Genomic DNA, 57,671 nt, shown 5'->3' with positions numbered 1-57,671 from the left:
TTACTTTTCCCAACCAGGATGTTGATAAAAGTATTTCTTATTTTGACAAAGATGGCTTTCTTACAAAAATTGAATCCTACAATGTCATCAACAGCGAATTTCCGGATAGAAGGCTTCTCAGTGACATTCTTATCTATGATGTAAAGAATAAAGCCAAACGCCATTTCAAATCCATGAATGCTGAAAGCAAAAAGGTAGATGTTACAGGCTATTTTGAGAAAGTTTCCGATTCGCTGTATAGAAGAATTTCAACTTCTGACGCACCCCCTATGTCGCTCAACAAGTTATTGTATCTGGACAAAAATAACCGCCTTATAAAAACAGAAGAAACCGGAAACTTTAATGGAACCCCCATTAATAATACCATGGTTTATACCTACACCAACGGGGTAAAAAGTGGAATACTTATTGAAGATATGGCCAAACATAAAAAAAACAAGCTCACCTATAAAAATGTAAAGTCTGACCCACAGGGCAATTTTCTTTATGAAGAACTAGTGGATGATCACGGAACTTTAGAACTAAAGACAGAAAGAACATTTGAATACTATTAATAGATTTTCTGTTGACCACAGTTTAACAAAATAGCAGATTCTGTACATACATAAGCAATATAAAATTCATTAAAAACGTCACTATAAAAGCTGTAGGCCGTTCTACAAAAGCTATCACCCCTTATCATAGTCCCTGGAGAGGGTTATGAAATAGGGTACAGGGATGGCCTTATCTATACAATAGGTACACATTGTACACAATTGTATGCATATTGCATATTATGTGCAATTATGGGTTTCCATAGTGTAGTACTCTATAAATGATTTACTTTTACTCTGTGATAAAAATCACACAAAAAAGAATTAATTATTATATTTACAAAACACAAATGCTTATGAAGACAAATCTAGTCTACAGACTTTTGCTGTTAAGCACGCTTACTGTTTCCCTCAATTCCTGTAGAACAGATGAGATGCTGACAACCACAGAACAAACGCAAAAGGAGAAAATTGCCTTTTTTTGAACGCTTTGAAAAGGAAAAGGGTCTTTCCAAAAATACGGAATCCAACAACTATGCATTACCCTTTGGGAATTCTATATTGGCCTACTTCGATAATTATCCCGAAAAGAAAACCGAACTTGAAAACAAGTATGGAACCGTGGATTTAAGGGTTTCCTCTCAGGATATAGGAGGAGATGAGGGAGACAACAGAAAGCTTCTATTTTTTCCGATGCTCAAGGATGGAAAGGTAACGGCCGTAATAGCGGGAGTGATTAATGCAGAAAGAGACTATCTCTATTTTGATGTTCACCAAAGCACACATTCCGATGTTATTTATCTTATTAATACATTTCAAGACTACTATGATACCAAGACAGTTTCCAGAAATAGCAACAACCCTATTGATGTGGGAGAAGTGATCATCAGAGTAACAAGACCGGTAAAGCTGACGCTATATGACGGATGGGCAGGAAATGGAGGCCCTGGCAATGGCGGACATGACATGGGTGGCGGCCCTGGTGATTATGGGGGTGGCGGAATTGGAGCTCCAACTGCACCCGTTTTTCCACCACTACCACCAGATACTCCTATTAAGAATATTAAAAAATTCTTAAGTTGTCTTGATACTGGTAAACCCGCGAATTTAACTGTATACGCAGCTAAAATGCTTTCTTCAAGTAAACCTGGCCATGCTTTTATATCTATTACTCAAGGAAATAATACAATGACATTTGGATTCTATCCCAAAAATGGTTTTCCTTTAACTGTGACAGGTCCTGGACAAATGGGTGATGATAGTGGACATGCTTATAACAATGCATGGAATGTAGGAAACATTACTCCGGCACAACTTCAAAATATTATAAATGCAGCTGTAACTTACTCAAATAGTATATATGATGTTGGATTTAACAATTGTGTTGATTTTACCGTAGCAATATTAAATTATGCAGGGATAAATTTTACGGCGATAGGAGTAGATACACCTACTACTTTTGCAAATAGCATACAATCTTCAACTACAACTACAAATGGTAATGCGCCTCAAACAAAAAGAAATTGTAATTAAAATAAATATCTGATGAAACTGAAAATTATTAAAACTATTTCTGCTTTCTCATTTTTAATGATTTGCAGTTTAGGTAAAGATGATCTCCCAATATTTGTGTATATACTTTTTTCGTTATACCAATTTATTAGTGATATCATTTCTTTATCTTTTTCTCAACACGATATTTTTTGGGAGGGAATTACTGCAATACCTATTATTGGAACATTATACATTTTCTTATCATCTAGAGATTATAAAGATCGCTATTTAATGTTGTTCTGTTTTATAGCATTATTATCAATAGTCATTTCTTTGATAGTTCCCAATATATACTATAGAGGTATTATATCTAAACTAAGACTTAGTTTTACAATTCCTTTTTTAGCATTTATGATTAGTTCAATATCATTAATAGTTTTAACTTTTAGTAATAAAAATGACTAATTAAATTATAATCCCGGATCGTTAATCCGGGATATTTTTTCTCTAGCTCTTCAATCCTGTCCATACTATCATGGGATTTTATAATCTAGGAAAAAGAGTGGTAGATGAACTTCTCCAAGCTACCACACGAATCCTTTTGTGGTGATTACTCACTGTTAAAAAAATAATTTCCAATTTCTATGAAAACTCTTCTGAATTTAAATTTTAGGCTTTCTAAAAGAATTTCTTTGTATTCATTTCTCATAAAAACATCTATCCAGCAAAACGTATGAAATATAATCTTTCAGGATTAAAGAATATGTAATGGCCAATCATCAATTATGTTTAAAAAAAATAAAACTTTATGAAAAAGTGATTGAAATAAAGCTACACTAAATGATTCCTGTGGCGGCAATGGGGTTAATAAAACTATTTTTTATGAAATTCATAATCTCCAGTTAAATTACCTTTTGTCCATTTGCCATTCATAGTTGTACCATATAAATATCCTATAAAATTTAACCCGCTTTTTGCTGTAGCATTAAATTTTCCGTCAATCATTACATAGCCAGATATACTTTGAGAACTATTAGGTACATTGTTGTAGTATACACCCCCTTCAAGACTACCTGTATTAGATACATTGAAACTTATTTCACCAGATAATTCTCCATTAAAATTTCCAACGTAAGTCCCCTGATACTTAGAGTTTGTTTGTAAATTTAGATTTTCTTCAGAAGTACAAGAGGTGAAAATAAGAAAAAAAACAACAAAGAAATATTTCATAATTTTTTAATTAGCGTTAAGTTTTACTCTTTGCCAAGCTCCATTTTTCTTAGCTATTTCATACATTCTAACTGCTGCTATAATGGGAAAAGCCCTAATGAGAAGATAGCCCAAACATTTTTAAAAGTAAAGAGTTTATTTTTAAATCAGGACGAAAAACCTGTATTACTTTGATGAAATGTTTTTGCAGCTCTCTTTCATTTTTTATGTATTTCCAGAACATAGCCCCAGATTTTTGTTTTGCATGATTTAATACCTGAAGATTAAAAAATACCGCTACCGGATGAAAATAAATTTCTCTTTTTTCCTGATATTTCTCTTCAGACTTAATCCAAACCGTAATATTGTTTGTTATTCTTCCTTTATATCTATAACTATAAAATACTGATTCAATGTCATATTTTGGTTTAGGTGACATAATAGGAGATAACAAATCCGTATACAATACTTTGTCTAAAAGCTCATTTTCTTCATTATAATATTCAGCCCCCTCTTTATTAACAATCATTTTGTAGTTAGGGATTGGATTCTTATACTTACGGATCCGCACTCCTATTATTACAAAAAGAATTGTCATCAGCAACCCTAAATCATAACGCTTTAAGACAAACAAAAAAGGGCAAAACAAACAAAAAAGAAGTAAAAATGTAGTATATATCATCATTTTCTCTGCAATATTAGAAAATATGGAATCTCTGGACTCAATACTGGGAAATTCATCTTCTATCATTTTAGTGTCAGAATAACTGACCAGAGGTAAGGTTTTTACATTGTTTTTCATCGAAGATTGTGTCATTTAATTTGATAATTTACAACTAATACACACACAAAGCAATACCTCTCAACGATTTAAATAAAAAAAACTAAACACAATATGTTTTAATTTATAATAACAATCATTATACAAAATGTGAATAGTAAATTAAAGACTCTCACGTTTTCCAGTTCTCAGAAATATAACCTGAAAGGGCCTCTAAAAAGGCTCAGATTATAAAATCCAAGCCTTATCTCTTAACTTATACATTCAACGGAGAGTTTCTTCTCTGCAGTATAGATCATTACTCTAACTTAAAAAAGAAATACACTACTGCTGCCCATTCTTTTTTTATTCCTCTGGCATAGCCAATCGTACTGCGACTGCTGCTTTCTACCGTTCCATCATCTTTGATATACCCAATGGTTGAACGGCTGCTATTTTCTACCGTTCCGTCTTTTTTAACGTACCCTACGGTAGAACGGTTCTTATTTTCTATGGTCCCATCGCTTTTGATGTAACCAATTGTTGAGCGGTTTTTATTCTCAATCGTTCCGTCTGACTTGATGTAACCGACTGTGGAACGGCTGCTGTTTTCAATCGTACCATCCGATTTGATATAGCCCGTGGTGCTGCGGCTTCCCGATTCTATAGTCTGGGCATTCACAACAGAAAGGCTGAACAGAAAGAAACAAATGGCTGCTATTTTTTCCATGGATTTAAATTTTAATGAGGTTATTCTTTTTTTGTTCACCTAATGTATTCAAAAATTTTGATTAGTTTTTAAAGGAATAGCACCACTTAAAGAATAAGTGGCGCTATGTTGAAAGATTTCAAATTTCAAGAGATCTTAGCTATTGTATTAAAACATTAATGCTTATCGCTTTATCACTTTTACCGTTTTCACGAAGTCATTGGCTGCATTTACTTTAACCTGATAAACTCCTGAAGTGAAAGCAGAACAATCAATTGTTCCTTTCGTATCGTTGATCACTTTCGTAAGTACCAGCTGGCCTGCGGCATTGTAAACCGTTACTGAAAGAATCTTCTGATCAAAAGAAACCCTTACGTAATCCTGTACAGGATTTGGATATACTTTCAGCTGATCTGCCTTTGTTAAAACTTCATCCACTGCTAAACTCTCTGTGGTGCAGGCAATAGGAACGAGTTCTGTTCTCTCAGCAAGGGTACCGTCCCCTAAGCTCCCTCCCTCATTCTTTCCACATGCTTTCAAAAAGCCATCATTATTTATAGCGAAAGTATGAGAACCTCCCGCAGAAACAATATTATAATCGTTAGTATTTCCTACAGAAACCCAGTTTGGAATAGCTAAGGACGTACTGTTACCTAGCTGTCCAAAATAATTTTGGCCACAAGCAAATATACTTCCGGATGTTTTTATCCCTACAGTATGATACCATCCTCCATCAACACTTTGAACCTGATCAGCTACAGCAGTAGGTATTAATTTTTTTGTAAAAGTTCCATTACCAAGCTGGCCCTCTTCATTTCCTCCCCAAGTGTAAAGTATTCCATCAGTATTTATTGCAGCACAATGGTAGTAACCCGTAGCAATACTTTTCCAATTAGTTTCTGTTCCTATTTGTGTAGGTACATGCTTACTGTCGGATGTTCCATTACCCAGCTGTCCATAATAATTCCAACCCCAAGACCAAAGGGTACCATCAGTTTTTATGGCCACAGAAAAATCATTACCCGCAGCAATACTTTTCCAATTGGTTTCTGTTCCTATTTGTGTAGGTACAGTTTTATTGACTATTGTCCCATCTCCCAGTTGTCCTAGAAAATTACGCCCCCATGCCCAAAGGGTACCATCAGTTTTTATGGCTAATGTATGCGCCTCCCCCACGGCAATATCTGCCCAATCTGTAGCAATTCCTATTTGTGTGGGTATATTTTTGGCAACCGTAGTTCCGTCACCTAATTGACTAAAGAAATTCGCTCCCCATCCCCAGAGTGTTCCATCAGTTTTTATGGCAAAAGAAATATACTTTGCTGCTGCTATTTTCTGCCAATTCGAACTCGATCCTATTTGTTTTGGAGTACTTCTGCTTACAGTGGTCCCATCCCCCAATTCTCCTAAAGGATTAAAACCCCAGGTCCAAAGTGTCCCATCTGTTTTTATTCCTAAGGAATGAAGAAAACCAGCGTTTATTTTTTGCCAGCAACCCGCAGGAGGAAGAGTAATAAAAGATCCTCCTGGAATCCAGCTGCTTGGGTCGGATCCACAATTAGATGATACCCACCAGTAGTAGGTGGTGTTAGGTAATAAATTGGTTGCATTAGCTGTTGTAGAAACAGTATTCCCATTTGCGCTTCCCATCGTTGGGCTAGTCCCGTAGCTATATACATATCCTCCATTAGGTGCCGTTGATGATGGCAACCAGTTAAGGGTAGCCGTGGTAGAAGTGACACTGGAAGTATACAACTGGCTTGGTGGATTGCAATTTGTAAGATGAGTATCAGGAGTAAGTATTTTACTTTGAATAGAAGCATCATCGTTTTTAATGTAACCGAATGTGGAACGGCTGTTGTCTTCAATCATAACGGCTGATTTGATATATTCCTCTGTATTACGACTTCCCGATTCTATAGTTTTAGCACTTACAACAGAAAGATTGAAAAGCAGGAAACAAATGGCTGCAATTTTTTTCATGGATTTAAATTTTGATAGGTTATTGTTTTTACCTCATTTGAGGTATTCAAAAATATTAATTAGTTTTTAAATAATAGCGCCACTTATTCTTTAAGTGGCGCTATGTTGAAAGATTTCAAATTTCAAGAGATCTTAGCTATTGTATTAAAACATTAATTCTTATCGCTTTATCACTTTTACCGTTTTCACGAACTCATTGGCTGCATTTATTTTTACCAGATAAACTCCTGAAGTGAAAGCAGAACAATCAATTGTTCCTTTCGTATCGTTGATCGCTTTTGTAACGATGAGTTGACCCGCAGCATTGTAAACCGTAACTGAAAGAATCTTCTGATCAAAAGAAACCGTTAAATAATCCTGTACCGGATTTGGATATACTTTCAGCTGATCTGTCTTTGTTAAAACATTATCAACTGCTAGATTAGCATTTGTTGGACAAGCTAGAGGTACAAAAATTTTCTTTTGAAGAGCGCTGCCATCTCCTATCTGGCCATACTCATTACGGCCACAGCCTGATAAAAATCCATTGCTATTGATAACGAATGTTTGAAAACTTCCTAATGCAATACTTTGATTATCATTAGAGGTTCCTATTTGCGTTGGATTAAATCTTCTGTTTTTGGTTCCGTCTCCCAGTTGTCCATAATCATTATAACCCCATGCCCATAGTGTTCCATCTGCTTTGATCCCCATAGAAGAATGGTAACGGTTAGCATCAACATCTTTCCAATTGGTTTCGGTTCCTATTTGTGTAGGAGTCGTTTTATAGGCTGTAGCTCCATCCCCTAATTGACCATCAGAATTATGTCCCCAACCCCATAGCGTTCCATCTGTTTTCACACCTACTGAATGAAGATATCCTGCACCAACACTTTTCCAATCTGTAGCTGTTTCTATTTGAATAGGGCTGGTTATTTCTATCGTCGTTGAAATCCCATTACCTAATCTTCCATAAGTGGTACTTCCCCAGGCCCATAATGTTCCATTGGTTTTCAGGGCAAGAGTATGCTCCACCCCTGGTGCCACCATTTTCCAATCTGTAGCGGTTCCTATTTGTGTAGGTACCGTTTTATTGAGGGTAGTACCATCTCCTAATTGCCCATAATCATTACGTCCCCAGCCCCAAAGGGTGCCATTAGATTTTATAGCCAGTATATAATCATCCCCACTGGCAATACTTACCCAGTCTGTTGCTGTTCCAATTTGAGCCGGGGTCATTCTATTGATTGTAGTTCCATCACCTAATTGTCCATCCAGATTACTACCCCATGCCCATAGTGTTCCATCTGTTCTGAGCCCTGCCGAAAAATAACTTCCGGCAATTATTTTCGACCAATTATTAGAAGTCCCAATTTGAATAGGAGTATCTTTTGAACTTGTAGTTCCATCTCCAAGTTGTCCATTATTATTACGTCCCCATGTCCATAATGTACCATCTGTTTTGAGTCCTACAGAATGAAAACCACCAGTACTCACACTTTTCCAACAGCCTATTGTAGCGGAAGGAAGTGTTTTAAATGAGCCTCCCTGCATCCAATTACTCTGGCTGGATCCGCAATGAGATGCCACCCACCAATAGTAAGTGGTGTTAGGTAATAAATTGCTCAAATTTGCTGTTGTAGTAGAAGTAGTTCCGTCTATACCTCCTACAATTGGATTGGTACTGTAGAGATACAAATACCCTCCATTAGGAGCTGAACTTGATGCTGTCCAGTTAAGGGTAGCCGTTGCAGCCGTAATATTGGATGTTGAAAATTGCATTGGTGAAGCGCAATTAGAAGGACAGGCAGTATAAGCAAACGTATTTTTTTGAATATGGGTATCATCACCCAGCTGTCCAAAATCATTTCGTCCGCAAACTTTTAAAAATCCATCAACATTTTTTACAAGAACATGATTACCTCCAGCATAAATCAGCATATTGTCTGAAGAGGAACCAACCTGTGCAGGTGATAAAACATTCACGGCTCCATTTGTACCGTCACCCAATTGTCCATTAGAGCTATTACCCCATGACCAAAGCGTTCCATCAGTTTTATTCGCATAAGTAAAAGTACTTCCGGCATCTATGTTAGCCCAATTGGTGTCAGTTCCTATCTGTGTTGGACTAATTTTTTCGCCTGTAGTTCCATTACCCAGCTGTCCATTAGAGTTATTCCCCCATGCCCATAGTGTTCCATCTGTTTTAAGTCCTACAGAGTGACTGCTACCTGCATCTATACTTTTCCAATTCGTAGCTGTTCCAATTTGCTTTGGAGTATTCTTTGAAGTAGCGGTTCCATCACCTAACTGGCCATCAGCATTATATCCCCATGCCCATAATGTTCCGTCTGTTTTAATGGCAAGAGTATGTACTATACCTTGGGTTACACTTTTCCAATTTGTTGCTGTTCCTATTTGTGCAGGAACAATTGTATTGGTGTTTGCACCATTTCCTAATTGTCCAAATACGTTATGCCCCCAACCCCATAATGTCCCATCGGTTTTGATAGCTAACATATGATTAACTCCGGCACTGATGCTTTTCCAATTCGTTGCTGTTCCTATTTGAACAGGACTCAATCTGTTGACTTTAGTTCCATCTCCCAGTTGTCCATCATAATTATATCCCCATGCCCAAAGTGTTCCATCGGATTTAATAGCAAATGTTTGACGACCTCCGGCACTCACACTTTGCCAGTTTGTTGCTGTTCCTATTTGTATAGGGACCTTTCTATCAACAGTGGTTCTATCTCCTAACTGTCCTTCAGAATTACTACCCCATGTCCATAGTGTTCCATCTGCTTTTATTCCCACTGAATGCAGGCTTCCTGCGCTAAAGCTTTCCCAACAGCCTGAGGTAATTGGAGTTCCTACATTAATCACATTTCTAAAAACAGGGCTCCAAACACCGTCATTATCTTTGATACGGATATTAAATACATGCAAGCCGTTAGAAGGTAAAGCAATGCCTGTTTTGATCAGTTGTTCATAAGTACTGTTGAAGCTACCGTCAGCAGCCAATACCGGAGTACCGCTTCCTGCTCCCGGATCGGTATCCCAAAAATACTCGGCCTGTGAAAGAGATATTAGCGTAGAGGTCGGATTTTGCTGAATATTAATGATGTTCGTAAAAACAGGTCCCCAAACTCCGCTGTTGTCCTTGATACGGACAGAGAATTTATGCAAACCATTACCTGGTGTCGCAATGTCTGTTTTGGTAAGTTGTTCGAAAACGCTATTGAAATTTCCATCAGTGGCCAATACAGGAGTTCCGTTTCCGGCTCCAGGATCGGTATCCCAGAAATACTCTGCCTGTGAAAGAGCAATTAGCGTAGAGGTCTGGTTTTGCTGAACATCAATAACATTGGTAAAAACAGGTCCCCAAACTCCCGTATTGTCCTTAATACGGATGGAGAATTTGTGCAAGCCGGTACCCGGTGTAGCGATCCCTGTTTTGGTAAGTTGTTCGAAAACGCTATTGAAATTTCCATCAGTGGCCAATACAGGAGTTCCGTTTCCGGCTCCGGGATCGGCATCCCAGAAATATTCGGCCTGACTTACGAACACTTGTGCAGGGCACAATATGACCATAAGCAAAGCGATGATACTATAGATATAATTTTTCATATTGTTATATCCTTAGCTGTTATTTAGAAAAACCTGATCCGTTGATATTCAAAGTACCTCCAGAAATGGATCTAGGAGTTGACAAATAGTTGATCTGAGGTTTATTACCTACATTTGACGGCCAGTAATTAGCCCAACTGTTAGATCCCCCATAATGTCCTGCATCATTCCTTGTTAAGTCCAAATCTGTATATTTTATATCAGGATTTCCGGCATTCTCATTCATTCCGGTTACAGTATAGGCAACATTATCAAAGTTCATATTCACGGATCCTGAATTGTTACTTTGGATCATGTTACCTTGCGTTACAAACGGATTGGTAGATAAGTTGTAGCTGGCTGTCACGTTAACATTATTATGATTGTTTTGAATACAGATATTGCTTTGACCCGGCACAAAAGAAACAGCATTATTCATAATGGCAAGGTCTCCCGTGTTTGTAAGACTATTATCATATAAACCAATGTAAATAACAGCTGGATAAAAGTTAGCGGCAGCAGGTCTATAAACTGTATTGTTAATGATTTCATTAGAGCTTCCGTCTTTTATACCACGTATCCAAAAAGCGTCACAAAAATTATTGTGGAACTTAAAAGCATAATAGGGTTGAGAGTTAGCTATTGCTCCTGTAGATATATTACCATAAACCTCAGCATCAGATGTAGCCATGGAAGTTTCCTGCTGGAAAGAATAGACGGTAATAAACGATGCTTTGTTAGCCGTACATATTCCATGGGAAATCTGCAAAGGTCCATTAATATTACAACCGGAAATATTTGTAGTAGTATTGGCGGTAGTGGTAGACACACTAATCAAGTCACAGTTCAAAATATTGATTGTCGTTCTTCCTCCAACTGCTGCTCCTGTTGTCAATATACCATTAATAGAGTTTACTGTCTTCAGATTGTTAATGGTAATCACTCTTCCCGCTGCAAGGTCAATGTTAACGCCTCCCTGAAGAATGTATTTGCTATAATTAGTTTCAGAAACAAAAGTCAGGGATTTATTTATAGTCAAATTTTCTATATAAGCTTCTCCATTCGCTTTAGGTTGAACAATGATACGATCTCCGTTTGAAGCAGCTGTGATCGCTGCACTTATAGTAGAATAAGCTCCGCCAGCTCCGGCATTTCTAACATACAGATCGGCTGCAAAAGCCATGGTACTCGATAAGCCTGCAAAGGCAATGATTAGTAGTTTTTTTGTCATAATCGTATAAAAATTGATTGGTTTAATAATGATATTTTTTGATTTTCAAATTGAATTCATTGAAAAACAAGAGCTTTAATCAATGAATAAACGTTGATTTTGAAAATGGTTTTTGTGGATAAAATAGAATAGCATCGTAACTTATAAGGCAGCAATCTCCCTCATCTTTCTTTTTCCCATATCAGTAGACGAATACTGTTTTATTTTATGACTCAGTATCATTTCTTTCTGATTTGAGAAAAATAATCGGATAAGTCATATTTTAGTTAAATACAACTTGTTGTTTTAAAGGAATTTTGAGGACTTACTGTTGTTTCAAACTGTTGGAAACAATTAATGGTTACGAATTAGTAGATACCGTATAGTTGGGTTCATTTTCATGGTTTAATTAGTTTTCAGGTTTTGTTTTTAGTTTTAGTTTTTCATAACAACAACATCATCAGTTACGACTCTATGTTATTGATTGCAAAAGTATTGTTTTATTATGAATTTTAAAATAATAAATCTAGAATAATACTCATAAATACCGGATAATGGTATTTTAAAATGTAAAAAATAGAATATTAAAGAATAGCGCCACTTAAAGAATAAGTGGCGCTATTTTGAAAGATTTCAAATTTCAAGAGATCTTAGCTATTGTATTAAAAATTTAATGCTTATCGCTTAATCACTTTTACCGTTTTCACGAAGTCATTGGCAGCATTTACTTTTACCAAATAAACTCCTGATGGTAAAGGAGAAACATCAATCGTTCCTTTAATATTATTGATCGCTTTTGTAAGTACTAACTGCCCTGCGGCATTGTAAACTGTTACCGAAAGAATCTTTTGATCAAAAGAAACCGTTAAGTCATTCTGTACCGGATTTGGATACACTTTCAGCTGATCCGACTGTGTTGAAACATCATCGACTCTTAAAACATCACTCGTAGGGCAACCAACAGGTACAAAAATTGTTCTATTAACAGTTATTCCATCTCCTATCTGACCGTAATCATTAAAACCACAGCCCGATAAAAATCCATTGGTACTTATTACAAGTGTGTTAAACGCATTTGCTGCAACAATTTTTCTATCAGTAGATGTTCCTATTTTTGTAGGACTATTTTTTGGAACTTTTGTACCATCACCTAGGTGGCCATAGGTATTATATCCCCAACTCCAAAGAGTCCCATCTGTTTTGATTCCTGTGGAAGAGCCATAATAGTCCCCTTTCACACTCTGCCAATCTGTAGCGGTTCCGATTTGTGTTGGATTCAATTTATCCGTTGTAGTTCCATCGCCTAATTGTCCAGAGGAATTATCCCCCCAAGTCCAAAGTGTACCATCGGTTTTGATGGCAATAGTATGAGAAACTCCACCGGAAGCATTTTTCCAATTTGTAGCTGTTCCGACTTTTGTTGGAATAAGTTTTTCCGTTTTAGTTCCATTTCCAAGTTGTCCATTCGTATTACTTCCCCACGTCCACAGTGTTCCATCGGTTTTAGTGGCTATGGTATGATTTACAACAGCAGCTATGGTTTTCCAATCATTTGCTGTTCCAATTTGTATGGGGATAGTTTTGTTTATTTTTGTTCCATCTCCTAGCTGACCATCTATATTAAGTCCCCAAGCCCAAAGTGTTCCATTTGACTTTAGAGCTACTGTATAATGATCCCCAGCAGCAATATTTGCCCAATCAGTTGCTGTTCCTATTTGTGTTGGAATATTTTTTGAAATTGTGGTTCCATCGCCCACCTGCGCACTTGCATTATATCCCCAACTCCATAGTGTTCCGTCAGCTTTAATGGCTACAGTGTGTGCGTATCCGGCTGCTATTTTTACCCAATTTTTCCCGGTTCCTAGTTGTGTTGGAGTAGTTCTCGTAATTGTAGTTCCATCTCCTAACTGTCCAGCACCATTTTTACCCCAAGTCCATAGCGTCCCGTCTGTTTTGATTCCTATCGAATGATAGTTACCAACACTCACAGTTTCCCAACAACCAGTTTCAGTTGTAGGAAGTGTAGTAAAGGAACCTGCTGGTATCCAATTAACCTGACCAGATCCACAATTAGATGCTACCCACCAATAGTATGTAGTGTTCGGTAATAAATTTGTCAAATTGGTTGTAGCAGCAGAAGTAACTCCTTCTATACCTCCAAGAACTGAGTTTGTGCTATAAAGATACGAATAGCCTCCACTAGGAGCTCCAGTTGATCCTGTCCAGCTAAGAGTAGCCGTTTTTGAAGTAACATTTGTTGTTGAAAATTGTGTTGGAAGAGCGCAAATTGTAGGACAAGCAATAGAAATAAAAGAATTTATATTATTATTAGCACCATTACCTAGCTGTCCAAAATAATTTTCTCCACAAACTTTTAAATATCCATCAATAGTCTTTACAAGAACATGATTCTCCCCCACAAAACTCTGCATATTGTCTGATGATGATCCTACTTGTGTAGGTAGCGTAGTATTAATACTTCCAGTTGTACCATTACCTAATAACCCTTTGGAATTGTTACCCCATGACCATAATGTTCCATTTGTTTTTGTGGCGAATGTAACACCGTTTCCAGCAGATATATTGTTCCAGTTTGTTTCCGTTCCTATTTGTATAGGTAAACTTTTATTAATGATAGTTCCGTCACCTAAATTACCAAAAGCATTACTTCCCCAAGCCCATAATGCCCCATTTGCTTTTAGTGCGATTGAGTGATAACCACCAGCAGCAGCACTTTTCCAATCCGTTGCTGTTCCGATTTGAACTGGAGACAATCTACTGACTTGAGTTCCATCTCCTAATTGGCCATAATAATTATATCCCCATCCCCAAAGTGTTCCATCTGTTTTGAGAGCAAAAGTATGCAGCGAACCTGGTTCTATACTTTTCCAATTAGTAGCTGTTCCTATTTGAGCTGGCACAAGCTTATTAGTAGTAGTCCCATCACCTAGTTGCCCGTAATAATTATATCCCCAACTCCAGAGTGTTCCATCTGCTTTTATAGCAAACGTCTGATTGAATGAAACATGGGTACTTTTCCAATCTGATGCAGTTCCTATTTGGGTAGGTACTTTTCTGTCTATTGTAGTTCCATCTCCCAGTTGCCCATAATCATTTCTACCCCAGCCCCATAATGTACCATCTGTTTTTAGTGCTATAGTGTGGCTAAAGCCAATACTAACGCTTTTCCAATCTGTTGCCGTTCCTATTAGGATCGGTGTATTTCTATCAATTGTAGTTCCGTTTCCTATTTGTCCAGAATCATTGCTACCCCAAATCCATAAGGTTCCATCTGCTTTTATTCCTGCGGAAAACCCATTTCCTACACTAAGACTCTGCCAACATCCTGCAGGAGTTGGAGTTTCTACATTAATCACATTTCTAAAAACAGGTCCCCATACCCCTGCATTGTCTTTGATACGGATATTAAAGACGTGTAAGCCACTAGATGGCGAAGCAATTCCTGTTTTGGTCAGTTGCTCGAAAGAACTGTCAAAGTTCCCATCAGCAGCCAATACCGGAGTACCATTTCCTGCTCCAGGATCGGTATCCCAAAAATATTCGGCCTGTGAAAGTGCCAGTAGCGTAGAGGTCTGGTTTTGCTGAACATTAATAACATTGGTAAAAACTGGTCCCCAAACACCCGTATTGTCTTTGATACGGACAGAGAATTTGTGCAAACCATTACCTGGTGTAACAATGTCTGTTTTGGTGAGTTGTTCGAAAACACTATTGAAGTTCCCATCAGTGGCCAATACAGAAGTTCCGTTTCCAGCTCCAGGATCGGCATCCCAGAAATATTCGGCTTGTGCAAGAGCAATTAGCGTAGAGCTCTGGTTTTGCTGAACATCAATAACATTGGTAAAAACAGGTCCCCAAACTCCCGTATTGTCCTTAATACGGATGGAGAATTTATGCAAGCCGTTACCCGGTGTGGCGATCCCTGTTTTGGTGAGTTGTTCAAATGCACTGTTGAAATTTCCATCAGTGGCCAATACAGGAATACCGTTTCCGGCTCCAGGATCGGCATCCCAGAAATATTCAGCCTGGCTTACGAGCACTTGTGCAGGGCACAATATGACCATAAGCAAAGCAATGATACTATAGATATAATTCTTCATATTGTTATATCATTTAGTATTACTTAGAAAAACCGGATCCGTTAATATTCAAAGTACCACCGTTAATAGATCTTGGAGTTACTAAGTAGTTTATCTGTGGTTTATTACCAACATTTGCAGGCCAATAATTAGCCCAGCTGTTAGAGCCTCCATAATGTCCTGCATCGTTTCTTGTTAAATCTAAGTCTGTGTATTTTATGTCAGGATTTCCGGCATTTGCATTCATTCCGGTTACTGTATATGCTACATTATCGAAGTTCATATTTACTGATCCTGAATTGTTGCTTTGGGTCATATTACCTTGTGTTACAAACGAATTGGTAAATACATTGTAGCTGGCTGTCACAGTCGCATTCGTACTGTTGTTTTGAATACAAGCATTGGTTTGACCTACCGCAAAAGAAACAGCATTATTCATAATGGCAATATTTCCGGTAATTGTATTACTATTTAAACTAATGTACAAAGGAGCCACATCACCAATATTAGGGTCATAAATGGTATTGTTAATAATTTCGTTAAAACTGCCTGCTTTAATCCCATGAACGGAGATACGAGAGCAAAAATTATTATAAATTTTGAAACCATAACTTGTTTGGGTGTATGATAACACATTATCAACAGCGTTACCATAAATCTCAACGTCAGATGTGGCTGGGCTGGTATCTACAGCAAGAGCATAAACGGCAATAAACTGTGCTTTGTTAGCAGTAACTCTTCCATGGGTAAAATTAATACTTCCTCTAACTGTACAACCTGAAATATTGGTGGTAGTATTGATTTGGTTAGTATAAACATTATTCAAATCACAGTTCAAAAGATTGATGGTTGTTCTTCCTCCAGACGTAGGTCCGCTAGCCGTGATATCGTTGATAGTATAATTCCCAGAGGTCAGATTACTGATGGTTACCACTCTCCCCACAGCCGGATTGATGGTAATGGTTCCTTTAATGAAATATCTATTATAATTAGTTTCTGAAACAAAAGTCAGCGACTTATTGATCGTCAGGTTTTCTATATAAGGGTCCCCATTTGTTTTGGGTTGAATGATAATACGATCTCCTTCTGAAGCCGCTGTGATGGCTGCACTTACCGTAGAATAAGCTCCGCCCGTTCCACCATTTCTAACATATAAATCGGCTGCAAAAGCCATAGTACTCGATAAGCCTGCAAAGGCAATGATTAGTAGTTTTTTTGTCATAATCTTATAAAAATTGATTGGTTTAATAATATTTTTGGAATTTTTTTTAAATGAACTCATACAAAAACAAAAGCCTTAATCAATGAATGAACGTTGATCTTGACATTATTTTTGTTGATAAAATAGGATCGCATCATAACTGATAAAACAGTACTCTTTCTCGCATTTTTTTTCCAAATCGATCGGGAGAATACCTGCCAAGTTTTCATGACTAGATATTGTTTCCATCTGATTTGAGGGAATAATCAAATTAGCCCTATTAGCTAAATACGACTCTTTGCTCTAAAAAAATTTGGAGAACTTACTGTTGTTTCAAATTGTTGGAAACAATTAATGGTTACGAATTAGTAGATACCGTATAGTTGGGCTCATTTTCATGGTTTAATTAGTTTTCAGGTTTTGTTTTTAGTTTTAGTTTTTTGTAATAACAATATCATCAGTTGCGATTTTATGTTATTAGCTACAAAAGTATATTTTTCTCATTAAACATCAAATACTTAATAAAAAATAATAGTAATTTTATTAATATTCGAAATAAATAATAAATTTAAAACAACTGAGTTAAAAAAAACTATAAACTAATCTCTGAATTCCAAATATTTCCAAAACATTCAATTAATTAAATGATGCCCTGAATTCCAGAGGAGAAATTGATGTACGGTTTTTAAATAAACGGTGAAAGGATTGTGGATGCTCGAATCCTAACTGGTAGGCAATTTCAGACACTGACATTTCAGTAGTGGACAACAATTCTTTTGCCTTTTCGATCAATTTGTTTTGGATATGCTGCTGTGTAGTATGCCCTGTTTGTAACCGAAGCATATCACTCAGATAATTTGCGCTCAGACTCAACTGTTCAGCAATAAAATGAACGGTAGGGATACCGTTGAGAATCAGCTCATCATTCCTGAAGTAATTATTGAGTAAGGTTTCCAGTTTTGACAGCAAGTCGTTGTTAACTTTTTTTCTGGTCAAAAACTGACGGTGATAAAAACGGTCACAGTATTTCAGTAACAGATCAAGGTTAGATACCAGCAGATCCTGTGTAAAGGAATCCATATTGGCTTCTATTTCCTGCTCTACATTGTCAATAATATCCATGATAGATTTTTCTTCCTTTTCTGAAAGGTATAATGCTTCATTTGCTGTATAGGAAAAAAAGCCATAGTCTTTAACCTTTGAAGCCAAAGGATAACCATGAAAAAAGTCGGGATGTACTACTAAAACAAAACCTTTAACCTCGTCCAGGAGTATATCTTCAAACTGCAAAACCTGATGAGGAGCAATGAAATACATAATACCTTCATCAAAATCATAATATTGCTGCCCATACCTGCATTTTCCTCCGGCACAGTCTTTCTTTAAGGTTACTACATAAAAGTCTGTAGTGACTGCTCTGAGAATAGTTTCCGGCTTCAGCTTTACCTCATCAAAATTGAACACACTGATTAATGGATTTAATGGTTTTTTCAATCCTAAAAACTGATGCATTGCACTAATTGACGAGATTTTCTCCGGAGTTTTCATATATTCATTTGCGAATTTATGCATCTCTAAGTTACTGATTTTATTTTTTCCTTAAAAGCTGTTCATTTTTAATCTCACTGATTCCCTGTTTATAGGTGGTCACCTGAAACTCCGGAAACCTGTTTCTGAATTTTGAGTCATCAAATATACTGTCGTGCTCATATCTTGGAAGCAGCTCCAGTAATTCTTTTACTTTTGGATTAAATAATGAACCTATTTTAAATAAGAATTTTGAAATTGCAGAGTACTGCAGGTCTTTACCATAAATTCCGGAAGCTATTCTGATGAACTCCTGATAAGTAGAATGACTTTTGTCTACAGGAAGATGCCAGGTTTGTCCAAATGCATCAGGTGTATTTCCTATCAATGCTGTTGCGCGGCTTGCATCAGGGGTCCAAATTAAACTTCTCTTTTTATAGGCACTTAAAGGGACTTTTAGTTTTTTACTTTCTTTGATATTGTCAAAAACCAATGTATTGGTGATACTCTGGGTTTTTCCGGGACCATAGAATTCAGGGGCACGGCAAATAACCGCTTCTAATTCCCCAGACTTTATTTCTTTCAAAACCATCTCTGCCATCTTTCGTCTTACTCTACCTTTTCTGCCTACAGGAGCAAATGGTGTTTTTTCTGTCAAAACGCTGTCATCCTGTGGATACATATAGGTATTATCAAAGAAAACAAGCTTTGTTCCGTTGATTTTACAGGCATCAATTACATTACGAAGAATAAGCGGAAACTGTTTCTCCCAAAGGTCCGAACTAATTGGAAGCCCTAATGTAAAGTAGGCAATATTACTACCTTTTACCGCTTCAATAGCTTTTTCACGGATAGACAAATCTGCAGAGAATGCCTCATCGGTATCATTTACTTTTTTTGCACTTCTACTGACAATCCGAATATCTGAAGTAAAATTTCTTTTTAGTTCTCTTGCCAGCTCTTCGCCAATCTGTCCATTAGCTCCTAATATTGTTTGCATATTAATTATTTTTTTTTGCCAATATCTATATTCTGTTATTTGGTATGACAAAGTTCAGAAGAATAGAAACAATCAGAGTATCTTAATTAAGGTAAGTTGTAACTGAATCTCTGTTTTCGGAAATAAACTTTTTAAAAGCTCATCAACAGAGAAAGTAAGTACCAAAAAGCAACAATATTTTTTAATATATCTTTTATCCAGTTTAAAACTGATATAATTTTTTACTAATAAATAACATCAATTCTATATTGAGGTCCATAAGAATAATCCTTTTACCTCTTGCTTTCACTTGATTCTTATGCATAATTTAAAGTTGGTTTAGTATTTTGAAGTTAGATTATTAATCGATAGCTTTGATTTTGCTAATATCCACCTGTCTCAAATCGTGAGGTTTAGTGGCAAATAAAAACCATGAAAAATATTCCATTATGACAAAAATAAAATTGTCTCTATTCATTATTACCATTACCACATTATTTGCAAGCAGTAATTTATCCGGTCAAATAACCTCTAAAGAAGTCGATGTCCTTGTGGGCAATGCAATAGAAAAATTCCATGTTGCAGGGGCAGCCGTAGCCATTGTAAAGGATGGGAAAGTTATTCATAAAAAAGGCTATGGTGTAAAATCAATAGACACAAAATCACTCATTGATGAGCATACAAACTTTGAAATTGCCTCCAACAGCAAGGCTTTTACAACGGCTGCTTTATCCATTTTAGTAGATGAAGGAAAACTTTCCTGGGATGATCATGTCAAAAAATACATCCCTGAATTTAAAATGTACAATGACTATGTTACAGAAAACTTTACGATAGAAGATTTATTGTGTCACCGTAGTGGGCTTGGTTTAGGAGCTGGGGACTTAATGATGTTTCCTGATGGTACAGACTTTACCATTAAGGATGTAATAAAGTCTTTTCAATATTTCGCACCTGTTTCCGGCTTCCGGACCCAATTTAATTATGACAATCAATTGTATCTGGTGGCGGGTGAAGTCATTGCAAGAGTAAGTGGGATGAGCTGGGAAGCTTTTATCCAAAAACGTATTATGGAACCACTACAAATGCAAAATTCTTTCAGTTCCATAAGCCAGGTAAAAGATATTAATTTAATGGCTTCTCCGCATTCCTCAGAATCTGGTAGTATTAAAAAAATATCTTTATATGGAGCCATGGTAAATGGTGCTGCCGGAGGAATAGTCTCCAATGTTGATGACATGTCCAAGTGGATGCTTGTTCAGCTAAACAAAGGGAAATATGGTTCCGGTTTAGACAAGCAGCTTTTTACCAAAGAAAGACAGAACGAAATGTGGACCATCCATACCGTTGATCAAATTAATCCCAACCCAAGATATAACCAGCATTTCAATGGGTATGGTTTAGGCTGGAATTTATCTGATATGAAAGGAAATCTAAGTGTTTCTCACACCGGCGGGCTACCCGGAATGCTTTCTATTGTTACCATGATCCCTGATTTAAATTTGGGGATTGTTATTCTTACCAATACAGAAAATGGAGGTTCCGGGGTTTTCTCTTCGGTTAGCCAAACCATTATTGACAGTTATTTGGGTCTTAATGATTTTGGCTGGGTAGATAAGTATGCCGCTTATTTTAAGTCTCAAAAAGAATCCGGAGATGATGTAACTAAAAAAGTTTGGGAAACGGCAAGCAAAGCAAAAAACACAACCATAAAAAACGAGGATTTAATTGGATTGTATGAAGATAAATGGTTTGGGAAAATTGAAGTCTTCTTAAAAGGAAATCAACTGTGGTTTAAATCCTATCGTTCACCAAAACTCAATGGTCCCATGAGTTTTTATAAAGCAAATACCTTTGCCATTAAATGGGATTATAAAGATATGAACTGTGATGCCTTTGCCATGTTTAATTTAGATGAAAATGGAAAAGCACAAAGCATAAAAATGAAGGGAATTTCTCCCAATATAGACTTTAGTTTCGATTTTCAGGATTTGAATTTGCAAAGAATAAAAAATTAAGCACCATTCAAATAAAGAAAACTAATATTGTAAAGTTTGCAGATACAAAATAAGGTGAGTTTAATAACTCACCTTATTTTGTATAGGTATATCTGGTATTATCACAATAACTTTCTTATCATCAAAATACCCAGGTTTCTAATATTAATTTAATTTCTTATTGGCTTGCTGGATAAAATCGTTCCATTGCTTATTCAAATGCTCTACAGCATTCTTCTTTTCATTCTTATTCAAAGAAGAATAATTAATGGAATTGAAGACCAGTTTTTTCAGGGCTTTTACATCCAGTTCCCAGTATACAAAAGCGACCCAAAAATCATAGCTAAGGCCATCGTACCCATACACAGACGGGTCATCGCTATTAATGGAACATTGTACCCCATTGCTCATTAAAACTCTGGCAGGGTGATTTCTCAAATCGCTCACATATCCTAAAATCTGATTACTGATTGGACTTACCTCAACCAGTTTATCCTGCTTTTTGATCAGTTCCATTGTTTTTGGAAAATAAATCAGATTGAGACCATGTCCAATTCTCTGGTTGTTCAGCAATGCAATATCCAGAACGTTTTTATTAAAGACAGAGTTACTTTCACCTGCATGAAGAAAAAGCGGCAGTTCTACCCCATATTTTTTATTGAGTTCATTGAGTTTTACCCAATTGCCCTGAAAGAAATTAATGCTCTTTCCTGCAGCCTCATCTGCAACTAGGTCAAAACCTGAGATCATATCCGGAAACTCTTTCTTGAGTTTGAAAGCTGCTTCCAGTTCTTTTTCAATTCTTTCGTTATCGAAAAACTTAAAGCTTGAGTAGATTAACTTCAGGCTAAACTCAGGGTTCGACTTGTGCATTTCTTTAACAAGATCCTGTAAGTCTGTGATTGAAGTTTTTAAAGGATATTTTCCATGCTGAAAATCGTAGAGCTCTTCAAAAATATATCTGATTTCTACATGCTGCACTTTATCCTTTGCCAGATCCTGAAAGCCTTTTAAATAGTATTCTTTGAAAAAGGGACGGTAAGGTAAAAGCAGATTAATTCTTTGAAAACGTTTCTCAAACTCTATCCAATAATCTGTATAGGAACACAGGTTATCCCGTTTTAGGATAAGAAGGTCTGTTAATTCCTTTTCAAACTTAGGGTTTGAAGTGAGTTTCTGATTAAGATTTACAAATCCTTTTGGAACTTTTCCATTTTCAAAAAAAGCCATCTGACCAAAGATAAATTCTTTAGTATCTTCCTGATCATAAACATAACATTCTTTGTATTTTCTTGCTGCTTCAATCACCCATTTGGCATCTGCCAGACCTCCGCTATGGGTATGCAAAAGACCGCCTTTCGGCATGGTTTGAAAGAGACTAAATAGTTTACTGTCTTCTATTAATGGCTTTATTTCATTAAAAGAACGGTTATATATTGGTACTTTTTTCTTTTTCGTTTCATCAAGGAAGTCATTTCTTAGCTGAAATAGTTTTTTATCCAATATTATTTCAGCATCAGATAATTTTATATCGGCATCAAAAGCCATGGCTTCATTTTCTTTCTCTAATAACGTCCAGTTCTGTTGATAACCGGAATTTTCAATTGATCTATTTTGAGCCCCTAACAAAGGAAACCCAAATAGTATAATATAGGTAAAGTATTTTTTCATAATAGTATTGAGCTTGCATTTGACAAAAGGCTTTGTAAATACAGCTATTCAAAAATATATAATTATTTTTTTTTGTAAAAGAATTTCAACCTGAAAAACAAATAACATGTAATAACAATATCATTTGCAATCCACTGGTTTCTCCTAGCCCCGATAGTAGCGGTTACCCCGCAACAAGCAGCGACTTTTCACATGGGCGTGAGGAGTATGAGTGGATAGCGGGATCAAGCTCCCTTACAATTTATTGGGCTACAAAATACGCAAAAAGTCTATAAAATCAATAGACTAATGTTGTTAATTTTTATTCATGTGTTAAAATCAAAGTTTTTGAAATTTCATGAACATTTCCAATGCACAAAACAAAACACTGACAATCAATAAATTATCTTAACAAAAATTAGCAAAAGGTTTTGTTTTTTTAATTACCCTACTAAATTAGTAGACTTATATGATATTTCTCATATTCCCTATTTGCAGGGGTTCCCGAATAAATAAATAATTTTGACCCAGTTAAAAAAAATAAACTCTATTCTCATGAATAAGAATGACTTTAATTCTTACCTATACACTATCGTGGCTAAAGCGTCTGTTCAATCTCAATGTTGTACAGAAAATGGTCTTTCAAAACACAATATCAATTCTAAGGACATGTGTTTTGGATCTATGATGTGTAAAATGATGATGCCATAAATCCCAAAAGAAATATGCACATTATTGTAGGAATTAAAGCCCGATAAGCTCAAGGCCTATTTAATCCGGGTACATCTCCTCTATTTTAACATTTTCTTTCTAGCACCTCCCTGAAAAAGGAGGCTGGGGATCTATTTTCCTAATTGGGAAGATAAATAGTAATACACACATTCAATTTTTTAAACCTAAGATTAATATAATGAGAAAAAAACAATGCAAACTTGGTGTATTGGCCGTGCTCTTATTCGCAGAATATGGCTTTGCACAAAAAAAAGACAGTCTTTCTCAGGAGACCTCCATCAAGGAAGTGGTGGTGGTAGCCTTTGGAAAGCAGAAAAAGGAAGAGATAACAGGATCGGTACAGTCTTTAAAGACAAAGGATCTGTCTAATCTTCAAAATGGGAATGTTCTTCAGGGCATTGGAGGTAAGGTTGCCGGTGTACAGGTAATTTCATCTGGACAGCCCGGCTCCCAGCCTACGATAAGAATGAGAGGAATTGGTTCCATCAATGCTTCCAGTGATCCTTTAATTGTTTTGGACGGTATTCCTTACAACGGGGATCTGAACAGTATTTCTTCCTCTGATATTGAGAGTATTTCCTTTCTTGAAGATGCTTCTTCCAATGCATTATACGGTTCCAGAGGGGCCAATGGAGTCATCATTGTAAACACCAAAAGAGGTAAAAGCAAAGGACTGCATATTGAAGCAGATGTGAAAACTGGAGTCAATTTCAGGTCCATCGAGGATTATTCGGTGTATACTTCACCTCAGGATTATTATACTGCATATTATAACAGAGCAAGAATTGGAGAGGTTGCAAGGTTAACCCAACCAGGAGCAACTCCATCAGTCAATACCCCTCATGAAGAGGGACTTAAAGCGCTAAACGGCCTGGGATACAACGCATACAATGTTCCTTTTAGCAAGTTAATAAGACAGGACGGATCCTTTAATCCTGATGCTCAGCTATTGTATCAGGATAACTGGAAGAAGTTACTTTTTAAGCCTGCATTAAGGCGAGAAGCTACCTTGGGAATTAATGCCAGTAGTGATCAGCTAAAATCCTATACATCACTTAATTATCTGGATGATAAAGGTTATCTTATTTCTTCCGGATTTGAAAGATTTGGGATAAGATCTAATCTGGACTATACGATCACTCCAAAGCTGAAGCTAACCAGTGCTCTATCATATACCTACAGCCAGCAGAATTTTGGAGAAACAAGTGGTTTTTCTAACCCGTTCCAGTTTGCCCGAAATATATCTCCTTTTTATCCTGTTTTCCTTAGAAATGACAATTATCAAACGGTATATGATGCTGGCGGAAATCCATTATACGATTATGGAGACGGACAAGGTCCCAATGGATCTACAAGATCATATGCCGTTTTTGAAAACCCTGTAGGAAATCTACAAAAGGATAAATCTCAAACTACCAGCAATATTGCCAATATCAATCTGGGGGTAAACTATGAAATTATTAAGGGACTGGATTTCACTTATAATTTTGGGGCATACCTTGAAAACTTAAAAGATCTTCGGTTTGGAAATACGGAGGGTGGAACTTCTTCATCTGTAGGAGGAACTATTTCTAAGGGATCTATATTTAAGTATACATTGAATCACCAACAATTGCTTACCTATCAAAAGAAACTGGATAAGCACAACTTTAATATCCTTATCGGTCACGAATTAAACAAGATAAAAAGCGAGGGATTCTCTGGAACAAAACAGCAGCTTTTATTACCTAACTCATTGTCCTTTGATAATGCCGTAAAGATCACAGACTTGTCAGGAAGCGGTTATGAATATGCTGTAGAAGGATATTTCTCAAGGTTACTTTATAATTATGATGGGAAGTATTTCTTTAATGCTAATATTCGTAGGGATGGTTCTTCTGTTTTTTCTCCGGAAAGCAGATGGGGTAATTTTTATGGATTGGGTCTGGCATGGAACGTTACTAAAGAGGACTTCCTTAGAGACAACAGTATCATTAGCAACTTAAAATTAAAGGCTTCTTATGGCCAGCAGGGAAATGACAACATTCTTCTGGACAGTACCACAAGGGATTACTATGCTTATCAGGACATCTACGGAATCAACAATTTTGGAGATGACAAACCTGTTCTATCTCTAAAAAAACAAGGAAATAAAGACTTAAAATGGGAAACCTCCAAGAACCTGAACGCCGGTTTTGAACTCTCTCTTTTAAACAACAGAATCAACTTAAATGCTGATTATTTTGAGAGAAAAGTATCAGATATGATCTATACGCTTCCTTTGCCTATATCCAATGCGGGTTCTTATGTGAAGTATGGGAATATCGGGGACATGACCAACAGAGGAGTTCAGGCTAACATTAATGTAGATTTGGTGCATACAGAACAACTTCAATGGAATGTGTATGCCAATGCCACTCATTATAAAAACAAAATCACAAAGCTTCCTGCTGAACAAAGAAACACAGGGCTTGTAACAGGGTTATTCATCTTAGCTGAGGGTGGGGACAGATATACCTATTACTTAAAAGAGTTTGCAGGGGTAAATCCTGAGAATGGAGACGCTTTATGGTATCGTACTTCCATCAATCCGACTACTCAACAGGCAGAGAAAACCATTACCAATAATTACAAGGAAGCAACCGATTATAATACAGGAAAATCAGCAATTCCAAAGGTATATGGTGGATTTGGAACGGATATTACCTACAAGAGATTCAGTCTGGCCGTTAATTTTGCCTACCAGTTTGGCGGATATGGCTATGATGATATTTACAGAAGCTTATTCCATTCTAATACTTACGGTTCTAATTACACAACTGATCTGGATAAAACCTGGACTCCGGAAAATCCAAATGCAGCCTTGCCACGTGTTGACCTGACTTCTACTAGCCAAAACGAAAACTCAACACTTTATCTGATAAAATCGGATTATATCAGTCTTCAGGATGTTACATTAGGATATCAGCTTCCTGATGGTTTTGCTCAACAGGCAGGCTTATCAGGATTAAAGATTTATTTGACAGGAAACAATCTTTATCTATGGTCTAAAAGAAAGGGATATGATCCAAGAGCTTCCTTAACAGGGGTATCTGATCCATATAAATACGCTCTCTTATCAAGTGTTTCTCTTGGGTTTAAACTAACATTTTAAAAAGAAATTATGAAAACAATAAAATACTTTATAGCAGCCATAGGTATTGGCCTCCTTACCAACAGCTGTGCCAATGATCTGAATACTTTACCGGAAAGTGATATTTCCGGTGAACAGCTGAATGATGATCAATCTAAACCAGAAAAAATTCTGGGCGGGATCTACCTGGATCTTCGAAGCAACGGAGCTGGAGGTACAACTCTTCATTCTGACTTTGGAATTATGGCTATAAAAGCAGGTGCAGACCTGATGTCTAATGATGTGATACAAGCTAAAAACCAGCATTTGGGAATGTTCTATAATTATGACGCCACCAATGCCAGCAATTCTGCCTCAGAGATCGTTTGGACCACTTTTTATGCAAGGATATTTGTAATTAATAAGCTTCTTGATGATTTAAAGAATGATAATAGTACTAAAAATAGAGCCATTAAAGGACAACTCCTTGCCTTAAGAGCCTATTCCTACTTTTATCTCGTTCGTTTTTACGCCAATGATTATAAAGGACACCAGTCGGAACCGGGAGTACCTCTTGTCCTTACAAGCAGCAATCCTAATCAGGGACTTCCAAGATCAACAGTATCTGAAGTATACGGACAAATCACTAAAGACATAGAAGAATCTATAATACTGCTGGACAGTTTTGCACGCCAATCCAGAGCCCAGATAGACCAGAGAACTGCCAAGGCCATTGCTTCTGAGGTATTTCTACAGACCGGAGACTATACTAAAGCAGGAAAGTATGCCGAAGAAAGTAAACAGGGTGTTGCTCTGATGACAGAAAATGAGTACACATCTACAGGATTTTCCACCATCAATAATCCTGAGGTTATTTGGGGGTTCCATAATACGATTTCCACGATGAGTATTGGAAATTATTATGCTTCTTTCTTCTCAATGTTTGATAATACCAATGAAGGATATGCCGGAGCTGCCCAAATCTATAAACTGATAGATAAGCGTCTGTATGAAGCCATTCCGGAAACAGATTACCGTAAAAAGGTATTCAACGGAAGCCAGGGAGCCAAATACACCTTTAATGGAAAGACCAAAAACTATCCTGCCTATGTGAGCTGGAAGTTTAAGGACCCTAGTCTTTTTGAGGGTGATTATATTTATATCAGAGCCTCTTCTTTATATTATGTACAAGCGGAAGCCCTTGCAAGACAAGGAAGAGAGGCAGAAGCCAGACAGGTATTATTTGAAATTGCCTCCAAAAGAGATAAGGCCTATACCCTATCTTCAAAAACAGGAAATGAGCTGATTAATGAAATCATCTTGCAAAAAAGAATTGAACTTTGGGGCGAAGGCTACGCTTGGTTTGATATGAAAAGACTCAACACTCCTTTAGAAAGAGTATATACCGGAACGAACCATACTTTTGGAAGATTTAACCTGACACCGGATAAATTCAGATTCCAAATACCGAATAAAGAGATTAATAATAACCCGCAAATCAAACAGAATGAATAGATAAAAATTAGCAAAAATTACAATTTTAATATATTTCAAGTAAGACACCATTTGTATTTAAAATGGTGTCTTTTTATTAGAATCCGGCTACTTCTCGGTAAGAAACCTATATCGAACAATCAAAATATCAAGAATTCCAACACAGAAATAATAGAAGCCACCAAACAGCATATGCATCAGGATATCCCTGTCAGAATACAATTTAAGCGAAAGCATGGACAACAGTAAAACTACAAACCACAGCAACAGCTTTACCGCAAAAACACTGGCAATTCGTGCAATCATTTCCTCGTCCTTTACCTTGAATGATTGAATCAGGCACTGAACTAATGTAATCACATATCCGTAAAAAAGTTCTTTTTGTTCAAACAGATCGAAAGTGTAAAAATAGAGCACCGGTCCTGAAAGAAGCAAAAGTCCAATAAGGCCTTTCAGCAGGATGTTTGCTTTAAATTCCTTAGAAAAAATAAAGGATGCAAAAATAAATAAAGGATACACCAGAAAAACCGAATACAACATATATTTGTAAGTCAGAAGCTCCTCCGTTTCCTTTCCATCCGAAAGCCAAAATAATCGAAAATATAAAAACGAAAGGTAAAATGAATTCAACCAAAAAACAACTGATAACGGTCTATTTCTCATAGAATATAATCATAAATTTATGCGTAATGAAAATAGTAAACGATCCTCAAGAAGGTTTGATTAATTTATAAAAAAGATTATTCATAAAGTAATTAAATTTATAAAACATCCGTGGTTATAGATTGTTCACAAAAAACAAATGACACCATTTTTTTGAAATGATGTCATTTTATACAATCTTGATTATCAATAGAAATCTCTTTTCTCAATATCTATTGACTTTACAGCTACAAAATTTATAGCCACAACTATATTCATAACGCTCAATAAGTACTTTTCGTATTAATATATATTATTTTCATGAGTAATAATTCTGAAACTGGTATTAAACATAGGTTTAATAGGTTTATAAATATGACTAATTAATTTATCATTAAAAATAACCTGAATCTATATGCAAAACTTATTAATAATAAATACCGACGAACCATTAAAAGAAGAACAGGAAATACATATATTTGAAATCAAAAGTCATTGCCAATAACCATCCACAAAATGAAGTCAAGAAAAATTATTCTCACCCTGTTTGTCCTACTTTTAAATCTACCCCTTTTTTCACAAACCCATACTAATCCGGAACTAAAAAAGATAATTGAATCCATCATTGCCAATAAGAAAGCAGATGTAGGAGTATCCATTATGGAGACTCCCAAAAAAGAGGTCATACAGATTAATGGAAATAAGCTTTATCCCATGCTGAGTACTGTAAAGTTTCACATTGCCTTAGCCATTCTTCATAAGGTAGAAAAAGGTGAACTTTCTCTACAACAAAAGATTTACATCAAAAAAGAAGAACTTTTAGAAAACACATGGAGCCCATTTCAAAAAGAACATCCTGAAGGCAATATTGAACTGACCTTAGAGGAAACAATACAATGGATGGTTTCCTACAGTGATAATAATCTAACGGATATCCTTCTACGATTAATTGGTGGTCCTGAACCTGTTCAAAAATTCATTAACAGTAAAAACTTCTTCATTAAAAACAATGAAGAAGATATGCACAAGGATTGGGAATCACAATTTATCAATACAATAACCCCCAACGAAGCCATCAGCCTACTCGAACGTTTCTACAATGGAGAAATTCTGAACAAGGAACATACAAAATGGTTGTACACCGCTATGCTTAATAACGCATCAGGAGCCAAAAGACTCAAGGCCCATCTTCCCAAAAAGATTAAAATAGCCCACCGTACGGGAACTTCCTTTACCAATGAAGCTGGAATGACAGGAGCTATAAATGATTTTGGGATCATTGAACTTTCAGATAAAAAAAGAATATACATTGCCGTTTTTGTACACGATACCTACGAGAAGTTTGAAAATGCAGAAGCCATCATTGCAGATATTTCTAAGGCAACCTATCATTATTACAACAAAAAATAACCTCATGATGAAGACAAAATTATTTTCTGCAATAACTATTTCTACCCTATTATTCATCAATACAAAAGCGCAAAAAACCACACAGTATTCTCATAAAATAGACAGCATCATAACAGCTTCTACTCCATTGAAGTTTAATGGTGTTGTTTTGGTTTCTCAAAATGGAAAAACAAAATATCTGAAAGCCAATGGTTATAAGGATTTTGAAAAAAAGATTGCTTTAAAAACCGATGATCAGTTTGAAGTCATGTCGAATTCAAAGCAAGTTACTGCTGTTTTAATTTTACAGGCAGCAGAACAAGGAAAGCTTGATCTTCAGGCACCCATAAAAAAATATTTGCCTACCATTACCCAATCCTGGGCAGATTCAGTAACCATACACCATCTTCTGAATCATACACACGGAATTGTAGATCTTGAGAAGCCCGCTGCATTCAAAACCGGCTCACAGTTCAAATATGGAAACTTATCCTACATACTGTTAGGAGAAATTCTTCAAAACACCAATAGTAAAAGCTTTACAGAACTGGCAAATTCTCTTTTCAAAAAGCTGAAAATGGAAAAAACATTTATTTATAATACTAAAAGCAAACCATCTCTTGTTCCGGGTTATATGAGCGAGGACAATCAATTCAAGAAAGTTGAAAGTTCTTTCTTAAACGAGGATATTGCCCCTGCTGCAGGAGTTATTTCCACCGTTCAGGATCTTGCAAAATGGGATGATGCCTTATTTAAAGGAAAACTTCTTTCTCCAAAATTTCAAAAGCTGATTCTTACCCCCTCTACAACCTCTCAACATAATGTTTTCGGAAAAGAAAGCATGGGATTTGGTTATAATATCCGTTTCATTAAGGAAGCAGGTCTTGATTATTATGCGGTAACAGGTCTTGGTGATGGATTTACATGCCTAAATGTATATTTCCCCTCTACAGATACCAGTTTGATTGTTCTTGAAAATCAAATGCCAAAAAGCAGTGAATATTGGAGCTTTAAAGAAGCTGCCATCAAAAATGTAATTTTGAAAAGCATTACTTCAAAATAGCTCTGACAATAGCTCAGAAACAACAAAATAAAAAAGGCAGTTCCAATTTTGGGGCTGCCTTTTTCCTTATCTTAAATATTCTTATTTTACTACATTTCTACAATCTCTGCTGAAAATCAAGGATTTTCTTGCGCCTTAAAAACAATAAGCCATTACAATTCCTTGCGCCTTTTCGTTGATCCAAAAACATTTTTTTTGAATAAATTACAGAAAATTATCTTTCAAGACTTTTGATTTAATAGCAGCAAAGGGCTTTTCAATCATAAACCTATACCCTAGGCCACCTGCAATAGACGCTAGAAAACATACAGTTAAACATATACTATCCGAAGTCTGAATATCAAAACCGTCAAAAACATTCTGAACAATATGAATAATTCCTTTATGTGAAAGATAAATGGCATAGGACAAAGCTGCCAGTTCCGACGTAATATAAAGTTTCTTGCGCGAAAGAAATGAAGACTCTGAAATAGCAGACATAACGATCATACCATAGCTTATAGCCACCAGCGTAAACCCAAATACAGAAGCATTCTTTGAAGCCTGCTCATTGCACATCCAAAATGAAAATCCCAACAACACGACTCCCAAAATAAAGAGCCAGTTTCCTTTACGATGAACCATATTTTTAAAACATGAAGAATATTGCATTAAATACCCAATCAGCACACCGGTTCCAAGTCCATCCAGTCTTGTATGGGTCGGATAATATATTTTCATGTACCATGAACGCCAGAATTCCAGAGAATTATGATCCAAAAAAGCAATAGTTTCATTCCAGCTTACCCACCTTAGCATCATCGAAAAAGCAATGAGGAAAATGATTAAAACGGCAAGATATTTAAGCAGTTTTACGGGCATTAAAACCAAGAGCAGTAAAGGAAGTATAAGATAAAATTGCTCTTCAATACACAAAGACCATGCATGAGAAAATGTCCCCTGATCAATGACATTTAACCCGTAATTTTGAGTAAATGTAATGAACTTCCATAAGGGCGGCAATGCTTCTCTTTCTCTGAAAAAAGGAATAATAAAATAAAGAAAAATAGTAAAAAGATAAGAAGGAATGATCCTAAAAAACCTTTTGATATAAAATGTTTTCAAACTGATTCTCCCTCTACTTTCTATTTCCCTAAACAACTGACTCGAAATAAGAAAACCACTTAAAACAAAAAACAGATCAACACCAGTCCAGCCAAACTTCCCAACAGTTTCAATCCAAACAGGATGTTTAAAGGCACGATAATGATATAATAAAACCAGTAAAATAGCTAAGGCTCTCAGGTGATCTAACCCATAAAATCTTTCAGGTCGTTCTGCTCTCATGTTTTTTACTGCAAATATTGCTAGATTCCTTTGTGCTTTTTTAATAGAGATACAGAAAGCAGCCAATTCTATGTCAATGGTAAAATATGCAGTCTGAATACTGGTCGTTGTTATTGGTCATTATTTTGCTGTTCTTTACTTCATATTTACGTACTTTATTTTAAGTTTTCTTATTTTTGAAGAAGATGAAAACCGGAACAGGAACACATTTCAGACCAACTTTATACTTCCAGCTATTCTTCTGGGTTGCCCTATTTTTGTTTGGGATTGCAAGGTCCTATGGTGAATATAGCGATGGCATCATTAAGGAGCTGGTCATTTACAATTTCTGCCACTGGATTTTTCAGATTATAGGTGCCAATTTTATTTACTATCTCTTGATTCGTCATTTTTTTGACCGAAAAAAGTATGTTGAATTTTCAATCGCTCTTGTAATAAGTCTATACGCTATCTCAGTGATCAACAGGATTTTTATCGTTTATATGGCTGAGCCTTTTTTCATTAATGAATCCAAGGACAGTCTTGTAAGCATTTTTACAGACATTAGGTATCTTTTACTGCATTATACATTTCCGATTATCAGTGGAGCATTTATCTTTATCTCAATCATGTTTTTCATACGTTATAAAGATGAAAAGGAAAATACCATGAAGCTGCAAAAGGAAAAGACCGAACTGGAGCTAAAGTCACTTAAATCCCAGCTTAACCCTCATTTTTTGTTCAATACATTGAATAATATTTACTCACTTTCAATCACGCATTCGGAAAAGACTTCTCAATCCATCAGCCAGCTTTCAGATATTTTGGATTACATTTTATATAAAGGACAGAAAAAATGGGTCTCTATTGCTGATGAGCTTACTATTATTGACCATTATATTGCATTGGAAAGTCTTCGGTATCCTGATAAAAGGTTAAAAATAACAAAACAGGTCCATATAAAATCCTCCGGTTCCGTTCCTCCATTGCTCTATCTTACCCTTGTGGAAAATGCTTTCAAGCATGGTGCCGGAAAAAGTTCAAGACCAACAGAAATAAAAATAGAAGTAGAAACCACTCAGAAGCAATCCATTTTTAAAATTAAAAATACTTTTGAAAATAATGAAAGCAGCAATGAAAAAGGAATTGGATTGCAAAATGTAAGAAGACAGCTGGAATATCACTATCAAGAACATTTTATCTTTAATATTTCTCAGGAAAACAATATTTTTAACGTTGAAATAATCACTCCTGCACACTATGATTAACTGTATCATTGTAGATGACGAACCTCTGGCAGCAACATTACTGGAAAACCATATTTCCAAGATTGACCATTTTAAACTGGTTGGGAAAGCTGAAAATGCCATGGAGGCCTATAAATTACTTCAGAACCAAACGGTAGATCTGATGTTCCTAGATATTCATATGCCTCACTTAAACGGAATTGATTTTTTAAAAACCCTTTCTCAGAAACCAAAGACTATTTTCACCACAGCCTATCGTGATTTTGCCATTGAAGGTTTCGAACTGGAGGCCGTAGATTATCTTTTGAAACCTATTACTTTTGAACGCTTTTTCAAGTCTGTGGAACGAATACTCAGAAATTCTACTTCCAAAGATGATTTTATCATTCTAAAAACAGAGGGAATGCATCGGAAACTCACACTTTCTGAAATTGTCTATATTGAAAGTCAGGGAAATGACATTAAGGTGACAATGGCTTCCAGCCTGAGTTTTATCTCAAAAAGTAAAATAACAGAGCTTGAATTTGCACTTGTATCAAAGGGATTTGTTAGGATCCACAGATCTTTTATTATAAATGCAAAGTTTGTTTCTGCTTACAATAATAATGAAGTTCATCTGGGTAATCATCAGATTCCTGTTGGACGGAGTTATAAACAAGAATTTGATATTTTTATATCTTCTGTTTCAAAAAACAGACTATTATAACTGCTCATTAGTAACTTATAATCTATTATTAATGAGCAATTCACATTTTACTGTTTGAGCACATTATTTTTTAACATTTCTTTAAAGGATTTTTTTACTTTACACTTTAAAAAATCTTTTTTCAAACTGTTTTTCAAGACATTACATTGAAATACTTTCCATCTATCTGAGTAGAAATATTTTTAAATAAAAGACATTAAAAACACTGAATAACAATACGTTACATTTTTAAAACTTACTATTTAATCAATATTCAATATCTTACAGATATTAAAAAAAAGTATTACTTTTGTGTAAATGAATAAAATTGCTTTTTAGCATTTTTATTAGTAAATTTATGTGCACCAATTTATAAAACATTAAAATTCATCCTATGAGAAAAATAATTCTACTTATTACATGTATGTTCAGTATTTCAGTTTTCTCTCAGATTAAAGTGTTGAAAAATGAAAGTTTGGTGGAAATCGGCAAAGACAACTCTGTTGGTTTATATAAAAAAGAAGACAAGTTTACGGTTAACTACCAGGACCTGAACACCAGCAACCTGAATACAATCAGATCTTTTTCATTTCAAAACCTGAATGGAGACGTTGCAGGACTATATAAACTTATTTTGGACGGCTTTATATCTGTTCCTGATGAAAATGTAGTATTGGAGCTTCCCAACGATATTATCGAGCTTCATTATGAAAAGAACTATGGTAAGCCAACCGTACAATTCATCCAATATATCAACAAAAACCGTAAATACGTTGGAAAATCACAGTTTCTAACACAAAAACAGGTTGATAAAATTTTTGGAAGAACCAACGGTAAGTATTCTATGTATGACAAGCCTGCTACCATTAACCAAGGTACAGCTACAAAAGGCACTAATACAGCCTCTACTGCCACCCCTGCATCTGGTGGAAGCAAGAAAAAAGCAAGAAAATAATTATAATTTAAAAATATTACGAAACTCATTCCATTGAATGAGTTTTTTTATTTTATTTTTGCAGAAAGACATTAAAAATTATGCCGCTTCAGATAATCAATTTGACAAAAAAATTTGGTGAACAGACTGCCCTAGATAATATCAATATTTCTATTGACAAAAATGAAATCATCGGTCTTCTTGGTCCCAATGGTGCCGGAAAATCCACATTGATGAAATCCATTGTAGGCGCACTGAAAATTGATCAGGGAGAGATTATTTTTAATGGTTTAAATATTTCTGAAAATGAAATCCAGAGCAAAAAGAAAATAGGTTTTCTTCCTGAAAACAATCCGCTTTATCTGGAAATGTACGTAAAGGAATATCTTCAGTTTGTAGCCAATATCCATAAAATCTCTGAATCCAGAGTAGATGAAGTGATTGAACTGGTAGGAATTACTCCTGAAAAATCAAAAAAAATAGGACAACTTTCCAAAGGATACAAACAACGTGTTGGATTGGCACAAGCTATTATCCATCAGCCGGATCTGTTGATTCTTGATGAGCCTACCAACGGACTGGATCCTAATCAGATTCTGGAAATCAGAAATGTAGTAAAAGAGATTGGCCAGCAAAAAACAGTTCTGCTTTCTACTCACATTATGCAGGAAGTGGAGGCACTTTGCTCAAGAGTAATTCTTATTCATAAGGGAAATATTCTTCAGGACTGCCCTATTGACGAGTTCAAGGGGAAATTTAACAGCCTAGAAGAGGCCTTTGCCAGCTATACTGCTATTTCCAATTAAAATAATATATTTTAATACTTTAAAAAGTTCCAAATTTGTCTTTAACACTTAAGATTATTTAAGTGCAAATATGATATCTATAAAGTATACCTAAGTATATGAAAATTTAAATATTCCCCTACTCCGGAGGAAAGACAAATCGAAAGGTTTGGCAGGATAATTATCTAGCAACTTTTTCATTATTATAATCCTAAAAAATGGCGTCATATTTGATGGTGTTTGAAAAGTTAACCAATAACCATTATAATATGATTAAGTATTTCTTATTAGGAGCATTTTCTTTAGCTCAGTTTTCTTTTGTCTATGCTAAGGAAATTCCGAATGACTTAAAAACCAACAGTGTTTCTCTTCATTCAACTTTTCAAAAAATACCTAAGACGGTAATTATTAAAACAAAAAAATTTAAGATCAGAATTGATAAGCAGCCTAATGGCAAATACCTTTATCAATCCTGGAATGCTGGTGCAAAAATTACAGCTAAACCAAGCATGATTATCAGTGATGGTGAACTGATTCCTGATGGAACGGGAGGAAATTATTATATCAGCTTTAATAACGAGGGGCATAGCTATCAGGTTTGGAGAAATTACCTTACTGATTCTGCTAAAAAAGCGCCTTATACACTGGTTGTTTATGATACAAATGATCAAGAAATAGTCCGCCAGGACGGGCAGGTAGTAAAAAATTAATATAAGATTAGTTTAAGCAGATGCTGGAAGAGAAACATATTTTCCGGCATCTTTTATTATGCGCCGGATTGGCTTAACCCTATAAGAAAACGGCTGCCATCATAACTTTCTTTTGCGGCTTCATATCCGATATTAAAAATCTGCTCAAGACGGTCTTTTCCACGTTCAAATGTTCCGTAGGTAGCCAATTTTTGGGAAGATATGAACCAGTCACAGTAATCGAATTTCACTTTTTCTATTCTATAGGAAAGAAGATCATAAGAACGGGAGACAATGGCCTTAATAGAATTCAGGTCTTTAATTTTAGCCTCATTGGGTGGGGAAACAAATACACCAATAAGCTTATCACATTCATCTCTGATGATATCGGCAGGAAAATTATTCAAAACACCTCCATCACAATACATTTCTTCTCCAATAATGTAAGGGGTTGTAATTCCGGGGATAGAACATGAGGCAATAATGGCATCAACCACTTCAAAATCTTTGTCAAAAATTTTCTGGGTTCCACCCACCAATTCTGTAGCTACGATCTTCACGTCAATATCCAAATCACCCAATTTCATATCATGAAAAATAGGTCTTAAATAGTTTCTGAAAATAACTGAGGAAACCAATCCCGGCTGGTTAAAAGCAAAGTGCTTCCAATTAAAAAAATATACAGAATTGAAAAATTCCAGAATTTCATCGGGAGTTTTTCCGATAGCATGAAGACATCCAACAATAGATCCTGCACTACAGCATGAAAGAATGTCTATTTCTATATTTTTTTCCTTTAAGAATTTTAATACCCCTGCATGAGCGATTCCTTTGGTACCGCCACCTGACAAAACTAGTCCTACTTTCTCAAAATTCATAGAATAAATGTATGAAAACAGCTTGATATAATCAGGTTAATTTTTATAAATATGCTGATTTTAAAGTTATTTTAACAAAAACTTGTTTTTAAAATGACTCAAAGCAACCCCTTTCTTAAACTTACTTAACTTAACTGATCATAAAATGCACTGGTATTTTGATACAAATTAATCATCTATAATAAAAAATACGCTCATAAATATTCAATGAAATATTCATGAGCGTAATGTATGTTAGGCCAATATTTTAGCCTAATGGTCTTATTTCAACAAGTATTCCTGCATAAATCTGATCATCGCCAGACGCTGGAAATCTATATTCTCTTTTTTCCTGAATCCATGTCCTTCATTTTTAGCCTCAAGATACCATACTGTTTTCCCCTGTCCTTTTAGTTTATCACGCATTTGAATAGCTTCGGAAACCGGAACTCTTGGATCATTGGTTCCCTGTACAATAAACATTGGTTTTTTAATCTTGTCAATATTATTCAGAGGAGCTATTTTAGTAAAGAATTCGGCCATTTTAGGGATTCTTTCATCACCATATTCTACTCTTCTTAGATCACGTCTGTACTCTTCTGTATTTTTAAGGAAAGTATTAAAGTCAGATATTCCTACTACATCCATTGAACATCTGATTCTATCAGCATACTCATATGCTGTCGCCAGTGTCATAAATCCGCCATAGCTTCCACCTGTAATCATAATTCTATCCTTATCCAGCTCCGGCTGCTGAGCAATCCAATCTAATAAAGCACCAATATCTTTCACAGAATTCATTCTCAGGTATCCATTATCTGCTGCAATATAAGTTTTCCCAAATCCTGAAGACCCTCTTACATTAGGATAGATCAGGGCAATTCCCATTTCATTGGAAAAATAATTGGAACCTCCTAAAGAACTCGCCATTGATTGTCCCTCCGGACCACCATGAATAGAGATTAAAACCGGTCTTTTTCCGGTAAACTTAGCTGGTGCAGGATAATAAAAGCCTGTAATTTTCATTCCGTCAAAGCTTTTCCAATTGATCAATTTTGGAATAGCCATATCTGCGGGCTGCATTTCACCAAGTTCACTCTCCGTCCATCTTTCAATAGTCTGAGAAGCAACATCCAACTTATAGATATCTGAACCGGAATTGGCTGTAGACTGTGAAAAATAAACAGTTTTTCCATCTCCGGAAAACTTACCTCCACCTAAAAGCCCCACAGGGATTTTATTCACAGCTGCATATTTCTGTGTATTTGCATCTAAGATATAGAGCTTATTGATCCCACTTTCATTGGTAATAAAAGTAAGCTTCGACTTATCCTTAGATAAATCATAACTTTCAACATTCCATGGGATGGAGCTCGTCAGGTAATTATTTTTTTTAGTTTTCACATTAAAAACGGCCAATCTGCTGAACTCATTGTCACGGTCTGTAACGTAGTAAATTTCATCCGGGTTTTTCCCAAAAGAGGCATTAAGCTGAACAATTCCTTTTTCTTTTCGGTCGGTAATAGGCTCCAGTTTTTTTGTTTCCAGATCATAGATATATAGATAGGAATCGTTAGCAGAAACATATTCTGTGATCAACAGTTTTTTATGATCATCAGAAATATCATTGATTCCCCAGCCACCGCCTTTTAGTTCTAAAATAGATTGTGTTTCTTCCGGTTTTAAAGGATTCATATAATAAATATCACGATCTCCTCCATTTCTTTTGGTGGAAGTAAAATAAAGTCCGGAACCATCTTTTTTCCAGGTAATTCCGCCGTTTTGAGACCTCCCGCCATCGGTAAGAAGTTTAGACTCCATCGTTTTCAAATTCAGGCTGTAAAGCTGTCCAAATTCATTCCCGCCTGTATCTTTTGAATACACAAGATATTCTCCTTTTGTAGGTTCATAGGAAGCGGTATTCACAGGTTCTTCAAAGAATGTAATTTGTTTTCTCGCACCCATTGGTGTAATGATCTTATGCAATTGATTCGTAGAACCAAAGCGGGTAACTGCAAGAATCTCTTTACCATTCGGAGGAATATCTGCAAGGCTTGCATTTCTTCCTTCTGAATATTTTTTAATGGCCTGACCTAAAGACTTTGGAATGGGCAATATATTTTCTGCAACGAGATTTTCATTGGGAGTTACAAATTCATTTTTATTTTGTGCCAGGGTCACTATTCCCGCCAGCATAAAAAGGGTTATGATAGATTTATTTTTCATGTTAAATTTTTACCGAAATTAGTTATTTTTCACAAAAAAACCACAGACAAAATCTGTGATTGTGCGATTAGAATTTTTATTTATTTACCTTTCAAATAGGTACATTATTCATTATTATATAATTCAAGAACTTTGATAATATCTTCATCTTTTTTTGATTTATCAACTAATGCCAGAAGTTCAGGATAATCTTTCAATTTTTCTTTAAGATTATTTTTAATACTAGGATTAAAAAAACCGGATTCATTGGTAAGTTTTCCATCTTTCTGATCAATTAGAAAATCTACTTTATTCATTTTGTAGCCAACCAGTCCAACGTAAAAATAATCTCTATACCAACTTATTTTACCATGATATACTATTTCTATAAGACCAAAATCATTTTTAGCAAGATGAAGTGATGTTGAAGAAGTAAATTTTCTTATCACATTCTGAGGGTCTGTAACTTCCATATAATCAATATCAAATTCACTTATCACATTCTTATTTCCCAAAGAATCCAACATATTCACTTGTTTGATGTAAGTAGCCGCTGAAAATTTTTTATTAGTAAAAATCCCAATATTTTGAACTCTTGTTTTGATCGTATCTGTAGAGTTTTTTAATACATATTTTACAGGAAAATGATTTTCTTTATACTGAAATTGCTTCTGAGAAAACACAAATACAAAGCAGAGTAAAGAAAATAAAAAGGTAATTTTTTTCATGAAAATCAATTAAAAAAGCTCAGAAAAATCTGAGCTTTTGTTATATAAATTTCTGTATAATTTCAGATTAGATGTGAATTACTTCACCGTAAGCTGCTGCTGCTGCTTCCATAATCGCTTCAGAAACTGTTGGGTGCGGGTGGATTGATTTGATAATCTCGTGACCTGTAGTTTCCAATTTTCTTGCTACTACAGCTTCTGCAACCATATCAGTTACTCCTTCACCAATCATGTGGCATCCTAACCACTCACCATATTTAGCATCGAAAATCACTTTGATGAAACCATCTGTATTTCCGTTAGCAGTCGCTTTACCACTTGCTGAAAGAGGGAATTTACCTACTTTTATTTCGTATCCTTTTTCTTTAGCCTGCTTTTCTGTAAGACCTACAGAAGCTACTTCAGGGTGACAGTATGTACATCCAGGGATATTGCCATAGTCGATTTTCTCAACATGCATTCCTTTAATTTTCTCAACACAAGTGATTCCTTCTGCAGAAGCAACGTGAGCCAATGCCTGAGTTGGGATAATATCTCCGATTGCATAGTAACCAGGTGCTGACGTTTCGTACCATTCATTTACTAAAACTCTGCCTTTATCTGTCTGGATACCTACTTCTTCTAAACCAATGTTTTCGATGTTGGCAGCAATACCTACAGCAGATAATAATACATCAGCTTCAAGAGTAATGTTTCCTTTAGCCGTTTTTACATTTGCTTTTACTCCTTCTCCTGAAGTGTCAACACTTTCTACAGAAGCGTTTGTCATGATCTCAATTCCTGATTTTTTCAGAGATTTCTCTAAGTGTTTAGAGATTTCTTCATCTTCTACAGGAACGATGTTTGGCATAAATTCTACAACAGTTACTTTTGTTCCCATTGTATTATAGAAATCGGCAAATTCTACTCCGATAGCTCCAGAACCTACAACAATCATAGATTTTGGTTGCTCAGGAAGAGATAATGCCTGTCTGTATCCGATTACTTTTTTACCATCCTGTGGTAAGTTTGGCAATTCTCTTGAACGTGCTCCTGTTGCAATAATAATGTGACTTCCAGTATATTCAACTACCTTACCGTCTTTATCTGTAACAGAAACTTTTTTACCTTTCTGTACTTTTGCAGTACCAAGAATTACGTCAATCTTGTTCTTTTTCATCAAGAACTCAATTCCTTTGCTCATTTTGCTGGCAACACCACGGCTTCTCTGAATTACATTCGGGAATTCAAAGCTAGCTTCCACTTTATTTAATCCATAATCTTCAGCATGGTTGATATAATGAAAAACCTGAGCAGATTTCAACAAAGCCTTAGTCGGGATACATCCCCAGTTAAGACAAATTCCACCTAAGTTTTCTTTCTCGATAATTGCGGTTTTGAAACCTAATTGTGCTGCTCTGATTGCAGTAACATATCCACCAGGACCACTTCCAATGACAATAATATCGTAATTCATTACTTTAAAAATTTTTATGCGAATTTAAGGAAAAATATTGGATGTTTCATGTTTCTACAAATTGATCTTTAAATGCATAAACAAAGTTGTTTTTATTAAATTTTGAACAAAAAAAGAGAACACAAAACGCATTCTCTATCAATAAATATTATTTTATATTGAAAATTTATCAAAATCTAAATTATAAAAACAGTCATTTCCAATTTTAAAAACTGCAAAAAAACTGTATTATTTAGCCTGTTTAAGCAATCGCTTTTCAGTGGCATATCTTTGATTTAAGGCTTTCATCTGATCTCTCTTCATCTGTTTGGTGGCAAGCGGATGATTGAGAATCAATTTTTTCTCAACATTGTATTTTTTGGTAAGCTCCTGCATTTTAATAGTTACCAGTTCGCTTTTTGAAGGATGTGGAGGAAGCGGGGCGTGTTTTTGAGCAAAAACATTCGCGGATAAACCTAATAATAACAGGGTTGAAATAAATAACTTTTTCATGATATTTCTATTTTTGAATGCTTTTAATCAACTTATTATCAATCAAATTCATTCTGGTTTACAGAAAATGTACATATATCGTACCAATATTTTTTGGGGGTATGAATGCACCTAACAATGCCAATTATTCTATTATGAAATTAAAATATGGATCCGACTGTATGAGTAAAATATACACAGAATAATAGAAAATAATTCAAATATTACAAACAAGGTCCCCTTTGTTCTGATGTTATTCGGTAGAGTGTAGAGAATTGAAAAATTTTAATAAACAGATTTTTAATATTATAAATATATCACCATATAGAGATTTGTGTTAAAAATTTATAAATATTCACTTAACAGAGTATTTCAAGCTTATTTTTTTTTATTTTTGTTGAAACCCAATCAAAAATAAAAATGAAATGAAAAAATACATTTTACTTCTTTTGCTTACCACTCTCACCCTAAGCGCACAAGTAGGGATTAATACAACAACTCCCAACAGTACTTTAGCGATCAACGGTTCACTACGTGCCGGCTATAGTCAGGTTACGGCCACCAACTATACCATCCTGCCTACTGATCATTATATAACTTATAATGGGGCAAATAATGCCACGTTTACCCTTCCTGTGATAGGAACCGGAGCCACCAGTTATACCGGAAGGATTTATAAAATCAAAAATATATCTACATTTGGTATTACGCTTCAGGCATCTAGCGGTAATACACTAAGGATTGACAACACACCGGTTGCTTCTTTTGTAATTCCAACAGGAGCTTATGCTGAGGTAGTAAATAACAGTAATACGACCGGCGGAACATGGGATCTATCCTTTACGGTTCTTCCTAAGCCTAGTAATGTGGAGATTTATGGAGCACAGGTTTCCATTCCGCCTCATGGAAACGGATCACCTGGAGTTAATGACTGGTCAAACCATACTGTTACTACTTATGACACAGGAACAGGAACCGATGTATGGTGGGTTATCAGTAAAGCCTCTGTAACCAATGCCCATACAGCTGCTTACTCTAATACAAGTAGAATGACTATTGTTTATGAGTATCAGGGAGCGCCCTTCAATGTGACCAATATGTACCCTATTCTTACTGCGGGAAATAATTCCAGCTTCCCTGATGTATTTACAGCATCCTTTGTAAGTTTGGCCAACAATGGTACAAGTGGAAGAACGAGATTGACAGTGTCTGTTGCCCGTATAGACTTCGTTGGGACTAACGGAACCAATAACAGTAACTGGACAGGAACTTTCTTACTGAATCTTTTACTGGCTAGAAAATATTAGAGACTTTAATCACCTATTCAACTATTACAAAAGGCTGCTTTAAAAGCAGCCTTTTGTAATAGTAATTGGCATAATAATTTTATGATTAAAAAGAAAAATTGATTAGTTCTTAAACAGCTCAGCAACCACTTCGTCAAAGGCTGGATACAAAAATCGAAATCCGCTTTTCATCAGATTTTCTGGATAAACATTTCTGCTTTTGAGTAATAATTCGGTTTCTGTTTTCAGAAATATTGAAGCTATTTCTAACTGCCAGACAGGAGCATTCATTCCAAACGGAATGTTTGTCTGTTTTCTAAGTTTTCTCATCATTTCTTCATTAGATATTGGATTAGGAGCTGTTATATTGATTGCACCGCTCATGTTTTCATTTTGAATAATCCATTCCACCGCTCTGCAAAAGTCTTTAATATGAATCCAGCTTACCATTTGGTTTCCTCTACCCTGCTTACCTCCCAATCCGAATTTCGTGATCATTCGTAGCTTCGGAAAAGCTCCTCCATTATTTCCTAAAACGATAGAAGTACGAAGGGCTACTTTTCGGGTTTCTTCATTTTTAATCTTAAAAAATTCATGTTCCCAACTTTTACATATGTTCATTGAGAAATCATCTCCAATAACACCGCTATTTTCTGTGTTCAAATGTTTTTCTGAATGTACATAAATGGTTGCTGAACTTGCATTCAACCATACTTTCGGTTTAACCGCACAAAGATTCATGGCTTCCTGCAGCACTTTGGTACTGTCAATTCTTGAAGTATAAATTTCTTTTTTATTCTTTTCATGATAACGGCAATCCACAGATTTCCCTGTAAGATTAATCAGAACATCTGCCTGTTCAAGAATATTTTTCCATTCACCCATGTTTTTTGCATCCCAATAGATTTCATTTTCACGTTTGGGTGTACGGGTAAGAATGTACACTTGATTTCCTTTTTCTGCAAAGTTTTTCTCAAGATTTTCACCCAGGAATCCGGTACCCCCAGCTATGATTATTTTCATTTCTATAGTTTTTTAAATTTAGGAATAAGAAGCAAACTTCTATGTAATAATTATTTAAAACTTATCAGATACTATACTTCTTTGTTTTCACTTCTATTTCAGATCCCTCAGCCAGCATTACTGAAATAGGTTCCTGATGATTCAGACACTCAAAATCTTTTCCATAAACCTTATGAAAATCAATTTCTACATGATGATCTTTTACTTGATAACAATCCCATTTTGGGTGGCATACTTCATATTCAGAAGTCCTTTTTTCTTTTTTGGTAAAGCCAAAATAATGTTCTGTAATAAATTCAAATTCTGAATCTGCTTCCATCGGTTTTGCCTTATTTTCTGCCTTAATCTGAATGGAATGCCAGCTTTTATCTTTCCATGAGTATTTAATCAATAATTCATCCTCTTTCTGATGAATCAAGTTTTTCATAGGCATCGTGTGATAGTTTTCCTTGTACAGAGAATTCGCTACAAAACTTAAGGCCGGCTTTGGTACGATTTCCTTGATGAAAACCACTCCTCTTTTCCATATTCCGTTTTCTTTTTTCTTGACATAAAACCTAAGGTTTACTTCCTCAAAATTACGATGAAAAGGGATTGGCAAGCCTAATAGCTTTGTATTTAAAAACATGAATCCTACTAAGCTTACGTAACATTTATCTTCATAGAAATCCAGTTCTGTCCCCTCAGGCAAATATTTTAATAATAGGTCTGGGTTAATCTCGTAATTGATGATAGCTAGTTTTCGCCATTCGGCTTTTAAAAAATTCATAATTGGTGTATTTGGTTATTTAATGGATTTTGATCACAATCTCTTTACTGATAGTTGTAGGGGCAGATTCTGCCGTATCTTTTATTAACCTGTTTCTTTCCAATAGAAAATTTCTAAGATAATTTTTAAGAAAAAATGTATTGAAAAGCTTTCCTATAAATCCTAATGGAGATTCAAATTCAAAGATGTCTATCATGAGTGTCTTCCCATCTACTTTCTTAAAAATATGCTGATGATGCAGGGATTTGAAAGCTCCTTTCTGCATTTCATCGGTAAACTGGTTGGGTTTATCCATACTTATAATTTTTGTGGTAAGGGTTTGATAAACACCTAGATGTTTGGCTTTCCAGGTTACAGTTTCATTTTCTTCAATGAAACCGGATGTACGTCCCGCAATTGCTTTTTCATGGGTTTTTGAAGTTGATTGCTGATGCAGATCAATATTCCTTGCCCAATCAAAAACACATTGAATATCAGCATTGATTAAGGTTTCTAAATAAATTATTGACATATTTCAAAAGGTTTTCTTTTTATTTAATTCAGGAAATGTTTGGTCTATTCTCTCTGCCAACTCAGGAAGTCTGATGGTGGGAACTGCGGGAAAAAGATGATGTTCCATGTGATAAAACATATTGAACGTTAATTTATTTTTCCAGAATCCTCGCTGTGTCCTTGCTATATCGGGATTTTCATGGGTATGATGATGAACAGTCCATACGGCAAAGAAAGCCATCAATAATTCTCCAAAAATCATTACCAGAACATGATACATCAAAAAATGGATTTGAAAGTAAAATACAAGAAATATAATAATAGCTATTGAAGCCAGTTCCAAAAACATATTTCTTTTGTATGTTTTATTTGCTTTTTTAAAGGTAACCCTATGAATCAGAAACATATGTTTGGGTCCATAAAGAATAGCTTCGTACCATTTCATGGAGGCAGATTTTCCTTCATAATCTTCTTCGGAAAGACAAAATTTATGATGTCTGATGTGATTGAATTTTACAGCATGAATGGATGCTATCATGGTAAGACTGTTCAAATACAGCGACAACCAGGTTAGAAATTTTCCAGTTCCCAAAGAATTATGAAAACCATTGTGAACCTGTCTGAGTGCTGTCAGGAAATAAAATCCTGAGAATGGTAATGCCAGCCAATAATATTCATTGTAAGCTAAAAATAATGAGATCAAAAGCCATGGTAGGCTGATGTTATTTTCGATCAGCATTTCTTTCACAGAAAGCTTTTTAAGGTCTTTCCATTCTACTGCTTTTATGAGTTCAATGTGATTCATATTTTTACTATTTAAATGGTTGTCAAAATAATAATGGCCAGCGCTGTTATTCTGAACAAGATCCATGAAATGGTAGGAAAATAGTTCAGCTTTAACATTTTACATCTTCTTATGTGCTCCAGAAACATAATGAACACTACTACGCCAAAGTAAATAAGAGAGGCGACAGGAGAAAAATTGATGATCAAGGCTGGAATTAAAAGAAGGGTCCCTATTAAAGAAACAGTCATCATATTTCCCAGATAATCCCAAATTTTTTCCTTTAAATAGGCTTTTAAAAATAGGGTCTGCCAAAGGATTTGTCCTAAACAAACCGAAAATTCTCTGAAGAAATTCGGAACCAGATTCATCCCAAGTTTCCCTGAAAAAACACTTAAAATATAGGCTGAAAAAATTGCTACAAATGCCATATACCCTATTCTGTATTTCAAGTTAAAATCTGGTACACAAGATTGCTCTGTATATTCTTTCTTTGAAGGAATAATCTGTTTTCTATTATAGGAAACAAAGGAATACAGCTTTTTGAAAAACCAATATAGAGGTTGTATTCTTGCTATTTTTGCCAATAAAGGAAATGAATTCCCAATGATTAAAAGCAAACTGTCTAAGCCATAAACCACTTTATTTTGGCTATGATCTACCAAGGCTATCTCATTTTTGGCCCGATTAAAATCCACCAGATTTTTATTTTTCATTGATATTTCGGTAAAGGCTTCTCTACCCTCTTCATCAAGCATTCCAGATTTTGTAAATCCTCGGGAATATATAGTACACATCGGACATTCATTGTCGTAGATTAATGTATGGTTTTTGAGCGTTTTCATAGGTCTATATTTTAGGCTTTTCTATTTCTAAAGTAAAGGATCAGAAATAAATGGATGATAAAATTTTTCATAATTATTATTAATTTAAAACTTTCAGTAATTTTTGAAACTTTATTTGAAATAAAAAAGGATTTTCATCCTTTCTCGTCTATTTTAACAGGTTGGTAATTTTACCTACCAGCCAGTGGTCATCACTCTTTATGGCCAGATCCATAATATTGTTGATTTTCCCGGTTACAGAGCTGAAATCATTCATTAGCTTGATAAATTCTTTGGCTTCTTCTGATTCATCATCATCAATATTTCTTAACTCTTCCAGAAAAGAAATTACCGGTTCAATCTCTCTTTTTCTACGTTCCTTTGTAATTTGCTTGAAAAGATACCAAACATCTTTTTCTGCTACAAAGTACTCCTTTCTGTCTCCTTTTATGAATTCTTTTCTTACAATTCCCCAATCTATCAGGGCCCTAAGATTCATATTGGCATTTCCTCTTGAAACTTCAAGCTGTTCCATTACCTCATCAGTAGACAATGGTTTACCACTTGCCAAAAGCAAAGCATGTACCTGTGCCATGGTACGATTGATTCCCCAATTGGTAGCAAAGGTTCCCCAGGTCTGAATGTATTTTTCTTTTGCTTCTGAAAGTTGCATTTTTGTTTACTTTTTAAGTTTCTGATACAAATGTAATTATATTTTTTGAATTTTCAATAATTTTTGAAAACTAATTTTGAAATATATCCTCTTTTTTTTAATCCCATATTAAAATAAAGTATTCCAATAGGTTATATAGAATACAAAACCCGCTTTACGGATTGTAAAACGGGTTTGTTTACTAATAGTTCCTTTCAAGTATTACTTAATTGTTTTATAGCTTTCAACAAGTCGTATAAATTCCGCTCTGTATCCTTCTTCATCTGTACTTTTTCCCTCCTTGGCAAGGCTTTCTACATTACTGAGATCTTTATTCTTAATGAGTTTTGAATCTCTTAAAACCAATCCAAACCATGCTACAGAAGCTGTAAATTTAAAATCAGGGCTGGTTTTTGAAATGGGTATATTTTCTTTTTGAATGACTTTACTGATCTGCATACTTTGGTTTTCTGCAGGTTTTTTATAACGAAATTTCACTGTTGCCAATTCATTTCCGAAGTCCTTTTCATGGGTTGTCGTTGAATATTTCAATTGAATTTCCTTGGGAAGAAAGTCAGATTCCACTTCTGTAGGGATAATCTCATATAGTGCTGTTACAGTATGCCCGCTTCCCAATTCTCCAGCATCAATTTTATCATTTGTAAAGTCTTCATTTCTCAACTTTCGGTTTTCATATCCAATGAGGCGGTAAGACTGTACAAATTTAGGGTTAAATTCAATCTGAATCTTGACATCCTTGGCAATGGTATAGATACTTCCTGCAAATTCTCTTCCTAAAAACTTATTGGCTTCCTGCATGTTGTCTATATATGCATAGTTTCCATTTCCTTTATCAGCCAGTATTTCCATTTTGTTATCCTTATAATTTCCCATTCCGTAGCCTAGGCAGGTAAGGAAAACTCCGGTCTTTCTTTTTTCCTGAATTAATGATTCAAGATCCCCTGTAGAGGAAGCTCCCACGTTAAAATCTCCATCTGTTGCCAGTACAACTCTATTATTTCCGCCTTTAATAAAGTTTTTCTGAGCCAGTTTATAGGCCAGTTCAATGCCTGCTCCTCCTGCTGTACTTCCTCCTGCCTGAAGATTATCCAAAGCTTTAATAATTGTTTGTTTTTCCTTAGCAGAAGTAGGTGCCAGTACCATTCCCGCACTTCCTGCATATACTACAATTCCTACTTTATCCTGAGGTCTTAGCTGATCCAGTAAAACTTTAAGGGAAGATTTTAATAGGGGTAATTTATTTTCTGCATTCATAGATCCTGAAACATCAATCAGAAAAATAATATTGGAAGAAGGCAGATTATTCATTGGAATATTCTTCCCTTGTAATCCTATTTTCAAGAGTTTATGATGGGAGTTCCAAGGTGCATCACTGTATTCTGTATTAATAGAAAATGGTTGTTTTTTTTCAGGCTGAGGATAATCATATTTAAAATAATTAATCATTTCCTCTACTCTTACAGCATCTTTATCAACCTTACTTCCATAATTAATCATTCTTCTAACATTAGAATAAGAGGCATTGTCTACATCAATAGAAAAGGTTGATAGCGGCTCATTTTTAGTCAGTTCAAATGGATTTTCAACTAATGCAGTATATTCTTCACTATTATAATCAATGTCTTCCTTGATTTTTTCAGCTATTTTTTTTGTTTCAAGGTGATTATTATAAACCCTATTTGACTCAACATATTCTGAGCTACTAGTTACTTCCATTGCAACTGACATTTTAGGTTTTGGACATCCATTATACTCAGGCATTCCTGGAACTGTAGGACAGGCATCGTCTTTATCTAAAACCGCGTCCCCATCTGTATCCGGCCAAGGGCAACCCTTATTTTCAACGGCTCCCATCACTGCAGGGCAGGCATCGTCTTTATCAATTACACCATCACCATCTGTATCCGGCCAAGGACAGCCATTATTTTCAACAGGTCCGGCTATATCTGGACATTGATCCTGTTTATTAGGAATTCCGTCCTGATCTTTATCTTTTTTGATACTGTATTTTTGAGGTTCCTTTGAAGTATCAGAAACTGTTTGTGTTTTGCAGCTCACCAATAAAGCAAGAGCTACTATGGTTATAAAAGTTTTTTTCATCGGTTATAAATTTCAGGGTGGAAATTATTAAAATAAATTCAAATCGTAAAATAGAAATGTTTCTTAAGCAAGTAAAAAAGAAATTCCCGGAGAAATTTCTTTTTCTTTATTGAGTATTATTTTTTAATGATCTTAAAAGTTTCCCAGGTGGTATTGGTCCGGATTCGAATCAAATATACTCCCTCGGGATATGATGTCATGTCAATAGTATTCTTGCTTTCTTTTAAGTTTTCCTTTCTCATAATAATTTTGCCTGCAAGATCATAAACAAAGAGTTCATCAATGACATTGGGTGATTTTATTTTGATCATTCCTCTTGTCGGATTTGGAAAAACTACTGTTTTAAAATCAGTTTGATTATCTATTTCGGTTTCCATTTTTTTATTGATATTTTCATTGGAAATCCCCCTTCTACACTCCGGAAGAGTTGCTCTTTGAAGAATTATTCTTAGCAGCAGATCATTCAATTTCTCAACTTCATAAGAGTCAATCGTAGGTTTAATATGATTATTCCCTATTCCACTATCGTTCGTCAGAAATGTATAGGTTCCATTCGTGAGTAGCGCAAAGTTTCTCATTAAATACTCGGTTTCCTTATCGGTATCACTTGCTGCCAAAGGAATAATGGTAATCCCTTTTTTAGCAGCCACTTTTATTTTATCATATAATTTTTGGATATTTTCTCCTGACTGATGGGGTGGTGCATCTAAAATGAGGAACATGATCTTGGTGGAATTCGCACTACTCCACTTCAATTCATCAATAGAAACTTGCATTGCTTCTACTACGGCCTCCGGAGTATCTCCTCCTCCTCCTGCTTTTTGTTGCTTGATAAACTCTATCAAACTCTCGGCTTTATCTGAGAAATCAAATTTTCGGGTGACATATTCATCGCCTTTATCTCTATAAAATACGGAACCATATCTTACTTCTGTATTTTTTAAATTGGTTTCTACTTTTCTTAAGACATCCAATAACTCAGATTGTAAGTAAGAAATTTCATCTCCCATAGAACCTGTTGCATCTACTACAAAAGCCAGATCCAATATCCTTTTTTCCAGACATGATTTATTCATCACAATCAGGTTTTGTCCATTTTTGAACTCCCTTACATCATTATTTATAATCTGACCCGCTGCATCAGATACATAATACTTTTTGGAATCTGAATTTTCATTAGTCATCGGATTGATCCATAATTCTGCATTCCCTAAATTGTCAGAAACAGCTTCCCAGATTACATTTTTCTTATCATCCAGTAGCTTTATTCTTTCTCCTACAACTGGTTTTTTATCCTTATTTACCAATTGTACCGAAACTCTCCTGTCAGCAAAAAACTTCCAAATATTTTTATATTGATCAAGGCTGGGTGCTGCTATATCTTTCCAATAATTCCATTTAGAAAAATCATTTACTTCTCCTGCTGTAAGTTGTCCTGCTTTTGGAAGCTCTTTATCTTTTTCTACAGGTTTCTCTGGTAATTCTTCGATACTTTTTGAAGACAGCTCGTCAAATTTTGTCTTTTCAGCTCGTCTCAAACGTTTTGTTCTAATAATAATTACCCCATTGCCAGCTCTACTGCCATATAATGCAGAAGCCTCTTCGCTTTTAAGAACTTTTATATCTTTAATCCTTTCCGGTTTTATAACACTTAAAGCTTCTGGATTTACAGGTAAACCATTCACCACAACCAAAGGTTTGCGACTGCTTTCACTTATACTTCTTAGTCCCCGAATAGATACCTTTTCATCTTTTCCCGTCTTAGAAATAGATATTCCAGCAATAGTTCCACTGGGTTCTTTTGTTGCTATTCTATCGCCCGAAACTGTACTTACACTGGATGATCCGTAAACATCTTTATGTTTGGTACCATATCCTGTGATGACAACCTCTTCAATAGCCCTATCTGAAGTTTCTAAATGACGTTGAATAGGTGGTGGCGGTAGAAATATAGATTGAGCATTGGGTGTTTTTAACGGTATTGGAACAGGATTATTATTAACCGCTAATTTCTCTGTAGTAGAATTAGATTTATTTTTATATTTTTCTTTTTGAATATTCTCTTTTGTGATACTGTCTATTGATGCTATATGGTTACTTACAACAGGTTCATGTAAGCTTTTGACATCAACTGCGGCCGGTTTTAAAGATTCTGCTGCATTATTTTTGTCAAGAAAATATAAGGCTCCCAAACCAATCATCAAGCTAGCCGCAATCCCATACGGAAACCAAACAGGAATGATTCTCTTTTTCTCTTCCTTCTTATCCAATCTTTCTTCAACTTTTTCCCAAACTTTATCAAAACCAGGAAAAACCGTTGGTTCATCTGAAAGCTTAGACGCTTCATTGAATTTTTGATCTATATGATTATTTTCCATTGTTGTAAAAGTTTTAAATGTTTTGATTTACCAAAAGTTCCTGTAGTTTTTTCCGGGCAAAATTGAGCTGCGATTTTGAAGTTCCCTCACTGATAGAGAGCATAGAAGCAATTTCCTTATGAGGATATCCTTCGATGGCAAATAGATTAAAAATAGCTCTACAGCCCTCTGGAAGGAAATTCAGAAGATTTAAGATATCTTTTTCGAAAGAAATATTTTCTACGATTCCCTCTGAAGCCCCCATAAAATTCTCATCCAGGGAAATATGAAGGGCTTTATTAGCTCTTAATTTCTGAAGACATTCATTGACTGCAATTTTCTTTGCCCAAGGTTCAAAGGTGTCAGTATTTTGAAGCTGCCCCATCTTTGTGAAGATCTTATAGAATGTATCTGCCAATACTTCCTCTATATCTTCGTCGTTTTTTAAATAGCGTCTGCAGACTGAGTACAGCTTGCCCGCCATCTTCTCATAGACTTTCCGCTGTGCATTGCGGTCGCTACGTTGGCATTCTAGTAATAATTCTCGTTCCATAGTCAGGAGTTATAGTAGTATAGATGCAGGAAATTTTGTGAGGGTTGGAAACATCGTAAACATTTTTTGAAATAAAATTTAAAATCACAAAAGAACAAATAGATTAATTCATTATTTTATTATACTAATCTTTATAAGATTTTGCTTTTCAATACTTTTATTTTTCAACATTTTTTAATTTCAAATTTAACTTTTCCTCTTGTAACAAATCTCTACTAACAACGACTATTAATGAAATAATCTTTTTATAGTAATGAAAAATGCGAAAATTGCATCATTACTTTTTGTTTTGTCTGCAGGAAGTATGATGTTTGCCCAAGATGACTTAATCAATAAGTTAAAAAACAACCACTCACAAAATGCTAATTTTCAGTTCACCACGCTTAAAGATGTTGGTGCAACTTCTGTAAAGAACCAAGGTTCATCAGGAACTTGCTGGAGCTACTCTGGAAACTCATTCCTTGAATCTGAAATGCAGAGAATGGGCAAAAAGCCTGTGGATCTTGCTGAAATCTTTACAGCAAGAAATTCTTACCATGATAAAGCGAAGTTATACGTTTTAAATAATGGAGCAATCAGTTGGGGTGACGGTGGAGAACTTCACGACGTTATCAATATGTACAAAAAGTATGGTGCGGTTCCTCAGGATGCCTATTCAGGGTTGAAAGCGGGACAAACAACCAACAACTTCAAGGACATGCAGGGAAAATTAAAACCTGTTCTTGACAGCCTTGTTCAGGCTTCTTCTAAAGGAAAGCTTTCTGACAACTGGATGGATTCTGTAGATGCTATTCTTGATGAATATTTAGGAAAAGTACCTGCTAACTTTACTTACGAGGGAAAAAACTATACTCCTAAAACATTTGCTAAGGAAGTAGTGGGAATTAATCCTGAAGATTATGTAGAATTATCTTCTTATAAGGACTACCCATACTACCAAAAATTTGTAGTTCCAATTCCTGATAACTGGAGCCACGATTCTGACTGGAACGTTCCAATGAAAGACCTTACTGCAATTGTTGACAATGCTGTGAACAAAGGATATTCTATAGGTTGGGCAACAGACGTTTCTGAGCCTTATTTCTCATATAAAAATGGTGTAGCATATGTTCCGGACATGGATCTAGACCAGATTACTGCAGAAAACAAGCAGACTTTGTTTACAGAACCTAAAAAAGATAAAACCATCACTGAAGATATGCGTCAGAAAGCTCTTAACAATCTTTCTACAACGGATGACCACGGTATGCACATCGTAGGTTTGGCAAAAGATCAGACTGGCAAAGAATATTATATGGTAAAAAACTCTTGGGGAGTAACGAATGACTTCGCAGGATACCTTTATGTAACAAGACCATATGTAGAATACAAATCAACGGCTATTTTAGTTCATAAAAATGCAATTCCAAAGAGCATCCTTAAGCAATTAAAGCCTACCAAGAATATTGGTTTATAAGAAATCACTTCTGTCATTTTTGATGATGACAGTTTTAGATATTTAAATCTGTTAAAAACGCGCTTTCAAGATTTTGAAAGCGCGTTTGCTTTATTAATTTATTTTCCTATCAGATGGAGAAAGTAATCTGCCAAAGAATACATTTTAGGCGGAGAGCCTACTTTATAATCAATGATTACCCATTTATTCTGAGATTCTTTTTTATCAAACACATAATTTTCCTTTGGAAAGTCAATTCTTTTATGATTTGTAAAAATGATCTTATTGGGAGTAGCTTCGTCTATTTTTGCAGAATAATAATTGGCATCATCAGCAATGGTATAGAAATTATCTTCTCCTTGTTTTTTCTTAATCTCTGCAATTTCTGTTTCGTCAGGACTCAGCATCAATATTGTTGAACTAGTAATTATAGTATCTGCCTTTACTTTTTGAACTGAATGTTGTGGTAATGACTTTCTTTCTGCTTTTTGACAAGATAATAAGCAAGCTAATAGTGAAAAAGATAGGCTTACGAAATAGTTCATGGATTTCATTTAAATGGTTAAAAATCGTGTATTTTATAATGTAATTGTATCCGGGCATTTGATAAGATGAGTCCTCTTTTCCTTATGGTTAAATGGATTTTCTGTCTGGATATATTTTCCCGTTTTTTTATAGTAAAAGCCAAACCAGGTTAAGCTTATTCTGGATTCATCAATAAATTCAAAGTATCCTACGGGCTTTTTCCTATCCATATTGTCCCAGTTTTTCATCTCATCTGGTAATGGGATAATGGGAGGAAAATCGGTGAAATAGAGCTCATATTTATTAGTTCCCACCTTTTTAAGATCAGCATTCATAGAGAACCTTTCCAATACGGTAAATTGTGCACTAGTGATTACTGATGAAATATACACCCGATTTCTTGCTTTGCAGCTTGAAGACCATACTCCCTCAATTGTCTTTATGGAAAGATCAGACGTTGTCTTTTTCTCCAGCAGTACAGATGGCTGCTTTTCCCTTCGTTGGGCATCACAGGAAAATAGAAATAATGACATCAATATTGTCAACAGTGTTTTCACCATAGTTTTTAATCTTTTCATTCTTACAATTTGTATGACATTACTGTCAACTTCTTTCAAGATAATGAGCCTACAAATAAAGGAAAAAAAATAGATTAAATAAAATTTTAAAACAATTTCACTAATTAGCGAAAAACATTGCTTAATAAGCAAAAAATATTACATTTGTAACAACCAACAAATTATTACAAATGAAAAATCTAAAGAAATTAGTAAAATCAGAATTGAGAAAAATCAATGGAGGAAACGCTCCTTCCTGTGAAGGCGGACAAATTGCATGTCGTCATAAAGCAGAAGATGGATTTCCGGCTTACTGGTCTTGTGAACCGGCAGAACTCGGATGTAGGTAGACTCTAAAATTACAAAACCGGTCTTCAGAATTTCTGAAGACCGGTTTTTAATAAATAGGTGAAAATTAAATATAAAATAAAGTGAATTATGCTAGTTAATATGAATGATAAATGGTGAATATTGCTTCAGCAGTGAATAAATTATGCTGTAAAAATTCCCTGCTAGGCCTGCTCATTCTTCCCCAATTCATATTAAAATAATACGCTCATACTTTCTGCTGAAAAGTCTAAAAGTTCTTCAACGTTTCCGTCTTTGATCTTTTTTACCCATTGGTGATCCTGTAAAATAGCACGTCCTACGGCCACAAGATCAAATTCCTCATTATCAAGTCTTCTCATCAACTCTGTAAGGTCTGTTTTTTCTGTTCCCTGGCCTGCAAAAGCATTCAAAAAATCTCCGTTTAATCCTACAGAACCCACGGTAATGGTTGGCTGCCCTGTAATTTTCTTAGCCCAGCCTGCAAAGTTTAAATCAGAACTTTCAAATTCCGGTTCCCAAAAACGACGTTGTGAACAATGGAAAATATCTACTCCGGCCTCTTTTAATGGTAACAACCAGTCTTCCATTTCATTGGGAGTAAAGGCCAACCTAGTCTTATAATCCTGCTGCTTCCATTGTGAAAGACGAAGAATAATCGTAAAGTCCTCTCCTACTACTTCTCTGATTGCTTTAACCACTTCCACAGCAAACCTACTTCTTTCCTTTAAGGTTTTGCCCCCGTATTCATCAGTTCTTGTATTGGTTACTTCCCAGAAAAACTGATCAATGAGATACCCATGGGCGCCATGAATTTCAAGACAGTCAAATCCAAGGTCCTTTGCGGATTTTGCAGAAGCTGCAAATTGTGCAATTGTATCCTGAATATCCTCAATGGTCATTGCTGAAGCCTTTTCCATTGAAACTAAAGGATAGTCTTCAGACATTCTGGTATCACCTACATGCCAGATCTGCGGTCCCATTTTACCACCATTCTGATGTACGGTGTCTATTACCTTTTTCCAGCCCTTTAAAGCTTCTGTTCCATAGAAATCCGGGATGTTTTGTACATTCTTTGATCCGGGTCTGTTGATAACAGTTCCTTCAGAAAGAATCAGTCCCACTTCTGAAGCAGCTCTTCTTCCATAATAATCTGCGATGTTCTGGGTAGGAACTCCATTGTCAGATTGTGCTCTGGTCATTGGAGCCATTACGATTCTATTTTTAAGCTGTAGATTCTTGTATTGAAACGG

General features: G+C 35.4%; 47 protein-coding genes (2 of these 47 cut by a window edge). 17 read left to right on the top strand and 30 right to left on the bottom strand.

Going from position 1 to position 57,671, the window contains the following annotated elements; translation table 11 throughout:
• From SCA31_RS18455 to SCA31_RS18445, 3 genes are all read left to right on the top strand, one after another.
• A protein-coding gene (locus tag SCA31_RS18455; protein WP_410698502.1) for a hypothetical protein crosses the window boundary here: on the top strand, positions 1–554 show its 3' portion. The gene continues 127 nt to the left of window position 1, outside the view; only the last 554 of its 681 coding nucleotides appear in the window; the start codon falls outside the window, past its left edge; the stop codon is at positions 552–554.
• A 335-nt stretch (positions 555–889) separates the two neighbouring features.
• Positions 890–1,018, top strand: coding sequence for a hypothetical protein (locus SCA31_RS18450; RefSeq protein WP_410698501.1), 129 nt, complete (start codon positions 890–892; stop codon positions 1,016–1,018).
• Positions 1,005–2,066 (top strand): hypothetical protein, encoded by a 1,062-nt coding sequence (locus tag SCA31_RS18445; RefSeq protein ID WP_410698500.1) that lies wholly within the window; start codon positions 1,005–1,007, stop codon positions 2,064–2,066. Before SCA31_RS18450 ends, SCA31_RS18445 begins: the two co-directional genes overlap by 14 nt.
• A gap of 834 nt (positions 2,067–2,900) precedes the next feature.
• On the opposite strand, the gene SCA31_RS18440 is transcribed toward SCA31_RS18445, so the two are convergent.
• From SCA31_RS18440 to SCA31_RS18395, 10 genes are all read right to left on the bottom strand, one after another.
• Positions 2,901–3,257 (bottom strand): hypothetical protein, encoded by a 357-nt coding sequence (locus SCA31_RS18440; RefSeq protein WP_410698499.1) that lies wholly within the window; start codon positions 3,255–3,257, stop codon positions 2,901–2,903.
• Between the two features lie 94 nt (positions 3,258–3,351).
• Entirely contained in the window at positions 3,352–4,038 is a 687-nt protein-coding gene (locus SCA31_RS18435) for a hypothetical protein (RefSeq protein WP_410698498.1), read from the bottom strand.
• Positions 4,039–4,315: 277 nt separating this feature from the next.
• A complete protein-coding gene (locus tag SCA31_RS18430) occupies positions 4,316–4,726 on the bottom strand; it encodes a 5-fold beta-flower protein (RefSeq protein ID WP_410698497.1) in 411 nt (136 codons plus the stop codon).
• Between the two features lie 162 nt (positions 4,727–4,888).
• Entirely contained in the window at positions 4,889–6,688 is a 1,800-nt protein-coding gene (locus SCA31_RS18425; RefSeq protein ID WP_410698496.1) for a T9SS type A sorting domain-containing protein, read from the bottom strand.
• A gap of 159 nt (positions 6,689–6,847) precedes the next feature.
• Entirely contained in the window at positions 6,848–10,297 is a 3,450-nt protein-coding gene (locus tag SCA31_RS18420) for a T9SS type A sorting domain-containing protein (RefSeq protein WP_410698495.1), read from the bottom strand.
• Positions 10,298–10,316: 19 nt separating this feature from the next.
• The gene (locus tag SCA31_RS18415; RefSeq protein ID WP_410698494.1) at positions 10,317–11,507 is read right to left on the bottom strand and encodes a hypothetical protein; all 1,191 of its coding nucleotides are present in this window, start codon (positions 11,505–11,507) and stop codon (positions 10,317–10,319) included.
• A 656-nt stretch (positions 11,508–12,163) separates the two neighbouring features.
• The gene (locus SCA31_RS18410) at positions 12,164–15,607 is read right to left on the bottom strand and encodes a T9SS type A sorting domain-containing protein (protein WP_410698493.1); all 3,444 of its coding nucleotides are present in this window, start codon (positions 15,605–15,607) and stop codon (positions 12,164–12,166) included.
• A 19-nt stretch (positions 15,608–15,626) separates the two neighbouring features.
• Positions 15,627–16,808, bottom strand: coding sequence for a hypothetical protein (locus tag SCA31_RS18405; RefSeq protein ID WP_410698492.1), 1,182 nt, complete (start codon positions 16,806–16,808; stop codon positions 15,627–15,629).
• 615 nt (positions 16,809–17,423) lie between these two features.
• Positions 17,424–18,335: a helix-turn-helix domain-containing protein gene (locus SCA31_RS18400; RefSeq protein WP_410698491.1), complete on the bottom strand. Its 912-nt coding sequence runs from the start codon at positions 18,333–18,335 to the stop codon at positions 17,424–17,426.
• A 40-nt stretch (positions 18,336–18,375) separates the two neighbouring features.
• Positions 18,376–19,314 (bottom strand): NAD-dependent epimerase/dehydratase family protein, encoded by a 939-nt coding sequence (locus tag SCA31_RS18395; protein ID WP_410698490.1) that lies wholly within the window; start codon positions 19,312–19,314, stop codon positions 18,376–18,378.
• A 428-nt stretch (positions 19,315–19,742) separates the two neighbouring features.
• Here SCA31_RS18395 and SCA31_RS18390 point away from each other — a divergent pair, with 428 nt between their 5' ends.
• Complete coding sequence (locus SCA31_RS18390; protein WP_410698489.1) at positions 19,743–21,311, top strand: serine hydrolase; 1,569 nt, start codon at positions 19,743–19,745, stop codon at positions 21,309–21,311.
• 144 nt (positions 21,312–21,455) lie between these two features.
• Here SCA31_RS18390 and SCA31_RS18385 read toward each other — a convergent pair whose 3' ends face one another.
• On the bottom strand, positions 21,456–22,961 hold the full coding sequence (locus SCA31_RS18385; protein WP_410698488.1) for an adenosine kinase: 1,506 nt from the start codon (positions 22,959–22,961) through the stop codon (positions 21,456–21,458).
• Between the two features lie 534 nt (positions 22,962–23,495).
• On the opposite strand from SCA31_RS18385, the gene SCA31_RS18380 reads away from it, so the two are divergent.
• The 3 genes from SCA31_RS18380 (at position 23,496) to SCA31_RS18370 (ending at position 28,278) form a co-directional block, all read left to right on the top strand.
• Positions 23,496–23,651, top strand: a complete 156-nt coding sequence (locus SCA31_RS18380; RefSeq protein ID WP_410698487.1) for a hypothetical protein — start codon at positions 23,496–23,498, stop codon at positions 23,649–23,651.
• Between the two features lie 199 nt (positions 23,652–23,850).
• Positions 23,851–26,805: a SusC/RagA family TonB-linked outer membrane protein gene (locus tag SCA31_RS18375; RefSeq protein WP_410698486.1), complete on the top strand. Its 2,955-nt coding sequence runs from the start codon at positions 23,851–23,853 to the stop codon at positions 26,803–26,805.
• Between the two features lie 9 nt (positions 26,806–26,814).
• Positions 26,815–28,278, top strand: a complete 1,464-nt coding sequence (locus SCA31_RS18370; protein WP_410698485.1) for a RagB/SusD family nutrient uptake outer membrane protein — start codon at positions 26,815–26,817, stop codon at positions 28,276–28,278.
• An 87-nt stretch (positions 28,279–28,365) separates the two neighbouring features.
• Here SCA31_RS18370 and SCA31_RS18365 read toward each other — a convergent pair whose 3' ends face one another.
• The gene (locus SCA31_RS18365) at positions 28,366–28,797 is read right to left on the bottom strand and encodes a hypothetical protein (RefSeq protein ID WP_410698484.1); all 432 of its coding nucleotides are present in this window, start codon (positions 28,795–28,797) and stop codon (positions 28,366–28,368) included.
• 618 nt (positions 28,798–29,415) lie between these two features.
• Between SCA31_RS18365 and bla the strand changes: the two genes are divergently transcribed.
• Positions 29,416–30,309 (top strand): class A beta-lactamase, encoded by an 894-nt coding sequence (gene bla, locus SCA31_RS18360; protein ID WP_410698483.1) that lies wholly within the window; start codon positions 29,416–29,418, stop codon positions 30,307–30,309.
• Positions 30,310–30,316: 7 nt separating this feature from the next.
• Positions 30,317–31,351, top strand: a complete 1,035-nt coding sequence (locus tag SCA31_RS18355) for a serine hydrolase domain-containing protein (protein ID WP_410698482.1) — start codon at positions 30,317–30,319, stop codon at positions 31,349–31,351.
• Between the two features lie 204 nt (positions 31,352–31,555).
• Here SCA31_RS18355 and SCA31_RS18350 read toward each other — a convergent pair whose 3' ends face one another.
• Complete coding sequence (locus tag SCA31_RS18350) at positions 31,556–32,677, bottom strand: acyltransferase family protein (RefSeq protein ID WP_410698481.1); 1,122 nt, start codon at positions 32,675–32,677, stop codon at positions 31,556–31,558.
• A gap of 185 nt (positions 32,678–32,862) precedes the next feature.
• Here SCA31_RS18350 and SCA31_RS18345 point away from each other — a divergent pair, with 185 nt between their 5' ends.
• From SCA31_RS18345 to SCA31_RS18325, 5 genes are all read left to right on the top strand, one after another.
• Positions 32,863–33,924 carry a sensor histidine kinase gene (locus tag SCA31_RS18345; protein WP_410698480.1) on the top strand — a complete coding sequence of 354 codons (1,062 nt, stop codon included), beginning with the start codon at positions 32,863–32,865 and terminating at the stop codon, positions 33,922–33,924.
• Positions 33,917–34,609: a LytR/AlgR family response regulator transcription factor gene (locus SCA31_RS18340; RefSeq protein ID WP_410698479.1), complete on the top strand. Its 693-nt coding sequence runs from the start codon at positions 33,917–33,919 to the stop codon at positions 34,607–34,609. Before SCA31_RS18345 ends, SCA31_RS18340 begins: the two co-directional genes overlap by 8 nt.
• A 373-nt stretch (positions 34,610–34,982) precedes the next feature.
• On the top strand, positions 34,983–35,543 hold the full coding sequence (locus SCA31_RS18335; RefSeq protein WP_410698478.1) for a hypothetical protein: 561 nt from the start codon (positions 34,983–34,985) through the stop codon (positions 35,541–35,543).
• Between the two features lie 80 nt (positions 35,544–35,623).
• The gene (locus tag SCA31_RS18330; protein ID WP_410698477.1) at positions 35,624–36,328 is read left to right on the top strand and encodes an ABC transporter ATP-binding protein; all 705 of its coding nucleotides are present in this window, start codon (positions 35,624–35,626) and stop codon (positions 36,326–36,328) included.
• Between the two features lie 197 nt (positions 36,329–36,525).
• Positions 36,526–37,017 (top strand): hypothetical protein, encoded by a 492-nt coding sequence (locus tag SCA31_RS18325; RefSeq protein WP_410698476.1) that lies wholly within the window; start codon positions 36,526–36,528, stop codon positions 37,015–37,017.
• A 56-nt stretch (positions 37,018–37,073) separates the two neighbouring features.
• Here SCA31_RS18325 and SCA31_RS18320 read toward each other — a convergent pair whose 3' ends face one another.
• The 5 genes from SCA31_RS18320 to SCA31_RS18300 form a co-directional block, all read right to left on the bottom strand.
• Positions 37,074–37,874 (bottom strand): patatin-like phospholipase family protein, encoded by an 801-nt coding sequence (locus tag SCA31_RS18320; protein ID WP_410698475.1) that lies wholly within the window; start codon positions 37,872–37,874, stop codon positions 37,074–37,076.
• Between the two features lie 261 nt (positions 37,875–38,135).
• The gene (locus SCA31_RS18315) at positions 38,136–40,079 is read right to left on the bottom strand and encodes a S9 family peptidase (protein WP_410698474.1); all 1,944 of its coding nucleotides are present in this window, start codon (positions 40,077–40,079) and stop codon (positions 38,136–38,138) included.
• 104 nt (positions 40,080–40,183) lie between these two features.
• Entirely contained in the window at positions 40,184–40,786 is a 603-nt protein-coding gene (locus SCA31_RS18310; RefSeq protein ID WP_410698473.1) for a hypothetical protein, read from the bottom strand.
• Between the two features lie 67 nt (positions 40,787–40,853).
• Positions 40,854–42,242: a dihydrolipoyl dehydrogenase gene (lpdA, locus tag SCA31_RS18305; protein ID WP_410698472.1), complete on the bottom strand. Its 1,389-nt coding sequence runs from the start codon at positions 42,240–42,242 to the stop codon at positions 40,854–40,856.
• A 228-nt stretch (positions 42,243–42,470) separates the two neighbouring features.
• Positions 42,471–42,734, bottom strand: coding sequence for a hypothetical protein (locus SCA31_RS18300; RefSeq protein WP_410698471.1), 264 nt, complete (start codon positions 42,732–42,734; stop codon positions 42,471–42,473).
• 404 nt (positions 42,735–43,138) lie between these two features.
• Here SCA31_RS18300 and SCA31_RS18295 point away from each other — a divergent pair, with 404 nt between their 5' ends.
• The gene (locus SCA31_RS18295) at positions 43,139–44,020 is read left to right on the top strand and encodes a hypothetical protein (protein WP_410698470.1); all 882 of its coding nucleotides are present in this window, start codon (positions 43,139–43,141) and stop codon (positions 44,018–44,020) included.
• Between the two features lie 102 nt (positions 44,021–44,122).
• Here SCA31_RS18295 and SCA31_RS18290 read toward each other — a convergent pair whose 3' ends face one another.
• From SCA31_RS18290 to SCA31_RS18250, 9 genes are all read right to left on the bottom strand, one after another.
• The gene (locus SCA31_RS18290; protein ID WP_410698469.1) at positions 44,123–45,022 is read right to left on the bottom strand and encodes a TIGR01777 family oxidoreductase; all 900 of its coding nucleotides are present in this window, start codon (positions 45,020–45,022) and stop codon (positions 44,123–44,125) included.
• A 64-nt stretch (positions 45,023–45,086) separates the two neighbouring features.
• Positions 45,087–45,791 carry a YqjF family protein gene (locus SCA31_RS18285; protein WP_410698468.1) on the bottom strand — a complete coding sequence of 235 codons (705 nt, stop codon included), beginning with the start codon at positions 45,789–45,791 and terminating at the stop codon, positions 45,087–45,089.
• 19 nt (positions 45,792–45,810) lie between these two features.
• Positions 45,811–46,302 (bottom strand): SRPBCC family protein, encoded by a 492-nt coding sequence (locus SCA31_RS18280; RefSeq protein ID WP_410698467.1) that lies wholly within the window; start codon positions 46,300–46,302, stop codon positions 45,811–45,813.
• Between the two features lie 3 nt (positions 46,303–46,305).
• The gene (locus SCA31_RS18275) at positions 46,306–47,088 is read right to left on the bottom strand and encodes a fatty acid desaturase family protein (protein ID WP_410698466.1); all 783 of its coding nucleotides are present in this window, start codon (positions 47,086–47,088) and stop codon (positions 46,306–46,308) included.
• A gap of 11 nt (positions 47,089–47,099) precedes the next feature.
• On the bottom strand, positions 47,100–47,912 hold the full coding sequence (locus SCA31_RS18270) for a DCC1-like thiol-disulfide oxidoreductase family protein (protein WP_410698465.1): 813 nt from the start codon (positions 47,910–47,912) through the stop codon (positions 47,100–47,102).
• 148 nt (positions 47,913–48,060) lie between these two features.
• Positions 48,061–48,564: a GbsR/MarR family transcriptional regulator gene (locus SCA31_RS18265; RefSeq protein ID WP_106915291.1), complete on the bottom strand. Its 504-nt coding sequence runs from the start codon at positions 48,562–48,564 to the stop codon at positions 48,061–48,063.
• Positions 48,565–48,765: 201 nt separating this feature from the next.
• Entirely contained in the window at positions 48,766–50,664 is a 1,899-nt protein-coding gene (locus SCA31_RS18260; protein ID WP_410698464.1) for a vWA domain-containing protein, read from the bottom strand.
• A 116-nt stretch (positions 50,665–50,780) separates the two neighbouring features.
• On the bottom strand, positions 50,781–53,042 hold the full coding sequence (locus SCA31_RS18255) for a T9SS type A sorting domain-containing protein (protein WP_410698463.1): 2,262 nt from the start codon (positions 53,040–53,042) through the stop codon (positions 50,781–50,783).
• Between the two features lie 13 nt (positions 53,043–53,055).
• Positions 53,056–53,574, bottom strand: a complete 519-nt coding sequence (locus SCA31_RS18250; RefSeq protein WP_332561330.1) for a sigma-70 family RNA polymerase sigma factor — start codon at positions 53,572–53,574, stop codon at positions 53,056–53,058.
• 253 nt (positions 53,575–53,827) lie between these two features.
• Between SCA31_RS18250 and SCA31_RS18245 the strand changes: the two genes are divergently transcribed.
• A complete protein-coding gene (locus tag SCA31_RS18245; protein ID WP_410698462.1) occupies positions 53,828–55,030 on the top strand; it encodes an aminopeptidase C in 1,203 nt (400 codons plus the stop codon).
• 98 nt (positions 55,031–55,128) lie between these two features.
• On the opposite strand, the gene SCA31_RS18240 is transcribed toward SCA31_RS18245, so the two are convergent.
• Both SCA31_RS18240 and SCA31_RS18235 read right to left on the bottom strand, forming a co-directional pair.
• Entirely contained in the window at positions 55,129–55,554 is a 426-nt protein-coding gene (locus SCA31_RS18240) for a hypothetical protein (RefSeq protein ID WP_410698460.1), read from the bottom strand.
• 33 nt (positions 55,555–55,587) lie between these two features.
• Positions 55,588–56,112, bottom strand: a complete 525-nt coding sequence (locus tag SCA31_RS18235; RefSeq protein ID WP_410698458.1) for a hypothetical protein — start codon at positions 56,110–56,112, stop codon at positions 55,588–55,590.
• 170 nt (positions 56,113–56,282) lie between these two features.
• Here SCA31_RS18235 and SCA31_RS18230 point away from each other — a divergent pair, with 170 nt between their 5' ends.
• Positions 56,283–56,441, top strand: a complete 159-nt coding sequence (locus SCA31_RS18230; RefSeq protein WP_410698456.1) for a bacteriocin-like protein — start codon at positions 56,283–56,285, stop codon at positions 56,439–56,441.
• A 192-nt stretch (positions 56,442–56,633) separates the two neighbouring features.
• Here the strand turns inward: SCA31_RS18230 and SCA31_RS18225 are convergent, their stop codons facing one another.
• Positions 56,634–57,671 carry the 3' portion of an NADH:flavin oxidoreductase gene (locus SCA31_RS18225; RefSeq protein ID WP_410698454.1) on the bottom strand. Its footprint extends 24 nt past the window's final position, so 1,038 of the gene's 1,062 nt are visible here — the last part of the coding sequence; the start codon falls outside the window, past its right edge; it ends in the stop codon at positions 56,634–56,636.

The sequence above is a fragment of the Chryseobacterium sp. SIMBA_028 genome (assembly GCF_046535285.1).
Classification (GTDB): domain Bacteria; phylum Bacteroidota; class Bacteroidia; order Flavobacteriales; family Weeksellaceae; genus Chryseobacterium.
Note: the sequence above shows the minus strand (reverse complement) of the source record. Positions and strands in the feature narration are given on the sequence as shown.

Coding starts and splice junctions, on each gene's coding strand:
- SCA31_RS18450 (WP_410698501.1), top strand. CDS start 890: ATGAAGACAAATCTAGTCTACAGACTTTTGCTGTTAAGCACGCTTACT.
- SCA31_RS18440 (WP_410698499.1), bottom strand. CDS start 3,257: ATGAAATATTTCTTTGTTGTTTTTTTTCTTATTTTCACCTCTTGTACT.
- SCA31_RS18435 (WP_410698498.1), bottom strand. CDS start 4,038: ATGAAAAACAATGTAAAAACCTTACCTCTGGTCAGTTATTCTGACACT.
- SCA31_RS18430 (WP_410698497.1), bottom strand. CDS start 4,726: ATGGAAAAAATAGCAGCCATTTGTTTCTTTCTGTTCAGCCTTTCTGTT.
- SCA31_RS18425 (WP_410698496.1), bottom strand. CDS start 6,688: ATGAAAAAAATTGCAGCCATTTGTTTCCTGCTTTTCAATCTTTCTGTT.
- SCA31_RS18420 (WP_410698495.1), bottom strand. CDS start 10,297: ATGAAAAATTATATCTATAGTATCATCGCTTTGCTTATGGTCATATTG.
- SCA31_RS18415 (WP_410698494.1), bottom strand. CDS start 11,507: ATGACAAAAAAACTACTAATCATTGCCTTTGCAGGCTTATCGAGTACC.
- SCA31_RS18410 (WP_410698493.1), bottom strand. CDS start 15,607: ATGAAGAATTATATCTATAGTATCATTGCTTTGCTTATGGTCATATTG.
- SCA31_RS18405 (WP_410698492.1), bottom strand. CDS start 16,808: ATGACAAAAAAACTACTAATCATTGCCTTTGCAGGCTTATCGAGTACT.
- SCA31_RS18400 (WP_410698491.1), bottom strand. CDS start 18,335: ATGAAAACTCCGGAGAAAATCTCGTCAATTAGTGCAATGCATCAGTTT.
- SCA31_RS18395 (WP_410698490.1), bottom strand. CDS start 19,314: ATGCAAACAATATTAGGAGCTAATGGACAGATTGGCGAAGAGCTGGCA.
- SCA31_RS18390 (WP_410698489.1), top strand. CDS start 19,743: ATGACAAAAATAAAATTGTCTCTATTCATTATTACCATTACCACATTA.
- SCA31_RS18385 (WP_410698488.1), bottom strand. CDS start 22,961: ATGAAAAAATACTTTACCTATATTATACTATTTGGGTTTCCTTTGTTA.
- SCA31_RS18380 (WP_410698487.1), top strand. CDS start 23,496: ATGAATAAGAATGACTTTAATTCTTACCTATACACTATCGTGGCTAAA.
- SCA31_RS18375 (WP_410698486.1), top strand. CDS start 23,851: ATGAGAAAAAAACAATGCAAACTTGGTGTATTGGCCGTGCTCTTATTC.
- SCA31_RS18370 (WP_410698485.1), top strand. CDS start 26,815: ATGAAAACAATAAAATACTTTATAGCAGCCATAGGTATTGGCCTCCTT.
- SCA31_RS18365 (WP_410698484.1), bottom strand. CDS start 28,797: ATGTTGTATTCGGTTTTTCTGGTGTATCCTTTATTTATTTTTGCATCC.
- bla (WP_410698483.1), top strand. CDS start 29,416: ATGAAGTCAAGAAAAATTATTCTCACCCTGTTTGTCCTACTTTTAAAT.
- SCA31_RS18355 (WP_410698482.1), top strand. CDS start 30,317: ATGAAGACAAAATTATTTTCTGCAATAACTATTTCTACCCTATTATTC.
- SCA31_RS18350 (WP_410698481.1), bottom strand. CDS start 32,677: ATGAGAGCAGAACGACCTGAAAGATTTTATGGGTTAGATCACCTGAGA.
- SCA31_RS18345 (WP_410698480.1), top strand. CDS start 32,863: ATGAAAACCGGAACAGGAACACATTTCAGACCAACTTTATACTTCCAG.
- SCA31_RS18340 (WP_410698479.1), top strand. CDS start 33,917: ATGATTAACTGTATCATTGTAGATGACGAACCTCTGGCAGCAACATTA.
- SCA31_RS18335 (WP_410698478.1), top strand. CDS start 34,983: ATGAGAAAAATAATTCTACTTATTACATGTATGTTCAGTATTTCAGTT.
- SCA31_RS18330 (WP_410698477.1), top strand. CDS start 35,624: ATGCCGCTTCAGATAATCAATTTGACAAAAAAATTTGGTGAACAGACT.
- SCA31_RS18325 (WP_410698476.1), top strand. CDS start 36,526: ATGGCGTCATATTTGATGGTGTTTGAAAAGTTAACCAATAACCATTAT.
- SCA31_RS18320 (WP_410698475.1), bottom strand. CDS start 37,874: ATGAATTTTGAGAAAGTAGGACTAGTTTTGTCAGGTGGCGGTACCAAA.
- SCA31_RS18315 (WP_410698474.1), bottom strand. CDS start 40,079: ATGAAAAATAAATCTATCATAACCCTTTTTATGCTGGCGGGAATAGTG.
- SCA31_RS18310 (WP_410698473.1), bottom strand. CDS start 40,786: ATGAAAAAAATTACCTTTTTATTTTCTTTACTCTGCTTTGTATTTGTG.
- lpdA (WP_410698472.1), bottom strand. CDS start 42,242: ATGAATTACGATATTATTGTCATTGGAAGTGGTCCTGGTGGATATGTT.
- SCA31_RS18300 (WP_410698471.1), bottom strand. CDS start 42,734: ATGAAAAAGTTATTTATTTCAACCCTGTTATTATTAGGTTTATCCGCG.
- SCA31_RS18295 (WP_410698470.1), top strand. CDS start 43,139: ATGAAAAAATACATTTTACTTCTTTTGCTTACCACTCTCACCCTAAGC.
- SCA31_RS18290 (WP_410698469.1), bottom strand. CDS start 45,022: ATGAAAATAATCATAGCTGGGGGTACCGGATTCCTGGGTGAAAATCTT.
- SCA31_RS18285 (WP_410698468.1), bottom strand. CDS start 45,791: ATGAATTTTTTAAAAGCCGAATGGCGAAAACTAGCTATCATCAATTAC.
- SCA31_RS18280 (WP_410698467.1), bottom strand. CDS start 46,302: ATGTCAATAATTTATTTAGAAACCTTAATCAATGCTGATATTCAATGT.
- SCA31_RS18275 (WP_410698466.1), bottom strand. CDS start 47,088: ATGAATCACATTGAACTCATAAAAGCAGTAGAATGGAAAGACCTTAAA.
- SCA31_RS18270 (WP_410698465.1), bottom strand. CDS start 47,912: ATGAAAACGCTCAAAAACCATACATTAATCTACGACAATGAATGTCCG.
- SCA31_RS18265 (WP_106915291.1), bottom strand. CDS start 48,564: ATGCAACTTTCAGAAGCAAAAGAAAAATACATTCAGACCTGGGGAACC.
- SCA31_RS18260 (WP_410698464.1), bottom strand. CDS start 50,664: ATGAAAAAAACTTTTATAACCATAGTAGCTCTTGCTTTATTGGTGAGC.
- SCA31_RS18255 (WP_410698463.1), bottom strand. CDS start 53,042: ATGGAAAATAATCATATAGATCAAAAATTCAATGAAGCGTCTAAGCTT.
- SCA31_RS18250 (WP_332561330.1), bottom strand. CDS start 53,574: ATGGAACGAGAATTATTACTAGAATGCCAACGTAGCGACCGCAATGCA.
- SCA31_RS18245 (WP_410698462.1), top strand. CDS start 53,828: ATGAAAAATGCGAAAATTGCATCATTACTTTTTGTTTTGTCTGCAGGA.
- SCA31_RS18240 (WP_410698460.1), bottom strand. CDS start 55,554: ATGAACTATTTCGTAAGCCTATCTTTTTCACTATTAGCTTGCTTATTA.
- SCA31_RS18235 (WP_410698458.1), bottom strand. CDS start 56,112: ATGAAAAGATTAAAAACTATGGTGAAAACACTGTTGACAATATTGATG.
- SCA31_RS18230 (WP_410698456.1), top strand. CDS start 56,283: ATGAAAAATCTAAAGAAATTAGTAAAATCAGAATTGAGAAAAATCAAT.